This window comes from Rhodococcus sp. D-46 (assembly GCF_011290655.1).
GTDB classification, from domain to species: domain Bacteria; phylum Actinomycetota; class Actinomycetes; order Mycobacteriales; family Mycobacteriaceae; genus Rhodococcus_F; species Rhodococcus_F qingshengii.
Genome location: NZ_JAANTF010000006.1, coordinates 171,455 through 228,662, shown reverse-complemented (window position 1 = coordinate 228,662; position 57,208 = coordinate 171,455). Strand labels below are relative to the sequence as shown.

The window sequence follows — 57,208 nt, the reverse complement described above, 5'->3', positions numbered from 1 at the left end:
CTGATGGTGATTCTGTCCGGCCTCTCGTCCGGACTGGTAAATGACGGTGTCTCCGCTTTGCAGCGGACGCCGATTCAGGCGTTTGCCTTCGCACCGGACACCAAAGCCGACTCAGCGTTTTCGCGCTCGGTCGTCACCGAGGAGCAGGCGCAGGCATGGCGTATGCAACCCGATGTCCAAGACGCCGAGCTCTTCGGCAACATGATCGTCAATGCAAAAACTCGCAGTGGCACGCCTGTCGATCTCACGCTCTTCGGCATCGAACCTGGCTCCTTCCTCGAGCCCGTCTCCGCCGACGGGAGGGGGCTGCAAGCCGACACGGAAATCATCGTCAGCTCTACCTTCCGTGACGACGGTGTTGCGATCGGTGACACCGTGATACTCGATCGACTCGGTACGGAGCTGACAGTTGTCGGATTCACCGAAGACAAGCGCACTTTCGGTCACGTCGACGTCGCCTACCTGCCCCTGCGTACTTGGCAGGAGGTTCACGCCGGTGCCAAGATCGGCGAAACCGCCAATGCCAGTGCCTATTCCGAAGCAAGTGTTGTTGCGATTCGGGGCATTGGTGGCGCGTTACCGGATCTCGTGTCGGGTGATGCGGCGGCGGGAACGTCCGCAAAGACGCTCGAGGAATCTTTCGACTCCTCACCAGGGTTCTCCGCGGAAATGATGACTATGTCGATGATCAAGGCGTTTCTGTACGCGATTTCGGCCCTGGTGGTCGGTGCATTCTTCAGTATCTGGACGGTTCAGCGCGGTCGTGAACTCGCAGTGCTGCGCGCGATGGGAGCCTCTACCGGCTTCCTGCTTCGTGACGGCATGGCGCAGGCACTGGTAGTGCTGCTTGGTTCCATCGGCCTCGGTGTGTTGCTGGGCTTGGGGCTCGGTTCGGGGCTCGAAGGCGGGGGGATGCCGTTCGCCCTCGAGTCCGGCCCAGTCGTCAACGGCGCAGTGCTCTTGGCGGTACTCGGGCTGGTCGGCGCAGCCGTTGCCATCGTCCGTGTTACCCGTGTCAACCCGCTCACCGCATTGGGAGAAAACCGATGACCACAGTCGAAAAGACCACAACCGGATTGGTATTGACCGCTGTCAGTCTTCGATTCGGTGACGGTGACTCCACCGTGCTCGCCCTCGACAACGTGAACCTGGAGGTCTCGTGCGGCGAACTTGTCGCGATCGTCGGACCGTCAGGCGCTGGAAAGTCGAGCTTGCTCGCTGTGGCCGGCGGACTCGGTCGGCCGTCGAGTGGAACGATTGTCATCGACGGCGTGGACGTGTCGGCGATGCCGGCCCGTGCTCTCGCCAAACTTCGACGAGACAAGGTCGGCTTCGTCTTTCAGTCCGGCAACCTGATTCCAGCGCTGACGGCGCGCGATCAGCTTCGGCTGATTCCCAAGCTCACGGGGCGGCCGGGTCGCGATCCCGAGGAGTTGCTCGACTCGGTCGGTATGAGTCACCGTGCAGATCGTCGACCCGGTCAACTCTCCGGCGGTGAACGCCAGCGCGTCGGTATCGCTCGGGCATTGATGAGCAATCCCTCGCTACTGCTCGTCGACGAGCCGACGGCTGCTCTCGACCGCAAACGCAGCCATGAGGTGGTCGAACTGCTCTCGCGCGAAACTCACGAGGCAGGCGTCGCTACGATCATGGTGACCCACGATCACGACGTGCTCGGGCACTGCGACCGCATCCTCGAAATGGTTGACGGTCGGTTGCGTCAGAGCGAGTAAGCCCGCGAGGGGACTGGAGGAGATTCGGTGCCGAGGATCGATGCGCCCACTGTGGTCGAGCATCGTGCTGCTCAGCGCCGTGCCCTCCTCGACGCTGCACACGCTCTTCTGTCCGAGGCCCCGGACCGGCCGCCGGGGCTCGGTGAGGTGGCAGCGAAGGCAGGGCTCGCCAGGTCGAGTGCCTACCACTACTTCCGGTCCCGGGAAGATCTCCTCAGTGCCGTCGTCGAAGACATGTTCCCGCGCTGGAACGACAAGATCGTCGAGGCGATGGCAGGCGCAGACGATCCGGTATGGGCGTACGTCGAGGCAAACCTCCAACTGGTTGCCGACGGGGAGCATGCGATAGTCGGAGCGCTGGCGACGCTGACCCCGCAAACGTTTCGAGATTCGCGGATCATGGAAATGCACGACAGTCTTGTGCTTCCTCTGGTCGAGGCCCTCCGTCTCCGTGGCGTGTCGGACCCGAAGCTCACCGCCAAGTTGATCAACTCGCTGGTGCATACGGGTACTGAACTGATCGAATCCGGTTGCAGCATGGACGAAGTCAGGTCCGCCGTGCGTGAGGTCCTCGCGTGACGGGCACCCTCAGGCCGTAATCAGATCCATCCGAAGGTACTCGGTGATGCGGAGCAGCCTCGGAGGCTCGGACACGTCTGAGGAAAGTGCTTGAAATGCTTCGCCTTTCGCGACGAGGCGCGGGGTGCCGAGGCTCACCTCCGTCTCGTCGACGGACAGTCGAGCGCTTCCCGCTCTCAAGACGTTCTGCACCCAGTCCGAGCCTGATCCGTACACCAGAATGAAGACGTAGCCACCCTCGACCGGATAGGCGTCGAGGGGCGTCCGGTAGGTCGTGCCGGATGTGCGTCCGACGTGAGTCAGTACCGGCCATTTACCGCTCGAGATCGCGCGAGGATTGAACACTCGCTTGTTGACATGTCCCCACCATCTCGGCATCGGCATTGCAATCTCCCTTCGCGAGCGCCTTACGAGCGTAAGGGTGACTTACACCTGTAAGGGTGACTTACGGATGTAAGGTTGTCAACGTATTCGTTCCTCGGAGGGGAGTCTGTGTGTCACGGCAGCCGCGACAGTCGCTGAACAGGACTCGCGTAATCGAGGGTGCGATCCGCGTTGCCGACGCGGGTGGTGTCGAGGCCGTCACGATGCGACGGGTGGCTCAGGAGCTGGGCATCGAGGCGATGTCGCTCTACCACCACGTGCCCAACAAAGATGCGATTCTCGACGGCGTCGTCGATGCGGTCTTCGAGGCGATCGACCTGCCCGACAGTGAGTGTGTGGATTGGCGAGACGCAATCCGTGGACGCGCCTATTCCGCTCGCAGAGTCCTGTCGCAGCACCGTTGGGCTCTCGGTCTGCTGGATTCGCGACGCAGCCCTGGCTCGGCGACCCTGCGTCATCTCGACGCTGTGCTCGGAGTCCTCCGGAAGGCCGGGTTCACACTCCCGATGGCCGCGCACGGAGCCTCGCTGATCGACAGCTATATCGGCGGATATGTTCTCCAGGAGGCGAATCTACCGATGAGCGCACCCGGCGACGTCGAAGAAGTTGCGAGTGACATCCTCGAGCGCCTTCCGGCTGAAGAGTTGCCCTTCCTTCACGAGATGATCGTCGATCACGGTCTGAGTCCTGATTACGACCACACGAATGAGTTCGCCTACGGTCTCGATCTCATCCTCGATGCGCTCGAGGCGCGCCGAGGCTAGCGCTGAACCGGCACGTGCTTCGTGACTATCCGGTGGATCAGACGAGCAGCCGTTCGGGCAGTGCGATTGTCGACGTCGAGGCTCGGGTTCAGTTCGGCGACATCGAGAACCGCGAGCTTTCCGCTGGACGTGACTCGATCACATACGTATTGGATGGTTTCCAGGCTGACACCGTAGGCCGCAGGTGCGCTGACGCCCGGCGCCACAGCTGCAGGCAGGACATCGAGGTCGATGGTCAGGTAGACCAGATCGACGTCGTCGAGGAAGTCTGCGAGGAACTGATCCACGACGCCTCGGCCGATCGCTCCGCATTCTTCGTCGAGCAGATAGCGAACACCGAGGCGGTGAGCCGTGTCGAACAGTGCCGTGGTGTTGCTCGGTTGGCTGATTCCGATCACGCTGTACTGATGCGAGGTGCCTGCCGCGGCTTCGTCCTCGGCGATCTGACGAAAGGGTGTGCCGGAGCTGGGTATCGGATCGCCCCGCAGGTCGAAGTGCGCATCCAAGTTGAGGATTCCGAGTTTGGCTCCAGCGGTTCGCAACTCGGAGCCCGCGACGCCGAGATACGTGCCGTAGGCGATTTCGTGTCCTCCCCCGAGAACCACGGGGAAGTGTCCCGAATCAAGCGCAGCGCTGACGGCGTTCCCGAGTGCGGCTTGACCGGCCTCGAGTTCTTCACCCGACACGGCAACGGTTCCGGCGTCCTGAATCTGCAGTGGTTCGGCCAGCGCCATGGAAGCCAACCCGGCTCGCAAAGCGTCGGGGCCATCCGCGGCACCGCGGCGGCCCTTGTTGCGGCGGACTCCTTCGTCGCTGGAGAATCCGATCAGAACACAGTCGCCGGGAGCTGTTTCGGCTGAATACGGTTGCACGGCATGATGCCACCGCAGATGCTCGGCAGTGGTGCCGTCGGAGCGCCCGGTCCACGGCTTGGGTTCGATGTCGACTGCGATCTGATGTGCCACGACGGCCTCCCGGTGAGTGTATTTCAGTAGCTTGTGGCGAGTGCGCCGTTTTTCCAGACCTCGCGCACCAGAGGGACGCCCGGGCGGTAGGCGAGGTGGAGGTACGACGGTGCATCGAGCGCGATGGCGTCGGCACGTGTTCCGAGAGAAAGGGTTCCGACGTCGGTGCGCTGCAGCGCCCGGGCGCCTCCTGCAGTGGCTGCCCAGACTGCCTCGGCGGGTGTCATGTGCATGTCTCGCACCGCAATTGCTATGCAGAACGGGAGGCTGGTGGTGTAGCAGGTGCCGGGATTGCAGTCGGCGCCGAGAGCTACGGTGACGCCGGCGTCCAGCAGTGCGCGGGCGTCGGGGTACTTGTTGCGGGTGGAGAAGTCGGCACCTGGCAACAGTGTTGCGACGGTGGAACTCTGAGCCAGGGCGTCGATGTCCTCGGCGGTGACGTAGGTGACGTGATCGACGGATGCGGCTCCCATCTCGACGGCGAGTTGAACTCCTGGCCCTTCGCCGAGTTGATTGCCGTGGACGCGGGGGATCAGTCCAGCGGCGACGCCTGCGCTCAGGACTGCATGTGCCTGTTCGCGGTTGAACGCGCCTCGCTCGCAGAAGACATCGATCCACTTCGCGTGTGGCGCACAGGCAGGGATCATCTCGTCGCACGCCATGGCGACGTAGTCATCGACGCGACCGGCATATTCGGGTGGTGGAACGTGGGCGGCCAGCAGTGTGACCTCGTCGGTGAACTGTCCGGCGATCAGTGCGCTGCGTAGTTCGCTCTCGGTGTTCTGCCCGTATCCGGTCTTGCATTCGACGGTTGTGCTGCCGGAGCGCAGGGATTCGTCGAGTAGGCGTCGAACATTGGCCTGCAATTGTTCGTCGGTGGCCGAGCGCGTCGCTTCGATGGTGTTGCGAATACCGCCCGCCGCGTACTTCTCGCCCGCCATGCGAGCTGCGAATTCCTCAGCCCGCTCGCCACCGAACACCAGGTGCGAGTGACTCTCCACGAATCCGGGGAGCAGGGCCCGACCGCCGATATCCTGACCGATATCGGCAGCCGGGGCGTCGGCGGAATCACCGACCCAAGCAACAACGCCCTCGTCGAAAACGATTGCCGCGTCGTGTCGTACGCCGAGCTTGCCCTCACCCAGAGTCGGGTCATTGGTGACGAGGGTTCCGATGTTGGTCAGAACTGTGGTTCGAGAACCATTCGTGGTCAATGTAATTCCTAACTCAGGGTGAGGTGGTGGGGCTGTTTCAGTTCTCGGTCATCGGGATTCGGACGCCGCGCGTGGCTGCCGTGTCGATGGCGTGGTCGTATCCTGCATCCGCATGCCGGATGACGCCCATCCCGGGATCGTTGGTGAGAACTGCTTCGAGCTTCTTGGCTGCGAGTTCGGTGCCGTCGGCGATGCACACCTGTCCCGCGTGGATGGAGCGTCCCATACCGACGCCGCCGCCTTGGTGGAGTGAAACCCACGAAGCGCCGGAAGCGGTGTTGACCAGGGCGTTGAGCAGCGGCCAGTCGGCGATCGCGTCGGACCCGTCGATCATCGATTCGGTTTCGCGGTACGGCGAGGCGACCGATCCGGAGTCGAGGTGATCGCGGCCGATGGCGATCGGTGCGGAGAGCTCGCCCGAGGCCACCATCTCGTTGAACTTGAGGCCGGCGAGGTGGCGCTCACCGTATCCGAGCCAGCAGATGCGAGCCGGAAGGCCTTCGAAGGCAACCTTTTCGCCGGCCATGGTGATCCAGCGGCGCAGGTGCTCGTTCTCGGGGAAGAGTTCGAGGATGGCCTTGTCGGTGGCCTCGATGTCCTTGGGATCACCCGAGAGCGCCGCCCAGCGGAAGGGGCCGAGGCCTTCTTCGAAGAGCGGACGGATGTAGGCGGGAACGAATCCGGGGAAGTCGAATGCACGGTCGTAGCCGGCCTTGCGGGCCTCGTCGCGGATGGAGTTGCCGTAGTCGAATACCTCGGCGCCGGCGTCCATGAATCCGACCATGGCCTTGACGTGTGCGGCCATCGCGTTGCGGGAATCTTCGGTGAACTTCTGCGGATCCTTCTCCGACATGGTCCTCATGTCGCCGAAGTCGATGCCGATCGGCAGGTAGGCGAGGGGATCGTGCGCCGAGGTCTGGTCGGTCACGATGTCGATGGGGGCCTTCATCTCCAGCAGCGCCGGGAAGATCTCTGCCGCATTGCCTTCGAGGCCGATGGAGAGCGGCTTCTTGGCATCGCGTGCCGCGGTCGCCAGTTCGAGCGCGTGCTCGATGCTGTCTGCCTTGGTGTCGAGGTACTTGTGGGCGATACGACGGTCGATGCGGGTGATGTCGCAGTCGACGCAGATCGCGACGCCGTCGTTCATAGTGACGGCGAGAGGCTGAGCGCCGCCCATGCCGCCGAGACCCGCAGTGAGGGTGATCGTTCCGGCGAGTGAGCCGTTGTAGCGCTTCTTCGCGATGGCGCCGAAGGTCTCGTACGTACCCTGCAGGATTCCCTGGGTGCCGATGTAAATCCAGGAGCCTGCGGTCATCTGGCCGTACATGGTCAGGCCGAGGTCTTCGAGACGGCGGAACTCTTCCCAGTTCGCCCAGTCACCGACCAGGTTGGAGTTGGCGATCAGCACTCGCGGTGCCCACTCGTTGGTGCGGAAGACACCGACCGGCTTGCCGGACTGCACCAGCATGGTCTCGTCGTTCTTCAGCGTCTTCAGCGTGGCGACCATGGCGTCGAAGGCAGCCCAACTACGCGCTGCGCGACCGGTTCCGCCGTAGACGACGAGGCTGTCCGGGTGCTCGGCAACATCGGGGTCGAGGTTGTTCATGAGCATGCGCAGGGCACCCTCCTGCTGCCAACCGAGCGTCGTGAGCTCGGGGCCGCGGGGAGCACGGACGGGGCGCGGCTCGTGGCCGGGGGTGCTGATTTCCATTGTGTTCTCCTAGCTTGCTGAAGTTCGAAAGACGTTGGGGGATCAGACGCGAGAGTCGGTCATCGCGGTGTGATCGGGGTAGATCATCGACGAAGGGGGATTGCTCGTGCGCTTGGCGAGTGGGTAATAGATCAGCCCGGTGAACACGATGCCGACCAGCCACGAGATGTCGGCGCCGCCGAGCATGTCCGTGACGGGGCCGGTGTACATCTTCTGGGCGAGGAACGGGATCTGGGCGAGAACGCCGGCGGCGTAGCAAGCCAATGCGGTGAAGTTCCATGCTCCGTATCGACCGTTGACGTCGTACAGCGCCGGAATGTCGATGCGTTCCTTGGAGATCAGGTAGTAGTCGATCAGATTGATCGCACTCCACGGCGTGAACACCATCAGCAACACCAGGACGAAGTTCTTGAAGTTGTCCAGGAAGTCGGCGCTGGCGGCGATGGCGATCAAGACCGAGACCGCAGTGAAACCGAGGATGTAGAGGGTGCGCGCGGTGCTCGAGATTCGCGACTGTCCGTTGAAGGCGGTGACGGTGGTCAGGATCGACATGAATCCGCCGTAGGCGTTGAGCACGTTCACCGTCAGCTTGCCGACCAGGATGACGAAGTAGATCAGGAAGGCGATGGCAGCGGGTCCGGCCAGATCTCCCATGAAGCCGACCTGGTTACCCAGGAACGCGTCGCCGGCGCAGGCCGCGACGAGAGCGCCGAAGGTCATGGACCACTGCGATCCGATGACACTACCGAGGAACGTCGACCAGAACGTGGTGCTCTCGGAAGTGCTGCGCGGCAGGTAACGCGAGTAGTCGGCGACGTACGGGCCGAAGGTGAGCTGCCAACCGGCACCCAGCGAGATCGCGAGCAGGAAGGTGACTATGTCGAAGCCCTTGATGCCGACGTACGAGGCGACGTCGTACTCGAGGAACAGTCGAACGGCCAGGTAGGAGAATCCGACGATGCCCACGACGGTGGCGATCCTGCCGACGATGTGGATCAGCTTGTAGCCGGTGACCGCGACGAATGCGGTGAGGAGACCGAAGACGACGATGCCGACGGTGGGGCTGTCGATGTGCAGGATCTTGTTGACGGCCTGTCCGGCCAACACGGTGCCGGTGGCAGCGAAGCCGAGGTACATCAGGATGACGAGAACAAGCGGTACGACTGCTCCCTTGACGCCGAACTGGGCGCGACTCGAGATCATCTGGGGGAGACCCATACGCGGGCCCTGGGCGGAGTGAAGCGCCATGACAGCGCCACCGAAGATGTTGCCGATCAGAAGTCCGACGATCGCCCAGATGGCGGCCGCGCCGAATACGACGGCGAGAGCGCCGTCGACGATTGCAGTGATCTGCATGTTGGCGCCGAACCAGAGAGTGAACTGGCTGCGCGGGGTGCCGTGTCGTTCTGCATCCGGGACGACGTCGATAGTGCGTCGTTCCGGAGTGAGGATGACCTCGGCCGGTCCATCGTGAGTCATAGGCCTGTCTTTCTGCTGCGAGCCCGTCGAGCGACGGAATCGACGTCGGGGTATTGCCCACCTTCTTCGTGCTTGGTGCTTTGCGCCTTGTGCTTTGTGCGCTGGGTCACTGTCACTGCGGATAAATGTATATGCCTGTATATACAGGCGTCAATACCCGGGACCCGTTTTCGCGTAAATGCTGTGTAACACCACGCGAGAAATCAGAAACCCTTACCCGGGTTGAGGATTCCGAGCGGGTCGAAGGCAGCCTTGATCGATCGGTGCAGTTGCATGCTGTCCTCGCCGAGCTCGAGAGAGAGCCAGCGACGCTTCAGAACGCCGACGCCGTGCTCTCCGGTCAGAGTTCCGCCGAGTTCGAGAGCACGCCGGAAGACCTCGTCCGCGGCGGTCCACACGGCTTCGGGGACCGAGCCGTCGGCAGCGCGGTCGAAGACGAAGGTCGGATGGACGTTGCCGTCACCAGCATGCGCGACAGTCATGATCTTGACCATGTGCTCGGCGGCCGCTCGGTCGATACTCTCGAGCATGTCGGGCAGTTTCGACCGCGGGACCCCGACGTCTTCCACGAGACATTGCCCGAGTCGTTCGGAAGCCGGATAGGCGAGTCGGCGAATCTCGAGTAGCTGTGCGGCTTCTGCCGCGTCCTGCGAGACGGCGACAAAATCGGCGCCCGCCCTCTCGAAGTGTTTCTGCATCGCCGCGGCTGCTGCGTCGGCATCGACCCCGTCGGCCTGTGCGATCAGCATCGCGGCGGTGTTGTTTTCCAATCCGATTCGTTTCCAGTCGTCGACGGCGCGCAGCGTTGCTCGATCGATCAGCTCCAGCAGGCTCGGCCCGATTCCGTCGCGAACGACCGCGGCAACCGCGTCCGCTGCGGAGCGGAGAGAATCGAAACTGCCGACGACGGTGACCGGTGCTCTCTTGGGCTTGGGCTGCAACTTCAGCGTGGCACTCGTGACGACTCCGAGCGTTCCTTCCGAACCGACAAGAAGACTGGTCAAGTCGTATCCTGCAACACCTTTGACGGTCCTTCGGCCTGTCCGCACGATCCGACCGTCGGCGAGCACAACCTCGAGACCCAGGACTGAATCGCGGGTGACGCCGTACTTCACGCAACGCAGTCCACCGGCGTTGGTGGCGATGTTTCCGCCGATCGTGGAGATCTCGAAACTGCTCGGATCAGGGGCGTACATCAGCCCGTACTCGTCTGCTGCTCGGCTGATGTCAGCGTTGATCACCCCGGCTTCCACGACAGCGAGCTGATCGTCCGGATTGACCTCGAGAATCGAGCGCATGCGAGTGGTCGAGATGACCAGGCAGCCCTCGACGGCTACCCCGCCGCCCGCCAAACCGGTTCCCGCACCGCGGGTTACCACCGGGACACGGTGAGCAGTAGCCCATTTCAGAGCCTCGGAAATGTCGGCCGCAGTTTCGGCGAGCATGACGGCTGCCGGATGGCCGGGTTCGGCGAGATGGGCCTCGTCACGGCGGTACGAGTCCATTACCGCAGGGTCGGTGATCAGGCGACTCGAACCGATCGACCGAGCAAGTTCGTGGACGGACATTCTTTTCTCCAGTCGGTCAAAGGTTGTGTGCGAGTGCATCCACAGCGGCGATCACGGCGTCTTCTGCTGCCCGCTCACCTACGGTCACCCGCACTCCCTCGCCGGGGAACATCCGGACCGAGACACCCTGCGCGACGCAGGCCGCTTCGAGTGCAGAAGCTCTCTTGCCGAGAGGGATCCACACGAAGTTGGCACCGCTCGGGACCGTCTCGACGCCGCGCAGAGCCAATTGCTCACGTAGGTGAGAACGACCCGCGGTCACCGTTTCGACTATCGAATCGGTGTGTGCCGGATCGGTCAGGGCCGCGCAGGCCGCGGCCTCGGCAACGGCGCTGAGCCCGAAGGGCGGTGCAGCGCTGCGAAGATCCGCTGCGATCGCCGAGTTGGTGACGGCATAGCCGGCACGAAGTCCGGCCAATCCGTAAGCCTTGGAGAAGGTTCGGAAGACGACGATGTTGGGAAAGGCTCGAAGCAGGTCGACGCCGTCTACGTCGCTGGTCGCGAACTCCCGGTAAGCCTCGTCCAGAAGGATGAGGACGTCACCCGGGATCGAGCGGGCGAACGAGACGAACTCCGCGGTCGAGAACTCGCTTCCGGTCGGATTGTTGGGGTTGCAGACGAGTACTGCGCGGGTCTGCGGCGTCACGGCTGCCGCCATTGCACTCAGATCGTGCCGATGTTCGGAATCGAGTGCGACGGGGACACCGCTCGCCCCGGCGATTCCGATCAGTATCGGGTACGCCTCGTAGCTGCGCCACGGGTAGACGACTTCGGTGCCAGGGCCCGTGTATGCGGTCAATACCTGCTGGAGCAGTGCCAACGACCCGGCGCCGACCAGTACCTGGTCGTCGCCCACGCCCAGACGGTCGCTCAACCGGGCTATCAGTGTGTCGCCGAACAGCGACGGATACAAGTGTGAGTGTGAGGCCGCGAGATTGACGGCCTCGAGAATGGTCGCCGAGGGTGCAACCGTCGACTCGTTGCTCGACGCCCGCCACCGAACCTGCTCGAGGGCGGCGGCTTTGGAGTATCGAGGAAGCGCTTCGATTTCGGGTCGGGGGCGAGGCCTCAGCGCACCGGGCGCGCTCATGCCAGGGCGCCGATCGCGTTCTCTGCAGCCGCAACAAGTGCACCCGATGCCGCCAAGTCCACCGCGGCCTCGATCTCGGGGGACAGGAAGCGATCGGTACCCGGCCCCTGCACCTTCTCGCGCAGGGTCCGAAGGACGGCTCCGGTGGCGGGGGAGGGCTCGAGTGGGGAGCGCAAATCGATTCCTCGTGCTGCAGTCAGTATCTCGATCGCGAGAACTCGGGTGAGACCGTCGATGGACCGGCGGAGCTTGCGTGCACCCGACCATCCCATGGAGACGTGATCTTCCTGCATGGCCGAGGAGGGAATCGAATCGACACTGGCCGGGCTCGCGAGTCGCTTGAGTTCGGACACGATGGCAGCTTGTGTGTACTGCGCGATCATCAGTCCGCTGTCGACACCGGGGTCGTCGGCGAGGAAGGGGGTCAGACCGTGATTGCGTGCTACGTCGAGGAAGCGGTCGGTTCGGCGTTCGCTGATACCCGCGACATCCGCGGTCACGATGGCGAGAAAGTCCAAGACGTAGGCCACGGGAGCTCCGTGGAAGTTACCGTTCGACCGAACCCTTCCGTCGAGAGTGACGACGGGATTGTCGACAGCACTGGCCAATTCGCGCCCGGCAACCAGTCGGGCGTGATCGACGGTGTCGCGTGCGCCGCCGGCAACCTGCGGTGCGCACCGCAGTGAGTACGCGTCCTGAACTCTGGTGCAGTCAGGGCCCGCATGGCTGGCGACGATCGGGGAGTCGGCAAGCAAGCGCACCATGTTCGAGGCGGCCGCGCCCTGTCCGGGGTGGGGGCGAAGCGCCTGAAGATCGGCGGCGAACACTTGATCGGTGCCGAGCAAGCCCTCGACGCTCATAGCGGCAGCGATGTCGGCCAACTTGAGCAGATGATCGAGATCGGTGATCGCAAGGGCCAGTTGACCGAGCATCCCGTCGGTACCGTTGATCAGTGCGAGGCCTTCCTTCTCGGCCAGAACCACCGGTTCGAGACCATGGGCAGCCAATGCCGTTGCCGCATCGGTGAGTTCACCGTCGGCGGTGCGGACGGAACCTTCACCGATGATTGCCATCGCCACATGCGCCAGTGGTGCCAGATCTCCCGAGCATCCGAGGCTGCCGTATTCGTGCACCACCGGGGTGATGCCTGCGGTGAGTAGGTCGGCGTACGCCTGTGCGACAACAGGGCGCACTCCGGTCCGCCCGGTGGCGAGCGTCGACAGACGCAGAAGCATCAAGGCCCGGATCACTTCGCGTTCGACTTCCGGTCCCGAACCTGCCGCATGTGAGCGGATCAGGCTGCGCTGCAACTGTGTCCGCAGATGCGCTGGAATGTGCCGGGTGGCAAGTGCGCCGAATCCGGTGGAAACTCCGTAGACCGGTGTGGGGTCTGCGGCCAGCGCTTCGATGCGTGCACGACTTTCGGCGATCGCGGTCAGTGATTCCGCGGTCAATGCAACGCCGTATCCGTTGCGCGCGACGTCGACGACGTCGGCGATGGTGACAGCGCCGATTCCGACCTCGATGGTTCGGGTGGCTGTCTGGGTGGCAGGGGTGGCGTTCATGGGACTCCAATGATGATGCGTGGTTATCTAACAAAGTCTTGTATACGAGACTCTAGTCTTGAATATGAGACGAAAACAAGGCCCGCAAAGTACGGAACGGAGAAGTTGGCTACATGTCTGCGGTCGGGGTCTCCACCATTCGATCTCCGAGATCGGCGGAGAACTCGGCGCTGACGGCGCGCACTCGGTCGGCGATCAGGGCACTCTCCTCGGCCGATTTGGAGCCGGAGAGGAAGGTGACGCCGAGAGCTGCGACCGGACGACCGTCCCGTGTGATCACGGGGCTGGCGATGCAGTTGATCCCGGATGTCGTCGCATTCTCTTCGACCGCATATCCGCTCTCACGTGCTGCGGCGAGCAGTTCTCGCAGTTCGGCGAGCGTCGACGGACCCGTTCCGGTCCGCGTCGGCCAGGTGTACCCCTCGTAGAGCGCGCTGATCTGTTCCGCATCCAGACGGCTCAGAATCGCCCGCCCGACTGCGGTGAGATGCGCCGGAAGGCGGGTCCCGATCTCGGTCACCAACCGAACGCCGGGCTTCAGAGGTTCACGTTTGTCGAGGTAGATGACGTCAGAACCCTGAAGTACCGCCAGATGGGAGGTCTCGTCGGTCGACTGAGTGAGTGCCAGCATGAATCGTTGGCCCTCACGGTGAAGTGGGCCGGACCGCATGTACGACGCACCGACTTCGAACGCCGAGACACCCAGGGTCCAGGCGCGTTGATCAGCCCAGTACGAGACGAACCGTCGATCCCGCATGACATTGAGGAGGTGATGCGTCGTACTCTTCGGCAGCTCGAGGGCGCTGGAGATTTCTGCCGTCGCCAGCGGCACACCCCGGCGGGCCAGGAGATCGAGCACGTCGAGCACGCGCTCAGCAGATTTCACGCGGCTCGTCGTCATATGGGGTGTGTCCTTACGGGTAGGGCTGAGGTGGGAGCGGGGACCCACATTGTCTCGGATACGAGACTGAATCGCCAAGTGCTCGGGGTGGTCAGGGAGTCTGGTTGCCGAGTTCCGCGGACAACCGGGCGCAGTGCTCCACCAAGACGCGGCCGTGGCTGGCGCAGACCTCGTCCGTCAGACGGAAGGTCGGGCCCACGACGCTGAGCGCTCCGGCTATCTGACCGACCGCGTTGTAGATCGGCGCGGCAACTCCGGTCGAGTGATCCTCGATGGTGTCGTGCGCAATGGCGTACCCGCTCTCGCCTACCTTGCCGCTCAACGCTGCGCCGACGGCGGTGCCGTCCAGGGGAACGCTCTGGCCCACCCACCCCATGTGGCGGATCGCGTGCGTGCCCTCGATCTGATCGAGATACAGCGCAGTGTCTTTCGGTCCCTTCGTCGACAGGTAGGTCGACTCTCTCGTGGTTTCGGCGATGGCCTTCATCGCGGGCCGCGCTCTCGGCAACAGTTGATTGTCACCGAGTGCGCGAGCCCCGATCTGTAGTAGCCGCGGGCCGACGCGATAGACGTTGTCCTCGCCGCGGACGACGAACTCGGTTTGTTCGAGGCTTCTGATCAGGCGAAGCGCGGTACTGGTTGCCAGATCGGTTGCCTTGGCGGCGTCGCCGAGCGTCAACCCGCCGTGCTCGACGATCGCACCGAGAAGTTCGAACGTGCGATTCGCGCTGCGGGTCACGTCGCCGGGGGCCATGTCCTACTCCAAGTGCCGAGGGATGTCTGCGCTGAATCTATCGCGAGCCCGGCAGTACCTCACCGTGGTGCTCGTCCAGCAGGGGACTGCGGCGGACATCGGGGCGTCGACTATCACCGAACACGACGGGTTGTCGTACGTAGGAGATTTTTCCTGCTACCGGGTGCTCGAACGATTCGACGACTCCGCGATACTCGGCCTGCGCGGAGGTGAGTGCCTGCTGGACGTCCCAGATTTCCGAGCCGGCGAGGCCCGCGTCGCCGAGAATATCGACCACGTCGGCGACGGTCTTTCCGGCGGCCCAGTTTTCGATCTCCTTGCGCAGTGCCGGTTCGTTCTCGGTCCGGGCGGTGTCGTCGGCAAATCGAGGATCTGCGATCAGGTCGACGCGATTCATCGTCTGCGCCAGCTTCTCGAAACCCGACTGGCTCGCAACCGCGAGGACGAAGAGTCCGTCGTCGGCCTTGTAGGTGTCGAACGGTGTTGACACCGGATGACGGTTGCCGACGCGTGGGGGAGTGAGCCCGGTGGATTGCAGTTGGCTGTGTGCTGTCGGCAGCATGGCGAGCATGCTGTCGAACATCGCGACGTCAAGGTGCTGCCCGAGTCCGCTCGCCCGTGCACTCAGCAGGGCGGTACTGATTCCCCAGGCGGCGAACAGCCCGGCGACCAGGTCTCCGAACGACTCACCCAACCGTGTCGGCCCGGATTCCTCCGAACCGGTGATGCTCATGATGCCCGAAAGAGCCTGGACTACAAGGTCGTAGGCGGCGGCTCCGGACATGGGCCCGTCCTGTCCGAAACCGGAGATGGACGCGTACACGATCCGCGGATTGCGAGCCCGCGCAGCCTCGTAGTCGATTCCCAGGCGCTTGGTGACTCCAGGGCGAAAGTTTTCGACGACGACGTCGGCGGTCTCGATGAGCGTTAATAGCGCCTCACGGTCCCCGTCGTTCTTGAGGTTGAGTGCCACCGAACGCTTGCCACGATTGAGCACGTTGAAGTAGATGCTCTCGCCGTCGCGGAACGGGCCGAGGTGCCGAGAGTCTTCACCGTGTTCGGATTCGATCTTGACGACGTCCGCACCGGCGTCGGAAAGCAGTGCGGTGCAGTAGGGTCCGGCAAGGACGCGCGAGAGGTCGATGACCCGGATGCCGTCGAGTGGGGGAAGTGCAGTCATGTCCGCGCCTTTCAGAACTCGGTGGAACGCGGCGACGGAGCATTGCCGGCAATGGTGAGCAACTGGATCTGCGAGGTGCCCTCGAAGATGCGGAGAATGCGGCAATCGCGGTACAGGCGTTCGATTTCCGATTCGCGCATGAAACCTGCGCCACCGTGGATCTGTACGGTTTGATCGACGATCGAGAAGCAGGCTTCGGTGGCGACGTACTTCGAAATCGATGCGGCGCGGCGGATGTCCTGACCGGCGTCCTTGACGTCGGCGGCCCAGTCTGCGGTGACGCGTGATGCGACAAGTTGCGCGTCGCAGCCACCGAGGAGTAGCTGGATTGCCTGGAAGTCGAAGATCGGCGTGCCGAACTGCTTTCGCTCCGTTGCGTACTCGCGTCCCAGTTCCCAAGCGCGCAGAGCGATGCCGTTTGCCATTGCCGCTACGTCGATGCGTGCTCGGTTCAGGGCGGTCAAGGCAATGTTGCCGCCGCGACCTTCGGTGCCGATCACGGAGTCGAGCGGCAGAACGACGTCGTCGAGGTAGACGGTGTACGTCGGGGCCGAACGAATTCCCATCTTGTCCTGCGGCTCCGAGTAGCTGATTCCCGGAGTTCCCTTGGGGACGACGAAGGCGGTGATGCCTCGGAATCCTGCGCTCGGGTCCGTCTTGGCGAAGAGCACGACCAGGTCGGCTTCCTTGGCATTGGAGATGTACGTCTTCGATCCGGAGAGATGCCAGCCGTCGTCCTCGCGTCGGGCGACGGTACGCATCGAGGCGATGTCGGAGCCGGCATCGGGTTCTGTGAGTGCAAAGCCGGCCAGTAGTTCGCCCGACGCGAGCTGGGGCAACCAGCGATGCTTCTGCTCTTCGGAGCCGCCGACGAGAATCGGCTCGAGGCCCAGGTAGTGGGCGGTGTAGATCGATGCCAGCGCGGCGTCGGTGCGTGCAACTTCTTCGATGGCGACCAGTTGGGTTCGTGTCGACAGACCCAGGCCGCCGAATTCCTCGGGCACGGAAATGCCCATGAGGTCCTGCTGCCCGAGGCGCTTGACCAGCTGCGCCGGGAACTCCTTGGACTCGTCGCGTGCGGCTGCTCCTGGGTGGATCTCGGCGTTGGCGAAGGCTCGGACAGTGCTGCGGAACTCTGCGAGATCGACGCTGTCGGTGTCGGGCGCGGTCTGGGTAGTCACGGGGGCTCCTTCGAGGCGGAATAGTTACGAATTTCATCTAATGAAATCTAATTGCCACTAGTTGGCATGGACTGACTATGGCCGAGGGTGGCGAATTTGTCCAGGGGTGAATTTGTTGTGTCGCGGCTCACGTTCTGCAATGATCAACTTGTCTAAGCCTGTATAGACAAGTTGATTGCGGATCGAACCCACTACAAGTCGGAAGCAGCGTGGCTTTCGACGGAAGGTGCTGACATGAGCCTCGTTTCAGTCGACACGACACCGGACTCCGAGAATGTGAGGAGGGTGTCCAGTACGTATTTCGAGGGCTTGTCGGCGGATCGATACGCTGCGCTCGCCGAAGACCGCAAGCTGGCGATTGTCGCCGCGCACATGGACCTTTCGCGTCGACGAGGACACAACTCGTCGATCTCGCGACTCGCGCCGGCCGGGGAGTTAGGGGATGGCCCCGCGATTCAATACGTCGGCGACGACATGCCGCAGCTCGTCGAAGCGGTCTTGGCGACACTTGCCCGTGCCCGCGTGGAACCTGAATTCGTGGTGCACCCCGTGCTTCGCACAGCCGTACAACCGGCGCACAGCACCGAAGACGCCCGGGCCGGGGAGCGCACCGAATCATGGATCCACATAGGACTACCCGCACACTGTTCGGACGCGCAGGCGCAGGTGATCGCGGACGACGTCGCCGGAATCCTCGACCGTATCGCGCGTGCCTTCCGCGATTCCGTGCCCCTGCGGGACCTCGTCGACGAGGCGCGCGAGCAACTGGACTCGAACGGCTACGCCGAAGAAGCTGACTTTCTCCGGTGGTGCAGCGCCGGAAACTTCAGTGTCATCGGTGGTGCGCGAACTGTCGACAGTGACGAGCCGTACGCCATCGGCGTGCTCCCCGATCCAACCGGCTCTTCGGATTCGAAAGCGGCGCCCCTCGCGATTGCAGTGGTGTACCTCCGGCAAGGGTTCGGTGGATCCGAATACGCCACCGAGATCGACGTGTCCGTCGGCGACCGTGCGTACCGATTCGTCGGGTTCTTCACCGCGACCGGTATCGTCGCCGACGTCAGGCTAACCCCGCTCGTGCGAGGACGCGTCGCAGACATCTTCGAGGCCTCAGGATCCACCGTCGATTCGTTTGTCGGACAATCGATGCTGGCAGTGATTCAGTCGATTCCGGTCACAGTGCTCCTGGCGGCCGAGCCGGCCCGAATCGCGGACGCGCTGGACGAACTCACTTCCGTGGACGGCCGCACATCGATCCATCTGTTCTTGCAACCGGTGGGAAGTTCCCCGGCGACAGGGCGAGATCAAGAGTTGTCGGCTTTGCTCTTCGTTCCGCGCGAGAAATTCAGTACGACGATCAGAACAACGGCCGAGTCGGTACTCGCCGACGCACTCGGTGCCCACAATATCGAGTTCTCCAGTCGAGTCTCGGAATCCCCCTTGGCCGTCGTACATTTCACGGCCACAGTCGGCGGCGGCGCGAACTTCGCGTCGGCGCGACAAGCACGGGAGATTCGGGACCTCGTCGTCGACGCGTGCCTGACGTGGGACGAACGATTCGTTCTGGATGCTTCGCACTACGACGAGCGGCGCAGGCGTGCTCGGTTCGCCGAGCGAGTTCCGGCGGCATACAAGCAGGATTTCGACGCTGTCCGAGCCGCCGAGGACATGGCGGTGTTCGAGGGCCTCGCGCCCGGAGAAGTAAGTCCACGGTTGGCCCGATCTGTCGACGGACCGGGTACTCACCGTCTCGGGCTGTACGTCTCGGGTGATCCGCTCTCTCTGGGCGAGGTGCTGCCCGTATTGCAGAGCCTGGGCGTCGAAGTGGTCGACGAACGTCCGTACGAGATCGCACCGGTGGGAACCGAACAGTCCAGGATCTACGAGTTCACGCTCTACTACCCGAGTGCTCCGGTCGAAGGCTTCGACAACTTTGCTGCGCGATTCGGGGCGACGTTTGCCGCGGTTCGAAACGGTGACGCCGAGCCGGACTCGTTCAACGAATTGGTCGCGATCGCGGGACTCGGCTGGAAACAGGTAGTGGTGCTGCGGGCGTACGCGGAGTTCTTGCAGCAAGCGGGATTTCCTTACAGCACCGGTCGCGTCGCCGAGGTACTTGCCGATCATCCCGAGATCGCCGGCAGATTGTGCGAATTGTTCGAGAGCCGTTTCGATCCTGACGTCGTCGACGGAGATCGAGGTGCACGTGCAGCAGCGGACGTGGAAACGGCCGTGGCGCAGGTGCAAGGGCTCGACGCCGATCGGATCCTGCGCGCGTTGTCCGAACTGGTCCGTAACACGTTGCGTACCAACTATTTCGTGTATCCCACTGAATCGCTCGGCGCGCTCTCGTTGAAGTTCGATTCGGAGAAGCTGTCCGTATTGCCTTACCCTCGACCGAAGTTCGAGATATTCGTGTACTCACCCGATGTAGCAGGTGTGCACCTTCGTTTCGGTACGGTGGCTCGCGGCGGCTTGCGCTGGTCGGATCGGAAAGAGGACTTTCGCACCGAGGTACTGGGATTGGTGAAGGCGCAGGCAGTCAAGAATGCAGTCATCGTGCCTGTCGGAGCGAAGGGCGGATTTGTCGTCAAACGCCCACCGGTTCCAGGGCTGGGCGCAGACGCAGACCGAGAAGCTGCGTTGGCGGCCGGGATCGATTGCTACCGATCCTTCATTCGCGGACTACTCGATCTGACCGACAACGTCGACAAGCAGAGCGGGGCCGTTGTCGCGGCGCGGCGGGTCGTTCGCCACGACGGAGACGACACGTATCTTGTTGTCGCCGCGGACAAGGGAACTGCGAAGTTCTCCGACATCGCGAACGAGGTTGCCGCGGAGTACGGATTCTGGCTCGGCGACGCCTTCGCGTCCGGCGGGTCGGTCGGCTACGACCACAAAGCCATGGGTATCACGGCGAAGGGCGCCTGGGAAAGTGTCAAGCGGCACTTCCGTGAGCTCGGCGTCGATACCCAGCACGATGACTTCACCGCGGTGGGGATCGGAGACATGAGTGGCGACGTCTTCGGCAACGGTATGTTGTGCAGCAAGCACATTCGCCTGATCGCGGCGTTCGATCATCGGCACGTGTTCGTCGATCCGAACCCGTCGCCTGAGCGCTCGTACGACGAGCGATCACGTCTCTTTGCGCTCCCCCGATCCTCGTGGGCCGACTACGACCCGACCTTGATCAGTGCCGGCGGCGGAGTGTGGGAACGCTCGGCGAAGCGCGTTCCGATCAGTGACGAGATACGAGAGGCGCTGGGCCTCGAGGACGACGTCACCGAACTGACTCCACCGCAACTGGTTCGGGCGATTTTGCGGTCCCCGGCAGATCTGTTGTGGAACGGCGGCATCGGAACGTACGTCAAGGCCTCCGGTGAGTCCGACCTCGAAGTCGGCGACAAGAGCAACGACGCCGTTCGGGTGAACGGCAACGAAGTGCGTGCCCGAGTGATCGGTGAAGGAGGCAATCTCGGCCTCACCCAGGCCGGACGGATCGAATACGCACGCGGCGGTGGACGGATCAACACAGACGCCCTCGACAATTCGGCCGGAGTCGATTGTTCCGACCACGAGGTGAACATCAAAATCCTTCTCGACTCCCTGATCAGCTCAGGCGTCGTCACGGACTCACGTCGTGACGCACTACTCGAATCGCTGACCGACCAGGTCGCAGAACTCGTTCTCGCAGACAACCGTTCGCAGAACGAACTGATGGGTACCACGCGGGCGGATGCGGGGGCGATGATCGGTGTGCACGGCAGAGTGATTTCCAACCTCGAATCGCGCGGGATCGTCGACCGTGTCATCGAAGGGTTTCCGACCAAGAAGCAGTTCGCCGCGGCCGAGAAGTCGGGAACGGGGCTGACGGCGCCGGAACTCGCCACACTGATGGCCCACGTCAAGCTCGATCTGAAATCCACGCTGTTGGCGGGAAGCTCGATCGACAACCAGATCTACCGCAAGGCGCTGGTGAACTACTTTCCGGAGGGCGTTCGAGTTGCAGGGGGCGACGCCCTCGACCGGCACCCACTGCGGCGCGAGATCGTCGCGACCGTGCTGACGAACAACGTCATCGATCGGGGCGGCATCACCTATGCATATCGGCTCGGTGAAGAGGTCGGCGCTGATCCGGAAGACGCGGTACGTGCCTTCACCGTGGTTTCCGAGGTGTTCGGACTGTGGAAGTTGTGGCACGACATCAGCGAAGCCTTGATCTCGACCGCCGTATCCGACGAGTTGATCCTGCTCACCAGGCGACTGCTCGACCGGGCGTCACGGTGGATGCTGACACGTCGTCCGCAACCGCTGGCCGTCGGGGCCGAGATCAGCAGATTCGGTGATCGCCTCGCGGAGGCGTCGGCAGAGCTCGATGGCTGGCTGGTAGGCGCAGATCAGCGGAACCTGGCTGCGCGAACGGTCCTCATCACGGACAAGGGCGCGCCGGAGAACCTGGTCAGGCGAGTGGAGATATTGCTCGATCAGTTCGGACTGCTCGACGTGGTGGAGATCGCGGACCTTGCCGATCGGACGATCTCGGAGACCGGCGAACTCTATTTCCGGCTCGGTGAGCATGTTGGGCTCGTCCCGATGCTCAATCGAGTGTCGGCATTGAGCAAGGACGGAAAATGGAACGCGTTGGCGAGGTTGTCGTTGCGGGACGAGTTGTACTCGACGGTGCGGGCCCTGACCCTCGACGTCTTGGCCGACGCGGAAGCGGGTGACACGACAGCGGAAAAACTCTCGAGGTGGGAAGAAAGGAATGCGTCGAGAATCGAGAGGTCCACTCTCGCGCTCGCAGAGATCGAGGCGTCCGGGCAACACGATCTTGCTGCGCTTTCGGTTGCGACGAGCCAATTGCGGCGCATGGTGGGTTAGGTCCGGCGCGGACGCTCTCGGATGGATCGGAAAGGTGCACGAGGCGGATAGACTTCGGAGGCCGAACGGGAGAACCGACTCGGTGGTTTTCGACGAACGGGTGGTGGCGATGGCGATTGCCGAAGTGGACGCAGAACTCGCCGTGCTGTTCAACGAGGCAGGCGGCGAGTCCGCCCCTGCCTACGAACGGGTCAAGAACCTCGTGGTCTCGCAGATCAACTCGGGTCGGTGGACCGAAGGCGATCAGCTGCCTTCGGAGAATCAACTGGTCAATGCGCTGGGGTTGTCACGAATGACGATCAATCGAGCGCTTCGCGAACTCACCAGCGACGGTCTGATCGTGCGGATGATGGGAGTCGGTACTTTTGTCGCCGCCACGAAGACCGCGTCCCCGCTGTTCGAAGTCAAGAACATAGCCGACGAGATTCAGCGCCGCGGCCACCGTCATCGAACCGAGGTCGTCTTCGTTCGTGAGGAAGAAACCGACCACGGGCAGACGTTCCTTCGTGAATCGGTGGGCAAACGGGTGTTCCATTCGCTGATGGTGCACTTCGAGGACGAAACTCCGATTCAGGTGGAAGACCGATTCGTGAATCCGAACGAGGCGCCCGACTATCTGCGCCAGGACTTCACCGCGATCACCCCCAACAACTACTTGAGTGACGTTGCGCCTCTGGTTCGCGGCGAGCATGTCGTGGAAGCGGTGCTGGGTAGCCCGGACGAATGCGAGCTGTTACGCATCGATCGCGGGGAACCGTGCCTGCTGATTCGCCGCCGCACCTGGTCGGCTAACGGATTGGTCAGCGCGGCGCGCTTGATCCATCCGGGTTCACGCAATCGCTTGGAAGGAACCTTCGAGCGCTGATCGTTTCGAATGGCGAATCCTGAACACTCGCTCGTCCGATTGCACCATTTTCGGGGCCGACTTCGGTGCAATCGACCAGGACGTGACTGCGAGCACACTGAGATCATGGGTGGACGGTTATTGCTTCCGCAACCTCACTTCCCGACGAGTGAGACCTGAGCGGATCCCAGCAACGCCGTCTACGCCGCTCGCTTCCATGATCGAAGGAGTTCGACCTGTGACCGACTTGCCCAAGGACCTACTTGTCGCCCCGAAGTGGCAGGAACGCCTCGACGAACTGGCAGCCAAGCATTCGGTACCGGGCGCGCAGGTCGGTGTGATCGCGCTGGGCGAAGACGGCGCGGCGGATATCCGTGTCATCACCACCGGAGTGACGAGCCTTAACACGCGCGTCGACGTCGATGCAGACACCCTGTTCCAGTACGGATCCGCGAGCAAGATCTGGACGACGACGCTGATCATGCAGCTCGTCGACGAGGGCAAGCTGACGCTGGACACCCTGGTGGTGGAGGTGCTTCCGGAGTTCACGATCGCGGATCCTTCCAACACGAAGGAAATCACGATCCGCCAGTTGCTCACGCACACAAGCGGTATCGACGGAGACCTGTTCAACGACACCGGTGACGGTGACGACTGCGTCGAGAAGTACGTCGACGAACTCGCGACCGCGATCAGCGTCACCGAGCCCGGCGGGCATCTGAGTTACAGCAACGCGGGTTTTGCCGTTGCCGGCCGCATCGTCGAGGTCCTTCGGGAGATGACGTGGGACGAGGCGTTGGTCGAATATCTCTGGAAGCCACTCGGATTGACGCACATCATCACCAAGGCCAAGGACGCGCCGCTGTTCCGCACGGCCGTCGGCCACGTGGCCAACCCGGATCGGACGTCGCCGGAAAAGGTGATTCCGACCAAGCAGTGGCTGCTTCCGCGCGGTATCGGTCCGGCCGGGATCATCACCGGATCGGTCAGCTCGCTCCTGACCTTCGGTGCTGCACACATGCGTGACGGACTCGCATTGACGGGTGAACGCATTCTGTCCGAAGAATCCGCGCGCCTGATGCGCACTCCGCAATTCGACCTGACCGCGGTCTCGAGCGTCGATCAGGCCTGGGGCCTCGGCTGGATCCTGTCCGACTGGGGCGGCGTGACGTCCGCGCAGCACGGTGGTGCGACAATCGGCCAGATCACTCGTTTTCACACCTTCCCCGAGCTCGGTCTCGCCATGGCCGTGGTGACCAACTCGCGTGGCGGCGGCGCCCTGGCCCACGACATCGAGAAGGAGATCGCCCAGCAGCTCGATCTCGTTCTGCCGGAACCGAAGTCCGAGCCGAATGCGGAAGACATCGACCTGTCGCACATTCTCGGAACCTATGAATCGACAACCGTGCGAATCGAACTCACGCGCGGCGAGGACGGCGGATTCCAGGTGCAGAACTTCGCCAAGGTCGAGATCGACGGCGAGCCGCCGGCTCCGCCCACCAAGGTCGTACCTCTGTCCGCCTCCAGGTTCTTGATCAGTAACGAGAGCGCTTCGGGTGAGATGGCTCATCTCACGATCGATGGCGAGCAATATCTGTACATGACAAGGCTTTTCAAGAAGATTTCCGACTAGTCGCGGCGATTCTCTCCGCTGAATGAAATCTCGGGCAGGTCGAAGGCGATGAGGGCCCTCGACCTGCCCGCACTACTTTTCGAGGAAAACTCATGATGAAACCTCTCGCTCCTTTTCCGGACGTGAATCACCCCGCGGCACTCGATGCTTACGGCCTTGCGCCGGTCATCGACGGTCACAACGATCTGGCCTGGACGGCTCGCGAAACTGCCGCATACTCGGTGGAGAATCTCGAGAAGGATTCCATCTTCCAAACCGACATCGACAAACTCGGTCGCGGCGGCGTCGGTGCGCAGTTCTGGTCGGTTTACACCCCGTGTGACCGGACGGAGCCAGAGGCGGTTCAGTACACACTCGAACAGATCGACTACGTGTACCGGATGATCGAGCGATATCCGGATACTTTCGAATTCGCGCGTACAGGTGACGACGTGCGTCGCATCTGGAGCGAGGGCAAGGTCGCGTCCTTGTTGGGCGCGGAGGGCGGTCACAGCATCGGCAGCTCGCTCGGTGTCCTGAGAATGATGGCGCGCCTTGGTCTTCGGTACATGACTCTGACACACAACGACAACACCGGGTGGGCGGACTCCGCGACGGACACTCGAGTACACGGCGGGCTGACCGATTTCGGTCGCGAGATCGTGCGCGAAATGAATCGGCTCGGCGTACTCGTCGACCTGTCGCACGTCTCGGTGGAAACGATGAGAGATGCCATCGAGACGTCGTCGGCGCCGGTGATTTTCAGCCATTCGTCGTGCTCTCAGCTATGCGGTCACCCCCGTAATGTTCCCGACGACGTCATGCGACTGCTCGCGGACAACGGCGGGGTCATCATGATCGCCTTTGTACCCATGTTCCTTTCTGCCGAGTACAACGAGTGGTTCAAAGGCGGGCGAGTCGGCCCACGACCGGCGATGACAGTGGACCATCTCGCCGACCACGTCGAGCATGCCCGAGACGTCGCGGGCATCGACCACATCGGTTTGGGCAGTGACTACGATGGGTTCGACGACTTTCCGGACGGTATGCAGGACGTATCCGGTTTCGCGGTGTTGATAGACCGTCTGGCGGAACGCGGTTGGTCCGCGGAGGACTTGGCAAAGCTGATGGGCAACAACGTGTTGCGTGTGCTCGACGAGACCAGTGCGGCCTCGATGTCGAGTCTTTCCTAGCCGTATCGACGCCCGAGAAGATGAGGATGAGAATGAAGAAGATTCGTACCGTTGCACTGAAGCTGGTTGCTTCGGTGTCCGTAGTTCTGGTTGTGCTGGTATCGATAGCGCTCGTATTCAATGTCGGCTTCAGCAAAGCGAGCGTTCCGGCCGGGGAGACGGGCAACCAGTTCGTGTCCGTCGACGGAAAGAACATGAGCTACTCGATCCGCGGCAACGGCGATCAGACCATAGTGCTGTTACCCGGGTTCGGAACGTCCGCACCGATTCTCGACTTCACACCGCTTGTCAACGAGCTCGCACCCGACTACCGCGTCGTCACGATCGAGCCCTTCGGTTACGGCTACAGTGACGGAACGGACAAGGACCGCACGACTGCGAACATCGTCGAAGAGATTCATACGGCAGTACAGTCGCTGGGAATTGACGAATACATCCTCATGGGGCACTCGATCACTGGTCTCTATGCGCTGGACTACACCGCGAAGTACCGTGACGAGGTCACCGCATTCGTGGGTATCGACAGCAGTGTTCCAGGGCAGCCGAACATGGATACCAAATTCCCGATCGACGCACTCCGAGTTGGAAGGCAATTGGGCTTGGCGGAATTGCTGTCCAAGGTCGTCGGTGGTGAAGCCTCGGACGAGTACCTCGATCCCGCCGCAAAGGACGAGATGCGACAGTTGACTGCGAAGAACAACTTCAGCGATACCTATCTCAACGAGATGGATCATCTTTCCAGTAACTTCGCTGAAGCAATCGGCAAGACGTTCCCAGCCGATCTTCCGATTCTGTTGTTCGCCGTGAACAATTCAGAAGTTCAGGGCTGGACAGAGCTGCACGAGGGGCAGGCAGCCTCCGTCGATCACGGAGAGGTGATCTTGCTGGACGGAGACCACTACCTGCACCACACCAGGTCGAAGGAAATCGCCGAGAACCTCGGAAGGTTCTTGGGTGAGCTGAACTGAATCCGGGAGGACGTTAAAGTTGGAGGCGGGGCCATCGAGTCGAGATGGTCCCGCTTCTTTCTTCTCCACTGATCGTTCGGAGGCATTGTGGCGCAGACCTGGTCACGCGAAGAACTGGTGAGCGAGCTGGACTCGGCGTATTCGAAACTCGAAGCGTTACTCGACGGCGTCGCCGAGGCCGATGCGTTCGACGCCGTTGCCGTCGACGCGTGGACGGTGCACGACGTACTCGCTGTGCGTGTCTGGTGGGCAGAGGCCGTCGCAGAGTGGATAGGTGCCGGGCTGCGAGACGAGGCTCCGCAGACGCCGGCGGCGGGTTACAAGTGGACGCAAACACCCGCACTGAACCAGTCGGTTGTCGACGCGAGCATCGGCATTCCGGCTCAGGAGCTTCGTGACCGCTTGGGAGCTGCTGTTGCGATGTTGCGCAACTACATCGAGACCCTTGACGACGATCAACTGCTGTCGGTCGGGGTTTTCTCGTGGACCCGGACGTGGCCGGTCTCGAGGTGGATCGCCGTCAACACGATCACCCAATACGCGTCGTTGTCGAAAATGATTCGGCGAGAGTTGAAGTCGAACAATCAGCCCTGAAGTCGATGCATCCGCCATACGTCCGGTCCGTCGGGGAGCGAGGTCTGGCCGACGATCGTGAAACCGAACCGTTGGTACAGCGGTAGATTTCGTTCGGTCGACGTATCGAGCCAGCAATTCTGTTCGGTTCGATCCAGTTCCGCCAAAGCATGTTTCAGTAGCGCAGAACCCAATCCGGTTCCGCGTGAGCGCGGCGTCGTACCGATCGTTGCCAACGACCACGCGTTGTCGGGGACGGGAAGCGCAGACAGTTGTTCGTCAGCCTGAAGAACGCGCTCGAACCGATCTCCGTGCAGTTCGACGATCTTCTCGACGGTCGCTTCATCAGGCTCTGGAGCGTCCGGCGGCAGGACTGCGATGACGCCGTTGCCGGAATCGTCTATGTAGGAACGCCCGAACGGTAGTGCCAGGTGTTCGAGGTAGATCCGTTGCAGAGTCGCGACGCGTTCCACGTGGGAGTCTTCGGCGACGCACCAGTTCGTCCAGGGGTAGTCGGCAAACGCCTCGCCGAGAACCTCGGCGGCACGGTCGAGGTCGTCGATGGACAGCGGTCGAACAGAATTCTGCATAGTGCCACTTCAGCACAGTGAGGTCTTCCGTCGCCACTCGATTTCGGCGGTGTAGCAGGTGCGCGGGCCGTGGTCACGTACTTGTGAGTTCATTCAAGAAAGTTGGACGAGGCTGTCGATCCTGCGTTGACTGGTAGTGATCGGGCAATCGCCGAGCTGTCAACTCCGGGCACGTGAGATCCGGGTACGGCGATTCTCCGCGAAAGGAACAGATATGAACAGGCTCGAAAGCAAGAGTGTAGTGATCACAGGCGCCGCCAGTGGAATCGGGCGTGCAGCAGCACAACTCATGGCGGCAGAGGGCGCCAAGGTGTTGGTCGCCGACCTCGATCCTGCGCGTGCAGAGGAAGCGGCGGTGGCGATTCGCGAGACGGGTGGCAATGCAGTGGGTTTCGGCGTCGATGTCATGAACGAGGACTCTCTGGCAGCGATGATCGAAAAGGCGGTCACCGAATTCGGCGGCATCAACGTCCTGTGTAATCACGTGGGCGGTAGTAACCCGCGCAAGGATCTCGACCTGCTCCGGATGGACTTGGACGAGTGGGATCGCGTGATGTCGCTCAACGTCCGCAGCACTGTCGTCGCTTCACGACTTGCCATTCCGCACATGAACAGTGCCGGTGGAGGATCGATCGTCAACACGGCCTCGGTAGGTGGATTGATCGGGGATTCCCTGCAGTCTGCCTACGGATCCGCCAAAGCGGCAGTCATTCGTCTGACGCAGTACATCGCAGTCCAGTACGGAGCAAACGGTGTTCGGTGCAATGCCGTAGCGCCGGGCGCGATCATGACACCCGCTCTCGTGGACAACATCCCCGCTGATGTCATCGACGGCATGAAGCAGGCAAACGCCCTGCCTTACCTCGGCGAACCCGAAGACATCGCGCATGCCATGGTCTACCTGGCTTCGGACGAATCTCGCTACATGACGGGGCAGACCCTGGTGGTCGACGGCGGACTCACCAGCAAGAGTCCGCTCGCGACCGGCCGTTCGTCGATGTTGAGCTGAATCAGCTCCGCCAACCGCTGGGGCCGGCGCCCAGAACCTCGATGGATCCCTGACTGGCGTGTGAATGCTTGGTGCGGTGCGTCATTCGCCACTTTCCGTCGATCCGCGCCCATGAGTCGTGGTAGTCGCCGAGGGTGAAGAAGTTCAGGTGAGCCTTGCTCCCGGTGCCCACATGCATGTCGCTGACATAGGAGCGGCTGGTGGCGAGATCGCCGACCACCTCGACCAGCACGTTACCGATCAGATGTTGGGTGGGACCGCACTCGTCGAGGAACGAGCGGATGGACGCCACTACCTCGGCGGGTCCGCGCAGAGTTCCGGTGCCCAATTCTGCCGTAGCGTCCGGCGTCATGATCCGGTGGAGTTCATCCCACTCTCGCGCATCCATGGCTCGGGCGAACTCGAAGATGGAGCGGGTGATCTCGCGTTCGTCGAGAAGAGTGGTGATGTCGATGCTCATGCTGTGCGCCTTTCTTAACGTCGGGGGGTTAATAAAGGCGCACAGCAGATGTCAGCGGTTGAGCAGCTTGCGCATCGCTTCGGCAGCGCCCTTGACCATCTTGTCTCGGGGGAAGCCACTGCGCTTCTTGGCGCCTTCGTAGTTTCCTGCAGCCACCCAGATCGGGCCGTCGGCAAGGTGTTCGAGACCTTCACGTGCAACATCTTCGGGCTCTGCGACGTTCATGCCCGGGATGTCGAAGTTCAGTCCCGCGCGAATCATAGCGGGTGTGCGAGTGACACCGAGAATGAACTCGACGACGTGAACGCCGTACGGCTGGAGTTCGAGCCACAGGCTTTCGGCGAAGATGCGCCCGAATGCCTTGGACGCCGCGTAGATGCTCTGGTGCTCGGAGCCTATGAATCCGGCCAGCGAACCGAGCAGCATGATGCCGCCGCGTCCGCGATCCTTCATCAATCCGCCGAAGTGGTGCGAGAGTTCGAGCTGCTTGTTGATGTTCAGCTCGATGACTCCGGCAAATCCCGTCAGATCTCCGGTGACGAACTCGTGGCCGTAGCTGTTGGCGCCGGCGTTGAAAATGAGGAGACCAACCTCGACGTCGTCGGTGACAGCCTTGATCTGATCGAGCGCGTCCGGAACGAGCAGATCCAATGCGAGAGTGCGTACTTCGACGCCGTTGGCGCGTGCCTTGGCCGCGGTCTCCTCGAGCGGGCCCGGCTTGCGGGCGATGAGAACGAGGTTGATGCCGATCTTGCTGAGCTCGTCGGCGAACCCTGCGCCGACACCTTCTGAACCGCCGGCGATGACTGCCCACGGGCCGTAGTACTGAGGATCGATCATTACTACCTTCTTCGAAAGATGTTGGCTTGACTAGTGAAACGGAGTCGGTACGGGTTCGCTGTCGTCGACGATCGGCTGAGGCACCGGCTCGTCGTTGAGGATCTCGAGTTCGCCCGCTGTTGCAGCGTTCACGATGGACGCGATCAAGGCGCCGCACTGCTTGCGAGGGGCACCGGGTCGTCCCTCTCGCTGCCCGAATTCACGGTCGTCGGCGATTTCGAGGCACTGGGCGCGGGCCTGGTCACTCCACTGAACGGTGGTGTGTTCCCAACTGTTCTTCTGGACCAGGACCTGAGCCTTGCACTCAGCGCACTGAAGAGGCTGCATCTTCGTCTGCCTTCTTTGCAGCGAGGTTGTCTTCGACTTCCTTCTGCCAGGCTGCGACGGGTCGCGCGGTGTCGAGTTCGAATTCGAAGCGCTCGGTCATCTCGGGAGCGATGTCCGCGACATCGACGTAGAACTGTTCGTACCAGCGACGGAGCTGGTAGACCGGGCCGTCTTCTTCGCACAGGAGCGGGTTCTCGATGCGAGTCTTGTTCTTCCAGATCTCGACGTCCTGCTCGAAGCCCTTGGCGATGAACGTGCCGAAGTTCGCGGCCATCGCGTCGGCGGCTTCACCCTGGAAGCGATCCGACTTCTTGACGATGATGCCGTACTGGAGCACGAACTTGTCCGCACTGACCGGGTAGTGGCAGTTGATGAGCACAGAGTCGACGTTGTAGTCCTCGTACTCGTAGGTCAGGTCGTCGACCATGAAGGAGGGGCCGAAGTACGTCGCAACCGAGTTGCTGCCGACCATCTTCGGGGTGCCTGCTGCGTGGGGACGCATGTCCGAGCGAGCGACGCCGCGCATGTACTGCGTTGCGGCGTGGCCTTCGAAGACGTTCTTGAAGTACGTCGGGAAGGAGTAGTGCACGTAGAAGAAGTGCGCCATGTCGACGATGTTGTCGACGATTTCGCGGCAGTTGGTGTCGACGGTCGTGGTGTACCAGACCCAGTCGCTCCACTCGTCGCTGAGCGCGCCTTCGATGCGGGGGATAGCCACGTCGTCGGTCGGCGGGTTGCCCTCGGGGTCATGCCAGACGAAGAGCATGCCGTCCTGGTCGAGGGTCTGCCAGGCGCGCGTCTTGGCCAGCGGGGGGACGCGGCGTGCGTACGGAATCTTCTGGCACTTGCCGTTGCCGCCCCAGCGCCAATCGTGGAACGGACAGGCAATGGCGTCGCCCTTGATGGTGCCCTGGCTCAAGTCGCCACCCATGTGACGGCAGTACGCGTCGAGGATCTTGACGTTGCCTTCACTGTCGGCGAAGACGACCAGTTTGGTGCCGAACGCCTCGATGGAGTGCGGCTGGCCGTCCTTGAAGGACTCCGTGAGTCCAATGCAGTGCCATCCACGCGCAAAGCGTGTAGGCGCGGTTCCAGCTTGGATCTCGCGAACCTCGTCGTTGTCGGACTGAGTGATCGTCACGATGAGTCCCGTCCTTTCCAGGGGCAGTGTCGACGCCCGACGCTAGGGGAGCGTGAATTGCCTCTGGGGTCTCGTCTCACTGGCCGGGACCAGCGGCGAGCGCGAGGATCCGGCGGCTGATCCCGGCCTCCGGGACTTCCGATCACCGGAACGCGTGACCGACATATCGTGACGGGGCAGCCGTTATGTCTATCTGCCGATCCGCTCCCTCACGGTTCGGTGCGAGGAGTGTCTCCCATGGTCAACAAGGTTCTGAGTTCAGTCCGTGATCTGCTTCCGAAGATCGCGGCCCGCGCTCAGAAGGTCGACGATTCGCGCAAGATCTCCGAACGGACCATCCGGGAGCTGTCCGAAGCCGGCGTCTTCTCCATGCTGGCGCCGAAAAGATACGGAGGTGCCGAGAGCGACCCGGTTCAGTTCTACGAAGTGGTCAGGGCCATCTCGGCTGCCTGCGGCTCGACCGGTTGGGTCGCGTCGGTGGTGGGGGTGCACCCGTGGCATCTTGCACTTTTCGACGACCGAGCGCAGGCCGACGTGTGGGGAGAGGATCAGACGACGCTCATTTCGTCCGCCTATGCGCCGGTCGGTCGACTGACGGCGGTGGACGGAGGCTACGAGCTATCGGGCCAGTGGGGTTTCTCCTCCGGTTGCGACCACGCGAGTTGGGCGTTGCTGGGAGCGATGGTGGTCGGCATGGATGGTCGTCCCGTCGATTTCATGACGGTGTTGGTGCCGCGCACCGATTACGAAATCCGTGACGTGTGGGATGTCGTGGGTATGCGGGGCACCGCGAGCAACGAGATCGTGGTCGACAAGGCCTTCGTTCCCGAGCACCGATTGAAGCGCAACTACGAGACCGCACAACTGCGTGGTCCTGGCCAAGCGGTCAATCCTGGCCCGCTGTACAAACTTCCGTTCGGGAGCATCTTCACCTCGACGGTTGCCGCTCCGTGTGTGGGCATCGTCGCCGGTTGTTACGAGGGGTACCTGGACGTGATGCGTGAGCGCGTCCGTCTGAGTTTGGGTGGTGGACGGTTCAGTGAGGATCAGTTCGCTCAGGTCGCCGTCGCACGTGCGTCGTCGGAGATCGATGCTGCGATTTTGCAGATGGATCGCAATATCCGGGAGATGTACGAACTTGCTGTGGCCGGTCAGGAGCTCCCACTCTCGATGAGGCTGCGTGCGCGTCGTGATCAGGTTCGTGCGACGGAACGCTCGGTGGAAGCGATCGACATGCTTTTCAAGACGGCAGGCGGGAACTCCCTCTCTCGCGGAAACCCGATCGAGCGTGCGTGGCGTGACGTTCATGCGGGCAGCGTTCACGTTGCCAACGAACCCGAGCGCGCGTTGGCGCTCTACGGCCGGGCGGCGTTCGGACTGCCGGTGGAGGACAACCTGATCTGACGGGTTGGCGCGTCACCGGGTGGGGTATTTGCCTTTGGATGAGGGAAGTACCGGCTCTGACCATCGGCTCGATCGTCGACATGGCGGGTGTCGCGCGCGCGAAGGTGATGCCGGCCGGCCGAACCGGTGTCTTCGAGAAAGCCGGTGCGGGAGTCTCACCGAGCTGGAACGTCTTCTGTAGCGACGATCGGATTGCCTTCACCGATTCCTTTTCCGTCGTGGGTGATCTCCGGTTGCGTATCGACCGCTCCGACCTCCGTGATCTCGGAGGGGGCGTGTCGTGGGCGCCGGCGACGTTGCACGATCAAGACGGTGCGACGGCTGCCGTGTGTACTCGGTCCGCACTCACTGCCGTCGTGGCGCGGCTTGCCGCCGACGGACTGGAAGCTCGGGTGGGTCACGAGATCGAGTTCACTCTTTTCGGTGATGCGTGTGACGGAGCGTGGTCGGCGTACGGGTTAGGTGCAGTCCTGCGCCGCGAGGACTTCCTCAAGGACCTTCTGCGCAATGCCGAACGCGCACAACTTCATATCGAGCAAGTGCATGCAGAGTACGGACCGGATCAATTCGAGATCTCCATCGCTCCGGCAACTCCTGTTCAGGCTGCCGACCTGGTGATACTGGCCCGGATCTTGATCAGCCGCACTGCCAGAGCCCATGGATTGGCGGCCTCGTTTTCACCGATACCTACGGTCGGAGGTGCAGGGAACGGTGCACACCAGCACTTTTCATTGAACTCAGGTGGGCGGCCCGTCTTCTCCGGTGGCGGGCAGGAGTACGGGATGACCGACAAAGGATCGTCAGCTTTGGGTGGAATCCTCTCTCACCTCACGGAATTCACGGCCATCTTTGCGTCCTCACCGCTCTCCGGGGTCAGGCTGCGACCGGACAATTGGTCGGGGGCCTACGTCTGTTGGGGGCTCGAGAACCGGGAAGCGGCACTGAGGTTCTGCGCAGAGTCACCGTCGAATCCACACGGCGCCAACGCCGAAGTGAAAATCGTCGATCCATCGGCCAACCCGTATCTGGCGACCGCTGCGATACTTGGCCTTTCGCATATCGGTATCGGCAATGCCTCGCCATTGCCGCCGGAAATTGTGGTGAACCCGTCGACTCTCACGGAGGCGGAACGTGATGAGCGCGGGGTGACCCGAGTCCCCACCGATCTGCGCGAGATAGTGCAGAAGTTCAACTCCTCCTCGGTGGCGAAGGAAATCTTCGGGGAGTCGATCATCGAAGCGATGGTGTCAGTGAAGGGAGTTGAGCGCGAGACTTTCTCCCAGATGGACGAGGCGACAACCGTCGAGCGGCTTCGATATACCTGGAGCTGAAAGGGTTGACGCGCAAGATGTCGAGTCCTATGTTTAAGCTATTCCTTAATTAAGGAGTTGCTTACATGGACGAGCGAAGTGGCCGACTCGATGCAGTGTTCAGCGCATTGGCCGACCCGACGAGGCGTGAAATGCTCTCTCGCCTCACTGATGGTTCGATGACCGTCGGTGAGTTGGCCGAGCCGTTCGACATGAGTCGACCTGCCATCTCTCAGCATCTGAAGGTGCTCGAGCGAGCCGGTCTCATCGAACGAACCGCCACCGCGCAATGGCGCACGTGCACCCTTCGCGCAGAGGGTCTCGACGACGCCAGCGCCTGGGTCGACGAACACCGGCGAGGCTGGAACGAACGCTTCGACCTCCTCGACGAGCGTCTACGTGAGCTGAAACAACGTCGACCGAAGAAGGAGAAGGACAATGAGTGACCGGAATGCCGATGCCACTGCAGAATTCACCATCACCCGGATCTTCGACGCGCCGCGCGACCTTGTCTGGCAGGCGTGGACCGACCCCGACGAGGCGGCGCGCTGGTGGCATCCGAAGGGTGTCAGCAGTCCCCGTGAGCATGTCACGATCGATCCCAGAGTTGGCGGAACGTACCGCTACCTGATGATCAACGACGAGAACGGAGCCGAGTACCCCACCGGCGGAACCTATCTCGAGGTCGACGAGCCGAAGAGGCTGGTCTTCACCTGGGGAAATCCGAGTGATCCGGTGGATGCCGCACCTCGGATAACGGTCACGCTCGCAGAACGGGGTGACAAAACCGAGATGACCTTCCACCTGGTAGGAATTCCGGGATTCAAGGGTGACGGGAATGTGTACGACGGATGGGAATCCGCTTTCGACGTGTTGGACGAAGTTCGCGCCGGCGACTAGTCGGGAATCGGACACCGCGACAGCGGTGCCGGTGATTGAATGAGACTGATACTTCATTCATCACCGACTCAGGAGAGCCCGATGGCACCAGAAGTTGCGGTAGTTCTCGAGGGATACACCTACTTCGAATGCCCGCGCTGGCACGAGAACCGGATCTGGGTATCCGACTTCTACACCTACCAGGTGATTTCGGCCCGCGAGGACGGGACCGACATACGCGTCGAGGCGGAGGTTCCAGGGCAGCCGTCCGGGCTGGGGTGGCTTCCGGACGGCAGATTACTGGTCGTCTCCATGCGGGACCAGAAGATTCTGCGGCGAGAATCCGATGGCGAGTTGGTGGTGCACGCAGACTTGTCCGGGTACGTCAGTGCCAACGTCAACGACATGCTGGTCGACGCACAGGGACGAGCGTACGTGGGCAACTTCGGGTTCGATCTGATGAACCTGGCCCCCGTCGAGACGGCAGATCTCCTCCGCGTCGACCCGGACGGATCGGTGCACGTCGTCGCGCGAGATCTCCACTTCCCCAACGGAATGGCTCTGACGTCGACCGGAGATCTGCTCGTGGACGAAACGCTGGGAAATCGAATCAGTGCGTTTGCCGTCCAGGCCGACGGCTCTCTGGGTGAACGCCGCGACTGGGCGTCGTTCGGGCCGGTGCCTGGTGGACCCGAGATGGAGACCACCCTCGCTCAGATCGTCGTTGCGGCGGACGGGTGTTGTATCGACGGAGACGATTCGATGTGGGTGGCCGATGCCCTCGGAAGCCGTGTTCTTCATGTGGGCGCCAGCGGGGAGATAGTCGACGAAATTGCCTTCGACAGCGGTGTCTTCGCTTGCGGACTCGGCGGTTCCGACGGTCGTACCCTGTTCGTTTGTGCCGCCCCGGATTTCAACGAACACGCTCGCAAGGTGGCTACCGAAGGAAAGCTGCTGTCGATTCGCCTGGAGCCTTTGAGCTGATATGGAATTGGTGACCTCGCTACCTGCCGACACTCCGCTGCGGCAGGTAGCTCAGCACGTCCGACGCATCGAGAACCTTGGTTTCGACACGGTGCACATCTCCGAAACCATTCGTGATCCGTTTGCGGTGGCGGCCCTGGCCGTCGAGCACAGCAGTACTCTCACTGTCCGGACGTCGATGGTTGTCGCGTTTGCGCGCAGTCCCATGGTGACGGCTTTGGCTGCCTGGGATCTTGCGGGTTTCTCGGGTGGGCGATTTCAACTGGGGCTTGCGACGCAGGTGCGTGGGAACATCGTCGGGCGGTACTCGATGCCGTGGACGGATCCTGTTGCGCAACTGCGTGATTACGTCAGCGCTGTACGCGAGATCTTCCGAGTGTTTCAGGAGGGCGGTGAACTCGACCATGCGGGAACGCACTATACCTTCGACCGGCTGCAGCCCTACTTCAATCCGGGGCCGCTCGATGTTCCGGCTCCGGAGATCTGGACCGGGGGAGTGAACTCTCGCATGTGCTCACTGGCGGGAGCCGTCGCCGACGGTTTTGTTTCTCACCCCACCAGCTCCCATCCGAAGGTGCTCGCGGAGAGGATCATTCCATCGTTGACGGCAGGAGGAAGGAAGCCGCGACTGATTGCCGTTCCGAAGATGATCACCGGCAAAGATCCTGCCGCGATACTTGCTCAACGAGAAGCGGTGCGCAGTGAACTTGCCTTTCTCTACTCCACTCCGGCGTACCGAGTCGCGCTGGAGGTCCTCGGATTATCCGAGGTCGGGGAAGAACTGACAGTGATGGCGCGGGCAGGTGATTGGGCTCGACTACCTGACGTCCTCACCGACGATGTTCTCGACAGGCTGGTCACGCAATGCACCTACGCCGAACTCCCCGAGGTGCTGAGTTCGAAATACGCGAGTCTCTGCGACGGCATTGCACTGGCGGTGCCGGCGAATCCCGCCGACGACCGCGTCTTCGCAGCGATGTGTGAGGAGATTCGAGCTGCCGCAGCGTCTGCCCCGTGACGTCCAGTCGGCGCGAACTACACTCTCGACATGGGCGCGTCTACGAAGGCATCGATGAAAAGCTCACCACGTGGCTGCAGGCTCAACCGCTGTTCGTCGTTGCCACCGCACCGTTGTCTGCTGACGGGTTGGTCAATTGCTCACCCAAAGGGGGAGTCGGATCGTTTGTGGTGCTGACATCCAACCGGGTGGCGTACCTCGACCTCACCGGCAGCGGTGTGGAAACCATCGCGCACGTGCGCGAGAACTCCCGAATAACACTGATGTTCATGGCGTTTGAAGGCCCGCCGAAGATCGTACGACTGCACGGTCACGGACACGTTCTGCTTGCAGGGTCGGAACCGTTCAACGAGCTTGTCGGTAGGTTCCCTGAGCACCCGGGGCTGCGGTCAATCGTCGTGGTCGATCTGACGCGCATTTCGGATTCGTGCGGATACGCAGTACCGCTGATGGACTACCAATCCGATCGTGACGTGCTCGACCGCGTGGCGGAGAAGAAGGGCCCGGAGCGGCTCATCGCCTATCGCGCCGAGAAGAACGCGAAGAGTGTGGACGGTTTACCTGGCATCGATGCGGAGTGACGCGCAGGTTCTGTCCTTCGCTCAGTCGCCATCTCACCTGTGACGGGTGATGCGCGAACCCTGCGTGGCCGCCAGATTGGCTGCAGAGGGTTCCGCGTCAGGTCACGGTCCGATGGCATCGCGTGCTTGCGTGGGCGAGAAGACAAGAATTGGAGGAGAGTACTCATGGGTGCTGAGACCAAGCCTGCAACGCCGTTCACGGTCGAGGTCAACCGCGCGGCTGTCGATGACTATCCGATGTCGGACCGCGAGGATTTCGGCGACGCGGACCGCGGATTCATCGCCGGGTGGGAGAACGATCAGGTCTTCAACGACAACGGAGATCTGATCCACGACGGTCAACCACTCGAATACATCGCCGATGACAAACAGGCTCCGGAGTCGGTGAACCCGAGCCTGTGGAGGCAGTCGCAGTTGGTGAGGCGCTGTGGACTCTACAAGGTGGTCGACGGTCTCTACCAGGTCAGATTCGCAGTCAACCTGACCATCGTCGACGCTCCCGACGGACTCGTCATTATCGACACCACCACCAGTGCCGATCTTGCCAAGGCAGGTCTGGAGTTGTTCCGTCGTGAACTGGGCAACAACAAGCCGATCGTCGCGATCATCTACACCCACACGCATTTCGACCACTACGCCGGCGTCAAAGGCCTCGTCGACGAGGCAGACGTGGCTTCGGGCAAGATTCCTATCGTTGCGCCCGGAACCATCGAATCGTTCAACAAGTTCGCTATCGGTGAGAACGTCATCACCGGCAATGCGATGTCACGGCGTATGGGTTACACCTTCGGTTTGATTCTGCCGCAATGTGATTGCGGCTTGGTGACAGTCGGCCTCGGTTCGGGTGCCGACAACATGAACATCCACATGACGTATATTCCGCCTACCGACGGCATCACGAAGACCGGCGAGGTGCGCAACCTCGGCGGATGGGACTTCGAGTTCCTGTATGCCCCGGACACCGAGGCACCGGAAGAGATGCACATCTGGATACCCGCCATCAAAGCGCTGACGTGCGCCGAGAACGCCAACCACTCGATGCACAACATTCAGACGATCCGTGGTGCGCGCACCCGCGACGCCCGTAACTTCGCACGGTATCTGGACGAGACGTTGGTGCGCTGGGGCGACGATGTCGAAGTGCATCACGGCCCGCACACGTGGCCTGTGTGGGGGAACGCCACAGTGGTGGAATTCCTTGAATCACAACGGGACATGTACAAGTTCATTCACGACCAGGCGCTCCGATTCGCGAATCAGGGCTACACGCCGCTCGAAGCTGCGGAGGTCGTGCGACTACCGGAAGCCATCGGCCAGAAGTGGTACAACCGCTATTATCACGGCGGACTGCACCACAACGTGCGCGCTGTGTTCCACAAGGAGCTCGGCTTCTGGGACGGTGACCCTGCGACGATCCTGCCGTTGCTGCCCGAGGATCACGCCAAGCGGCACGTCGACTTGATCGGGCGGGAGAAGATACTCGCCGAGGGCCGCAATGCTTTTGATGCAGGCGACTATCGGTGGGCGGTGCAGCTTCTTCATCACTTGGTATTCGCCGATTCTGGCGACGAGGAAGCGAAGAATCTACAGGCGGATGCCTACGAACAGCTCGGGTATCAACAGGAAGTGCCGCAGTATCGGTCGATTTTCCTCGCCACCGCAATGGAACTGAGAAACGGGGTGACCGGCGTCGGCCAGGTCAACACCGACAGCACGGACACGATTCTGTCGATGCCGATAGATCTGCTCTTCGACTACGCCGGTGTGCATCTCGTTGCGGAGAAGGCGAACGACGTCGACATTTCCATCAACTTCAGTTTTGCCGATACCAAGCAGGATTGGAACATGTGGGTGCGTCGGGCGGTGCTGAACGCACGCTCCGGACGTGCACCCGACGCGCAGCTGACGGTCACGGGCCCGAAGCCGTTACTTGCCGGAATCCTGCTCCAACCGGGCAAGGCATCCGCCATTCTCGAAAGCGGGAAGGTCACGCACGACGGCGACGTCTCGACACTGTCGCGCTTTGCCGACATCATGGACGTGTTCGACCCGAATTTCAACATCGCGACGCCGTGAGACAGAGTGTGGGGCAGCCGATTGCGATATCGGCTGCCCCACGATCTGTTGCCACACAGTGCGATTGAACTGTGTTACTTCGTTACTTCGCCATGTCCTGGGCTGCTCGGTACGAGAAGACCATGGCCGTGCCGAGCGGAACGCCAGGACCGGGGTAGAAGCGGCCGCTCAGTGACGCGCTCGTATTGCCGGCGGCGTACAGGCCGTCGATGGCGCTGCCGTCGGCACGCAGGACTCGACCGTTGACGTCGGTGACCAATCCGCCCTTGGTGCCGAGGTCACTGAGGACGATGCGGGCCGCGTAGAACGGACCGTTCTCGATCGCCGTCAGTGCCGCATTCGCGCCGCCGTTGGGTGGGCAGAAGAATGCGTCGTACGGGTCTTCGCCGCGATGGAACTCTTCGTCGACTCCCAGCTTTGCGGCATCGTTGAACTTTTCGACAGTGCTGCGCAATGCGTCGGCCGGCAGTCCGGTCTTGGCGGCGAGTTCTTCGAGAGTGTCGGCGGCGACCCAGGTTCCGGCCTCGAGGTGCTTGGCGGGCGCCGTGTTCGGGATGCAGATGGCAGGTAGTCCGCCACCCTCGCGCGAGTCGAAGATCATGAACGACGGCACTGCAGAACCGTTGTCGTCGTGCGCATCCATGGCCCGGCCGAACTGGTCGTACGGGAGAGACTCGTTGAGGTAACGCTCGCCCGCGTTGTCGACGACGAGTCCGCCGCGAACGCCGACCATGAATGCGGCGCTGCCGTCCGGCTGCTCGACGCCGGGGCAGAACCACGCCTGATCGAGCAAAGCGGTTGCGCCACCGACAGCAATTCCGGCGGAGATCGCGTCACCGGTGTTGGCGCCGAAGGGACCCATACTCCAGATCGCTTTGCCGGGGGTGCCGGCCTGCTCACGCATCTCGGCGTTGCCTTCGATGCCGCCCGCTGCCATCAGCACACCGCGGTTCGCCTTGATTCGCTGGGTTTCGCCGCCGGATTCGACCTCGGCGCCGACAACCCGACCGTCTTCCACGATCAGGGAGGTGAGGATGGATTCGGTACGAAGTTCTGCGTTACCGGTGCTCTGGACTGCGGCCAGCAGTCGGCCGATCAGTGCGCGCCCACCGATCATCGGGCCGGGAGCATGATCCTGACCGGTGCGGTCTTGGTCGAGTTCCGGACGCACCTTGCCGGCGAGGTCACCGATGTCGGCGGGATCGAGATCGAGAGGGTTGATGGAGCGTCCCGTGTCCATCCGGCCTTCGGCCTTGTAGTAGTCGGGGAACGCACGGAACTCGAATTCGATGTGCGGGTTCTGCTCGAGTAGTGCGACGACATCGGGAGCGGTCTCGACATAGGCATCCTGGCGCTCGGACTCGGCGTCGCCGAGCAATGCGCGCAGATAGGTGCGTGCGTTCTCCGTTGAGTCGGGGAGTCCCGCACGTTCCTGTACTTGGGTTCCCGGCAGCCAGATGGATGCGCCCGAGTACGCGGAAGTTCCGCCGAAGCGATCGGTTTTCTCGAGGACGATCGTCGTCAATCCTCGAGCTGCCGCGGTGTATGCGCCGGTCAGCGCGCCGCCGCCGGAGCCGACTACCAACACGTCGCACTCGGTGGTCCAGTCCTGCATCATTGCGTCCTAACTCCAAGAGGGTGGGGTGTCCACGGAATACCGCACGGGGAGAGAAGGCCATGCCAGGTCCCACTGAGCGGGCAATATGCCGAGATGGGTGGTCGAGATGAGAGAATTGGCGAAATCGTTCGCGACCGGGACACAGAATCGATGATGGGGGCGACGTTGCCGAGAATTGCCGAGGTCAGGGACGCTGCAGAGCCCAGTTCGGACGAGCAGCGGGCGCGCCATGTGCGGATGCTGGAAGCGGCGGCCGAATTGGGGACCGAGAAGGAACTCTCACGGGTACAGATGCACGAGGTCGCCAAGCGGGCGGGCGTGGCCATCGGCACTCTTTATCGCTATTTCCCCTCGAAGACGCACCTCTTCGTCGCTGTGATGGTCGAGCAGATCGACCAGATCGGTGCCAGCTTTGTCAGGCATCAGGTTCAGTCGGACAATCCGCAGGATGCGGTGTACGAGGTATTGGTTCGCGCGACTCGCGGGTTACTGCGTCGGCCGGCTCTCTCGACTGCGATGCTGCAGTCGTCCAGTACCGCCAACGTCGCGACGGTGCCGGACGTGGGAAAGATCGATCGCGGCTTCCGGCAGATCATTCTCGATGCGGCCGGGATCGAGAACCCCACCGAGGAAGACAACACCGGGTTGCGTCTGCTGATGCAGCTGTGGTTCGGGGTCATCCAATCGTGCCTCAACGGTCGAATCTCCATCCCCGATGCGGAGTACGACATCCGCAAGGGATGCGACCTGCTTCTGGTGAATCTCTCACGGCACTGACGTGACTTCGCCCCTCTCTGGGGAGGGTTCGTCATGTTCGCAAAATTGAAATCAATTCTATTTTTGAATCCGCATCAGTTGAGAGTTGATGTCAATCCGGACATTGCCCTGACATCGTTAATAGAATAAATTACAGAAAATTAGACGGTGAGCCAGCTCACCGACCGAAAACTCCACGAAGGAGCGAACATCATGGGTCATGCAGTCATCGTCGAGGCCGCTCGGACACCGATCGGCCGTCGTCGCGGCGCCCTGGCGGGACTGCACCCCGCCGAGATTCTGGGAGCAGCGCAGCTCGGCGTTCTCGAACGGGCAGGCGTCGCACCGGAAGACATCGGACAGATCGTCGGCGGCTGTGTCACCCAGGCAGGTGAGCAGTCCAACAACGTCACGCGGCAGGCGTGGCTGCACGCCGGATTGCCGTACAGCACCGCGGCAACCACTATCGACTGCGCCTGTGGATCCGCCCAGCAGGCAGTGCATTTGATTTCCGGCCTGATTTCGTCTGGTCAGATCTCGGCCGGTATCGGCTGCGGCGTCGAGGCTATGAGCCGTGTGTTCCTGGGTCAGGCAAACGCACCCGGAACGGGAAACCCGTACCCGGACGACTGGACCATCGACATGGGTGACCAGTTCACCTCCGCGCAGCGAATTGCCGAGAAGCGTGGGATCACGCGCGCCGACGTCGACGCGTTCGGTCTGGAATCGCAGCGCCGCGCAGCTCAGGCTTGGGCAGAAGGACGCTTCGACCGCGAGATCGTGCCCGTCAAGGCTCCCGTGGTGGACAAGGAAGGCGTGCCTACCGGTGAGATCGCCACTGTCACTCGCGACGGGGGACTGCGTGAGACGACGGCAGAAGCGCTGGCTGGGCTCAAGCCGGTCATCGAAGACCATATCCACACCGCCGGCAACTCGTCGCAGATCAGTGATGGCGCGGCTGCGGTACTGCTGATGAGCGAAGAGCGCGCACAGGAACTGGGATTGAAGCCCCGCGCGCGGATCGTCGCGTCCGGCATGGTCGGATCCGATCCCTTCTATCACCTGGACGGGCCGATCGAGTCCACCCAGATGGTGCTCGACAAGGCCAAAATGACCTTGGACGACATCGATCTCGTCGAAATCAACGAAGCCTTTGCCTCGGTCGTGCTCTCCTGGGCGCAGGTTCACGGCGCAGACCTGTCCAAGGTCAACGTCAACGGTGGTGCGATCGCGCTCGGACATCCCGTCGGTTCCACGGGCGCTCGTCTGATCACCACTGCGCTGCACGAACTCGAGCGCTCGAACAAGTCGACGGCTCTGGTCACGATGTGCGCCGGTGGCGCTCTCTCGACCGCCACCATTATCGAACGCATCTGACCCGTACTGACACTGTCGAATTGACGAGGTAGACATGACTATTGGATTGAGTGAAGAAGATCGTGACCTCCGCGACTCCGTACGGGGCTGGGCGGCGCGTCACGCAACACCCACCGTCGTCCGTGAAGCCGTCGAGGCGAAGGTCGAAACTCGCCCCCAACTCTGGAACGGGCTTGCCGAGCAGGGGCTTCTCGGACTACACGTAGCCGAGGAATTCGGCGGCGCAGGATACGGATTGGTCGAACTCGCCATCGTCGTCGAGGAACTTGGACGCTCGATGGTTCCCGGACCATTCCTGCCGACGGTAGTGGTCAGCGCTGTTCTCAGCGATGCCGGAGAAACGGACAGACTGCCGACGCTCGTGGATGGCAGCACGCTCGGAGCTGTTGCACTACAGCCGGGTTCGCTGAAGATCACCCGCGACGGCGACAACACCACCCTCAGCGGAACGTCCAGCCTTATTCTCGGCGGCCATGTCGCTGACCTGTTCCTCCTCGCGACGGACAGCGGATTCGTTCTGCTCGGACGTGACCGCCTCGAGGTCACGGACTTGGCCAGCTACGACGTCGTGCGTCGAAACTCCGAGGTCACCGTCGACGGTTTGGTGCTCACCGATTCCGAGATCCTCACCATCGATACCCAGCGTGTACTCGACATTGCCGCAACACTGTTCGCGGCCGAGGCATCAGGCTTGGCCGACTGGGCAGTCACGACGTCGGCCGACTACGCGAAGGTGCGTCAGCAGTTCGGTCGCCCGATCGGCCAGTTCCAGGGTGTCAAGCACAAGGCTGCACGTATGCTCGCGCTTGCCGAACAGGCACGCGTCTGCGCTTGGGACGCTGCGCGTGCGCTGACTCCCGCCAACGGCGTCGGTGCCGAAGAGGCTTCTCTCGCAGCAGCCGTCGCCGGAGCCACGGCCCTCGAGGCTGGCTTCTCCGTCACGCGTGACTGCATCCAGGTGCTCGGCGGAATCGGCTACACGTGGGAGCACGACGCGCACCTGTACCTGCGCCGCGCGCAGTCCCTGCGAATTCTGCTGGGTTCCACGGCATCCTGGCGTCGTCGCGTTGCCGAGCTGACCATTGCCGGCACCCGTCGCGTGCTCAGCATCGAGTTGCCGCCCGAGGCCGAGGCGGTCCGCGCCGACGTTCGCGCCGAGCTCGGTCCTGCGCTCGAACTCGAAGGTGCCGCGCAGAAGACGTACCTCGCGGAAAAGGGCTACACCGCACCGCACTTCACGGCTCCGTGGGGCAAGTCCGCTGACGCCGTCAGCCAGCTGGTCATCGCCGAAGAACTGCGCGCTGCGAAGATCAAGCCGCACGACATGATCATCGGCAACTGGGTCATCCCGACGCTCATCGCGCACGGCAACGAAGAGCAGCTCGCCAAGTTCGTCCCGCCGTCACTGCGCGGCGACATCGTCTGGTGTCAGCTCTTCTCCGAGCCCGGCGCAGGTTCCGACCTCGCCGCGCTGAGTACAAAGGCCACCAAGGTCGACGGTGGCTGGAAGTTGCAGGGCCAGAAGGTGTGGACGTCGATGGCACGCGACGCGCACTGGGGAATCTGCCTCGCGCGCACCGACGCCGACGCCCCCAAGCACAAGGGTCTGTCCTACTTCCTGATCGACATCAAGAACAGCGGCCTCGACATTCGCCCGCTTCGCGAGATCACCGGTGAAGCACTGTTCAACGAAGTCTTCTTCGACGACGTCTTCGTTCCCGACGAGTGCCTGGTCGGCGAGCCAGGCGACGGCTGGAAGCTCGCTCGCACCACGCTGGCCAACGAGCGTGTCTCGCTGTCCAACGACTCGTCGCTCGGATCGGGTGGCGAGGCTCTTCTGAGCCTGGTCGACGGACTGCCCGGTGGCATCGACGACGAGCAGCTGACCGTGCTCGGAAAGGTGCTGTGCGACGCGCAATCCGGTGGTCTGCTCGGTCTGCGCACCACGCTGCGCTCGCTCACCGGCGCGCAGCCGGGTGCCGAATCCTCGGTGGCGAAGCTGATCGGTGTCGAGCACATCCAGCAGGTCTGGGACGTGGCAATGGAGTGGGCCGGACCGAGTTCACTTCTGGGCGAACAGCATCGGATGTCTGCAACCCAGATGTTCTTGAACTCGCAGTGCATGTCCATCGCGGGTGGTACAACCAATGTTCAGCTCAACATCATCGGTGAGCGAATCCTGGGTCTGCCTCGCGACCCTGAACCGGGAAAGTGACCTGCACATGAGCAATCGCACCTTCGTCATCGGCGTCGGCATGACCAAGTTCGAGAAGATCGAGACCCGCGACTGGGAATACCCGGACATGGTGACCGAAGCCGTCTCGAATGCCCTGACCGATGCCGGAATCGGCTACGGCCAGATTCAGCGTGCTGCGGTCGGTTACGTGTTCAACGCGTCGACAGCAGGACAGCGAGCTCTCTACGAGACCGGTCTGACCGGCATTCCGATCTTCAACGTCAACAACAACTGCGCGACCGGCTCGACGGCGCTGATGATGGCGCGCGAGTGGGTCCAGGCCGGACAAGCCGAGTGCGCCTTGGCCGTCGGCTTCGAGAAGATGACCAAAACGGCGTTGACCGGTAGCGGTGAGATGCCCAAGGTCACGACCTTGGACTCTCAGCTGAAGATCATGGTCGAGGATTACGGGTTCGCCCGATCGCCGATGACAGCTCAGCTGTTCGGTAACGCTGCCGTCGAGCACATGAAGAAGTACGGCACCACGGTCGAGCAGATCGCAGCGGTGGCGGTCAAGAATCACAAGCATTCGGTGAACAATCCGTACGCACAGTTCCGTGACGAGTACACCCTCGAACAGGTACTCGGCGACAAGATGATTCACGAGCCGCTGACACGTTCGCAGTGCTCGCCGACCTCGGACGGCGCCGGAGCCGCGATCGTCGTGAGCGAGAAGTTCGTGCGTGAGCACGGCCTCGAAGACCGGGCGATCGAAATCGTCGCACAGGCGTTGACCACTGACACCGAGGCAGCGTTCGCCGAGAAGTCGATGATCGACGTGGTCGGCGCGCCGATGACGGCAGCTGCGGCAGAGCAGGTCTTTGCGCAGGCCGGGATCACCATCGATGACGTCGACGTCATCGAACTGCACGACTGCTTCGCGATCAACGAGATCATCACCTACGAGGGCCTGGGGATGTGCGCGGTCGGAGAAGGCGGAAAGCTCGTCGAATCCGGCGCGACCACGTACGGCGGCCAGTGGGTCGTCAACCCGTCGGGTGGTTTGATCTCGAAGGGACACCCGCTGGGCGCGACGGGCTTGGCGCAGTGCGCCGAACTCACGTGGCAGCTCCGCGGGACCGCGGATGCGCGGCAGGTCGAAGGCGCTCGTATTGGCTTGCAACACAACCTCGGACTGGGCGGCGCGTGCGTCGTGACGGTCTACCGAGCCGGAACTTTGGAGAACTGATGGCTATCGATCTCGAGGTGGCGTTGGCCGCCGAACCGACTGTGCGCGAGGCGTCGTGGACCGATCGCGACGTCATGCTCTACCAATTGGGACTCGGGGCAGGGGTGAATGCTCTCGATCTCGCTGAACTGACCTGGGTGTACGAAAAGGGGCTGAAGGTACTCCCGACGTTTGCAATGGTTGCAGGCCAGGGAGTTTCGGCGGGTGTACTGCCCGCACCGTCGATGAGTATGCCGGGAATCGACATCGATCTGCGAAAGATCCTGCACGGTGGGCAGTCGCTGGCACTTCACGCGCCCATCCCGTCGACGGGTGCTGCCCGTATTTCCTCTCGGGTCGCCGATGTCTGGGACAAGGGAAAGGCAGCTGTGATCGTTCTCGAGACGGCGGCCGAGGACCTGGACGGGAATCCGTTATGGACCACCGGAATGCAGATCTGGGCGCGCGGCGAAGGTGGATTCGGCGGCAACACCGGGCCCGAAGTTGTTGCCGGGGTGCCTGATCGAGCGCCCGACAAGGTACTGACGTCGAGCACGAGTCCCTCACAGGCGCTGGTGTACCGACTCAGTGGAGACATGAACCCGCTGCACGCTGATCCCTCCTTCGCGAAGATGGCGGGCTTCGATGCACCGATTCTGCACGGCCTCGCGTCGTACGGCATCGTCTGCAAGGCCGTGGTAGACGGGATTCTCGACGGAGATCCGACGCGGGTGAAGAACTACTCGGTGCGGTTTGCCGGTTCGCTTTTCCCCGGCGAATCCATCACCACCTCGGTATGGCAGGACGGCAACACACTGACGTTGGCGGCGACGTGCCCCGAACGCGAGAACTCCCCGGTTCTCACGCACGCAACAATGGAGATCAACTGATGGACCTCGGTTCGCACCCCACAGCAGCGACACATCCGGGCGGCACGATTCTGACGTCGCCGCCGCAGGACGCCCCGGTCGACCGGGCCACGGCAGCAGCGCGTCGCGTTGTCGACGCGATGCTGCGCACCGACCGCGGAAACGCCAATCTGGACCGGGTTGCGGAGGAGCTCAACAGCATTGCCGAGCACCTCGAGCAGCACTCACCCGAGGTGGCCGAGCGCTTGATCGACATGTGGAACGGTGAGGGCGTGACTCGTCACGACCCCGTGACCGGCCCCGAGAACGCCATTGCGCCGCCGCTCGTTCTGGAAGGGCTCGCTGACGGGTCGGTGCAGGGAGTGGTCACGTTGACGCTGCCGTACCAGGGCCCTCCCGGCCATGTGCACGGCGGTGTTTCGGCGCTGCTGCTCGATCACGTTCTCGGCGTCGCGAACGCCTGGGGTGGAACTTCCGGCATGACAGCACAATTGAGCACTCGGTACCATCGCCCGACTCCGCTGTTCGAGCCACTCACGATCAGCGGCAAATTCCTGTCCAAGGACGGCCGCAAGATTCACACCGTCGGTGAGATCAAAACTGCGGACGGCGAATTGTGTGTGTCGGTAGAGGGACTGTTCATCGACAAGACCGTGCCGCGCCCCAGGTAGGGGCTTCGCCCCCGTGCGCCTTTTTGGTAGTGGGAACTACCAAAAAGGCGCACAGGGGTTCTGACGAAGGAGGGCCCAGTGGGCAAGCTCGACGGACGTGTAGCAGTGGTCACCGGTGCCGGTATGGGCATCGGGCGCGGAGTGGCGGGCGCGTTCGCGCGTGAAGGCGCGTCGGTGTTGGTTGCCGAGATCGACGAGGCGGCGGGCCTCGAAACCACCCAGTGGTTGCGGGACGAATGGGGCGCGGAGGCGGAATTCGTCCGGACCGACGTCACTGACAAAGCTCAGGTTGTTGCCATGGTCGACAAGTCCGTCGAGCGGTTCGGACGCCTCGACATCCTGGTGAACAATGCTTGGCGGACTTTCGGTTTCGCTCGGCTCGAGAAGATGTCCGACGAGCAATTGCGCGGCGGTTTCGACATGGCAGTGATGGCGGCATTCTGGGCGATGCAGGCTGCCCTGCCGGAACTGGAGCGTCACGGCACGGGCCGCGTGATCAACATGTGCAGCCTCAATGGCGTGAATGCTCACATGTACTCGGTGCAGTACAACGCGGCGAAGGAAGCATTGCGAACCCTGACTCGCACTGCTGCCCGCGAGTGGGCTCCCAAGCAGGTGAACTGCAACGTCATCTGTCCCGGTGCGCAGAGTGCGGCGTACAAGCGTGTCGCCGAAGCCAATCCGGAGAACGTGGCAGTGATGGCCGCACAGAACCCGATGGGGCGGATCGGCGATCCCCTCGACGACATCGGCCCCGTTGCGGCCTTCCTGGCAAGTGACGACAGCCGTTACGTCACCGGCAACACCCTCTTCGTCGACGGTGGTGGGCACATCAACGGCGTGCAGTGGGCGCCGACCGTCGACTGATCGACGGCGACGCAGCCGGTGTATCCGGCGTCTATTTGGCCGTGAACCCGGCGTCGACCGGCAACGCGATACCTGTGACGTACCGAGCCTGATCCGAAACCAGCCAGGCTATCGCGTTGCTGACGTCGGCAGCTTCGATCAACTCGACGTTCAAGAGGTTGCCCACGTAGGCTCCGCTCGATGTCGGGGAGTCCGCAAACAGCTTCGCGACCGCGTCGTTGACGACCATCGGTGTATTCGCGCCAGTCGGGTGCACGGAGTTGACACGAATATTGTGGGGAGCAAGCCAGTGCGACCACGTGCGCCCAAGCCCCACGATGGCGTGTTTACTCGCGCAGTAGCCGTCGGATCCGCCGGTGCCGTCACCTCCACGACCGACAAGTCCCAGAGTTGATCCGGTAAGGACTATTGCGCCACCTGTACCTTGTTCGATCATCGCGGGCGCTGCGGCCTGGACGGTATTCCAGACGCCGAATAGGTTGACCTCCATCTGGTCGCGGAAGGCGCGAGCATCGTCGATATCCGGGGACATCATGCCGATACCGGCGTTGGCCAGGACGATGTCGACGCTGCCCAGCTCCGCAATTCCTTCGGATACCGCAGTTCGCAGTGCGGACAGATCGCGAACATCCACTTCTCGCGCGACGATACTTCGTCCCAGGTTCTCGACCGCTGCTGTTGTCTGCCGCAAATCGTCGGCGGTTCCCATCGGGTAGGCCACCGATTCGATCTGACGGCAGATGTCGAGCGCAATGATGTTCGCGCCCTCCTGCGCCAATCGCACGGCGTGGCTCCTGCCCTGACCTCGGGCGGCCCCGGTGATCAGTGCGGTTTTGCCTTCCAACTGTCCGGGCATGCGTGCTCCGTCCGTCGTGAATCATGATTACTCGGTCATGAGTACTGACCCGAGGGGACGGCGAAATTCGTCGCCGGCGACGTAGTCTGAGTTCAGTTACAGCGGGAACTCGCTTCGGAAGAGAAGAGGCTCGGGATGTCCGATTGGGTGAAGAAGGTCGAAGCTGAAGCCAAAGGGCTCCTCGCCGAGGCGGAAGAAGAGCTGACCGTCCTCGAAGGTGTCGACACCATAGATCCGCTTGCCGACGACGATCCGGCACCAGAAGACGGCACCAAGCCGACGTCAGACTGACCCTGCGACACGTCGGCGCGCCTCGACACCGCTCGGTATCTCAGAACGGTGGCGGGTCGTCTCCGAAATCGATGGGTTCTCGGTGAGCCGGCGGTGATTTCCACTGCCTACATTGAACGTGCTCCTCTGCTCGTTTCTGTATCCGTCGGCGCTGGCGATTGCGTTCACTCTGGATACGGGCAGCTTTGTTCTCCGCCTGGGTCCGCCGATTTCGACCGCCCTGGGGCGGTGTCGGTTCGTGCGATCCAGCCATCAATCCTGCGGGTCGCGTTCGGTAACAATGCCCGGTCGGCGACGTCAGCGACATGGTCCGATCCTCGTTCGACGTGAACCGCCACCGGTCGGAATGCTTGAGGCGATGATGGTTGCGGCAGAACGCACTCATATTCGACGCGATCGTTTTACCGCCGCATTCGGGGTCGCCGTGATGGAACGGTTCATTGTGGTCCAGATCGGAATTCCAGGCCGGGACATCACAATGCAGCCATTGGCAGCTGCCCGCAATGATCCGTAACCAGGTATCGAGTACGGCGCCCGGCCGGTAGACGCGCGCCGAAGCAGGCACCGGCTCTGCGACGTCATCAGCAGGTGCGCGGACGTTTCGAATTGCGGCGTCACGGGCGATATCGCGAGCATGCTCAGCGCTGATCACCCCGTACCCGTCGAGGTGGGCGGGCTCACCGCCACCGTGCAGAGTGGAATCAGTCATCACGACGTGAACCACGGGCCGACGAACGACAACACCACCGCTACGATCCTGCGGGCAATCATCTCGGCCACAGTTGCACGGCAAGAATTGTGATCCGTTGGTCAACTCGAAGAGCGAGTCGGCTCGTCGCTGCTCGTACGTTCGTGAGTCGTTTCGGCATACCGACACTGCCAACTCGCGTAGTCGGCCGTCGAATGCCCGAGCCTGCTCTGCCGGAACGCTTCCCAAGATCTTTGCCATCCCGTCCTCGGCAGCGCTGACTCCGACGAACCGATCGGTGAGAGCACGGCGTCGGCGTTCTCGCATACCTTCCGGGTCCACCATCGCCACGATCCGATCGATCGCCGCTGTCAGTCGCCTTCCCGTCAAGCCCGTTCCGCCTGCTACTGGTGGGGCGAGAACCTGCTCGAGCAGTAGTCGTTCCACCTCGTCGATCAATTCGTCTTTCACGTTCGCGGTCGCGGAATCGATCAAACCAACTCGGTACAGATCCAACTCGCCACGGGCCATCGCCGCTCGAGTGCGATGCAGACGAGTCTTTAACGAGAACCCCAACCCGATCAGCTTGCCGGCAGCCGCGCGACCCATCGTCAGTGACGCACCGACTTCCGACTCCGCCAACTCGTGTGCGGTCGACGACCACGCACCACTGGCGACATGCTCCGAGCTTCGCCGCGAAAAGAACTCGGCAATCACAGCGAGCTTGCGTTCGACCAGCATCGCCTCGCATGCATGCAGATCGGTCATGAGATCAACCAGCGCACAATCAGTTTCGGTACCGGTCAGCTGTGCTGAGATACCGAAAGAGCTCTGTTGTCGGGTTGAACATGCATCCATTCTATTCGAATGTGTGTTCGATGCGAACTGAATTCTCAAATCAGTCGGAAAAGTCCGAATCGGCCGAAATGCTTATTGTGCTTGCGTTTTGGATCCTGTTCATTCGAAACTCGAACGTGATTGTCGTGCCACTGTGTAAGTATCGGCTTGTGGCAGACAACGCGGTGAAACTCAGTGAACAGTCGCTTGTGCTCTTCATGGACTATGGACAGTTTTACATATACGGCGACGACGACGGTTTCGGGAGGGAAACGGACCTGCTCGAACTCGCGATGGCTTCGCGCCCTGCGTACAGTGACGGCACAGTTGTGATTGTCCTGAGCCCGCACCAGAACAACTTCAACATGCATACAACGGTCGAAGTCTGGTCCTCCCGACCCACATCCGATCGCGAGAAATGGCAGCAGGTCAGTGAGTCGTTTCTGACGGTTGGTCCGCAGGGGTCAATCAGCTTTGATTCACCTCCGGGTGGGGAGTTCATTGTCTGTGATGTACCCGAGGGGTCATATCTGGTCGAGATTGCCGGCCGCGGTTTTGTAAACTACGGCTGGCCCGGATCGACGGAACCCGGAGATGTTTGGCGGGTGCGTATGTGGCCTGCAGGTGGTGAAGAGGTGCGGCCATCGCTGCAGTGGGACATGCCGGGATATGGCGTTCCTGTGGACGAACCGATACCTGAACCGATTCCTCGTCCACAACGGGACATCGAGTCGAAATGGATAACGATTTACGGCGAGAACGGCGAGCCGTCCAGGGTTGTGCAAATCAGTGACCTCCGCGCCGAAGCTGCTGAACGAGAGCGGCAGGAGTGGGGAGGAGATCCGATGCCTGAACTCGAACGATTCCAGTCCGGCAAAGATCTAGCTCGTATGGACCGACCACTTCTCGAAGCGGTCGTCCGCATGAACGTCGCGACTCTTCGTCGACTCGCGTTTTGGGCCGCTGTGCAGGCGTATGAGCATGCGGGATTAGCCGACAGGGATTGGGTTCGTCCGGCCCTCAACGCTATGCCTGTGGGACAACAACTTCCGGAACCCTTCGGAAATCGCACAACGGCATTCGAGCACCTACACGAGGAGGAATTCGGTGCGGGGATCGAGAATGTGGAGTTGGAAGTCAAGATCGAGATAGTGGACCATTCGCCGCAACCGGAGTCCAATCCGTTCGATCACGGGAATATTCATGTTCCGTCCTACGCTCTCAATGCGATTTTCGACGCGATCGAATCGGACCCGTTGACCGCAGCGGTCAATGCATTGGGAACGGCAGCAGTCACGTTCGGGAAGGATATCCGCATGTTGTTCGCGAGAGCGCGAGTTGAATTCGACCTCGAAGACTGAACCCCAAGTTATTCAAGGGACCTTCGTAGTGCGGTGAGCGGATCCGAGGCATCTCGACGCCCACGCGGACCAGGCCCTTCGGGGTTGACGAAGCGGCCCTCGTCCGAGCGAGTCCACTCGCGTACGGCCCATCTCTCCTTGATCGCCCAACGGCCGTCGCGCCGCTCCATGTGGTCGATGAACCGCGCACCACTGGTGAAGTTGATCATTCCGATGTCTTCGGGCCCGCCCCAGTGTGTGGACATCGAATAGGCCTCGCTGATCGCGTGGTCGCCGTGCAGTTCGACCAGGTGGTTGCCGATGTGGTGCATCGTGCCGCCGATCGCGGAGAGTTTTGTTGTGGCCCAGGCGATGTACTCGTCGATGGTGCCGTCGAATCCGGTGTGATGGTCGATGGCGTCCGGGTGGTAGGCGCTGCGGACGAGATCGAAGTCGAGGCGATCGATGCCGCGGCAGTACGTCAGAACCACCTCACGAATTGCCTGCTTGTCGATGAGATCCTGCAGTGCCTGGTCCATGTCACGCCTCCTTGATGATGGTCATCCAGTCGAGTAATTCCGGTAGTTCTTCGGCAGCGCAATCGAATACGGCAGGCCGAAGCACCACGGCAGACGCGCCGCGGTCGGACCAGTCCAGGACCTTGTCAGCGGTTGCCGAGAGGTCGACGGACCGATTGTCGCGCCGAACCGGCGCCGCAGACACTTGCACACGTGCGGTATCCGGCTCGCGGTCGTGGGCTTCGAACGTGTTGCGCAGCAATGTGACACTGTCGGTGAACGTTCCCAGGTCGGTCGGGTTCACGGTCCAACCGTCGGCGGCGCGTGCTATGCGGTCGAAGTTCCGCCGGCTTGGTCCGAAACCGAAGAGCACCGGTACGCGATTTTGGATCGGCAGCGGGAGGCTGTGGTAGTTCTCGAAGGCGAAGTCGCGTCCCTTGAAGGTGGCCGGAGCATTGGTCCACAGTTCGCGACACGCTGCGACAGCCTCCTCCATGCGCCCGAATCGCGCGTCGAAAGGCATGTTGGTAGCGGTGTATTCGGCTTCTTGCCAACCGACGCCGAAACCCATGACGGCTCGACCTTCGGACAATGAGTCGAGAGTTGCAACCTGTTTGGCAAGCAGGGCGGCTGGGCGAACAGTGGCGATCAGAACCGATACTCCGAGGCGAGCGCGTTCGGTCACTGCGGCGATCGAGGAAAGAAGTGAAATCGGTTCGTACCAAGGGTGATCCAGCGGGAACAAGAAGTTGTGTTCGGCTACCCGCTGAGCGTGTGCTTCGGCATTGAACCCGAGATGATCGCCGGTGCAGATCAGATCGATCCCGGCACGGTCAGCACGCGCGGCGAAGTCCAGAACCGGGCGAATCTTGCCGTCGAACAGGGCCTCGAGGCCCAAGATGTTGACGCCGATTTCCACAGTCGTCGTTCCTCTACAGTGCCCGCTTGGCATGCGCGGACATCTCGCCCATGTTGTCCAGACAGAAGAGTCTCGAGCTGAACTGCCACGACCCGTCGACGCAGGTGAAGCGATCGAAGTAGCGCCCCGCCAGAATGGGTTGCAGGGCAAGATCTTCGGTACCCTGGATGACCGTGACGTACGAGAGTGCCGTCGCTGATTCACCGTCGACTGCGATTCGCGTGTTGGTCAGCAGATGTTTGGTTCGTGGAACCGGCGGATCACCGTACATTCGAATGAAGCCGCTGCAGGCTGCGAACACTGCGTCGGCGTCGGACGAAATGAGCGTGATGGCAACCCCGTCCGGCCCGCACTGCCCGTAGTCGGACGAGGCGAACAATGCAGCGACTTCACGCAATCGGCCCTGATCGATCAGATGCGTGTACTCGCAGAGCAGGTCACGGATCGCCGACTCGGCGACGATCCGTGACAGCTCCGTGGTCATACGGTGATCTCGCGCCGAACCATCTTGCCGGTTGCATTGCGAGGCAACAGATCGCTGGTGATGCGCCACTTCGACGGCACCTTGAAGTAGGACAGTCGCTCGGCGGCGTAATCACGCAGCTCCGCCTCCGTTGTGGCGGCTCCGGGACGCAGGACAACCACGGCGGACACTTCCTGGCCGAGGTCGGGGTGCGGCATGCCGATGACAGCGCACTCGATCACGTCTGGATGTTCGTCGAGCGTCTGCTCGATCTCGGTGGGGTAGACGTTCTCGCCGCCACGCAGGATCAGGTCGGAACGACGACCGGTGAGACGGAGACGCCCGTTCTCGATTACGCCGAAATCGCCGGTGCGGAGCCAGCGTCCGGGGGCAATTGCCGACTCGGTCGCCTCGTCGTTCTCCCAGTATCCGAGCATGACGAAGGGGCTGCGTACGCACACTTCACCTTCGATGCCGTCCGGCAGCCATTCGCCGAAGGGATCGCGAATCTCCATCGAGACGGTGATGATCGGACGCCCGAGAGTGCCTGGGAACTCTTCGAGTTCGGCGCCGACGGCGACCGCAATGGCGGTGCTGCATTCGGTGAGGCCGTAGCTGTCGACCAGAGCATTGCGTGCGAACGGCACCTGCTCCTTGAGGCGTTCTTTGAACGCGGGCGACGACGGCGCGGATGCCAGCGAGAATGCAGTCAGCGAAGAGACGTCGTACTTGGCGATGTTGCCGTGCTCGAGTAGCCGCGATGCCATCGTGGGGACAGCACCCCAGTTGGTGACACGCTCGCGTTCGACCAACCCGAGCACCTTGTCGACGTCGAAGCCGCCCTCGGTCAGGATGACGGCACTGCCCGTCGCGAGACGGGGAACCACCAGATTGTGAAGGCTGGCGATGTGGAAGAGCGGGGAGGTGAGTAGATAACGCAGTGGGCTCGGCTTGGAAGCGTCGTACTCACGGCCGGTGAATGCGGCGCCGATCGCGTCGCTGTACTTGTGGTAGTCGACGACGGCCATCACGTTGCGGTGCGAATGGAGTGCGCCCTTGGGGCGGCCGCTGGTACCACTGGTGAACAGGATGACGGCGGGGTCGTCCTCGTCGATGTCGGTGCTCGGCACGTCGGAGCCTGCATACTCCGCGATGAGCGCGGGCAGATCCTCTTCCATGGTGAGGACCGTGATGTCTGCCGGCAGTTCGGGGAGGGCGGCGCCGCGCTTGGCATCCACGACCAGAACCTTCGGACGTGAGAGCTCGATCCCGTGAGTGACCTCGCGCGGAACCCACCAACCGTTGAGACCGACTGCGATCGCGCCGAGCGCCTGCGTCGCGAAGAACGTCATGACCCATTCGGGAGTGTTGGCAGCGAGGATGCCCACACGGTCGCCCTTGCGGACTCCGTACTTGTCCCGCAGAGCAGTTGCCAGCGCGGCAACGGAATCGGCATGCTCGGTGAACGAGATTCGACGATCGCTGGTGACGAGATAGTCGCCGTCGCCCCAGGCGCGAGATGCCGAGATCAGTTCACCGATGGCGTGACCGCGGTTCTTCATCACAGGCATGACGGTGCCGAGAACCTCTTCTTCGACGATCTCGAATGGCCCACCTGGACCGGTGAGGCGTGAGACCGCCTGGTCCAGAAGCAACTGCGGATCTGCGGGGGCAGTCATGGAATGGCCTTTCGTATTGTGGCGCTTTTCACGTCACAAAATCTCACGAGAAAATCATATCTGTGGCGGCGGTTACCACTGAGCGAGACTGGGACGGTTCCGGCTCTGAGGCGTCGATACGTTCGAGTCGTATCGCAGTTGGAGTAATCGACATTCCGATATCGACTAGGACACAGGACACGATGACGAACACCGCCACCGAAGCATCTTCGAATGCAGCTCTTGCAGCTCCTCAGCGCGAGGACGTCGCGCAGATGTTGATCGACCGTCTCGGTGATCAGCACCTGGGTCTGCGGA

Annotated in this window: 53 protein-coding genes (2 of these 53 cut by a window edge); 29 read left to right on the top strand and 24 right to left on the bottom strand. The window is 62.2% G+C overall.

The genetic code is table 11. From position 1 onward, the window contains the following. The 3 genes in view from G9U53_RS16805 to G9U53_RS16795 are tightly spaced (at most 27 nt apart) and all read left to right on the top strand, a layout consistent with a single transcriptional unit that may run on beyond the window. Positions 1-1,050: the 3' portion of an ABC transporter permease gene (locus G9U53_RS16805; RefSeq protein ID WP_064074323.1), read on the top strand. It extends 81 nt beyond the left edge of the window; 1,050 of the gene's 1,131 nt are visible here — the last part of the coding sequence; the start codon falls outside the window, past its left edge; it ends in the stop codon at positions 1,048-1,050. Beyond that, positions 1,047-1,733 (top strand): ABC transporter ATP-binding protein, encoded by a 687-nt coding sequence (locus G9U53_RS16800; protein WP_003939803.1) that lies wholly within the window; start codon positions 1,047-1,049, stop codon positions 1,731-1,733. Before G9U53_RS16805 ends, G9U53_RS16800 begins: the two co-directional genes overlap by 4 nt. A 27-nt stretch (positions 1,734-1,760) precedes the next feature. Next, entirely contained in the window at positions 1,761-2,312 is a 552-nt protein-coding gene (locus tag G9U53_RS16795; protein ID WP_007732757.1) for a TetR/AcrR family transcriptional regulator, read from the top strand. 9 nt (positions 2,313-2,321) lie between these two features. Here G9U53_RS16795 and G9U53_RS16790 read toward each other — a convergent pair whose 3' ends face one another. Next, on the bottom strand, positions 2,322-2,696 hold the full coding sequence (locus tag G9U53_RS16790; RefSeq protein WP_064687737.1) for a hypothetical protein: 375 nt from the start codon (positions 2,694-2,696) through the stop codon (positions 2,322-2,324). A gap of 110 nt (positions 2,697-2,806) precedes the next feature. Between G9U53_RS16790 and G9U53_RS16785 the strand changes: the two genes are divergently transcribed. Beyond that, positions 2,807-3,460 (top strand): TetR/AcrR family transcriptional regulator, encoded by a 654-nt coding sequence (locus G9U53_RS16785; protein ID WP_083056657.1) that lies wholly within the window; start codon positions 2,807-2,809, stop codon positions 3,458-3,460. Here the strand turns inward: G9U53_RS16785 and hutG are convergent. The 11 genes from hutG to G9U53_RS16730 form a co-directional block, all read right to left on the bottom strand. Next, positions 3,457-4,425 (bottom strand): formimidoylglutamase, encoded by a 969-nt coding sequence (gene hutG / locus G9U53_RS16780; protein WP_042926100.1) that lies wholly within the window; start codon positions 4,423-4,425, stop codon positions 3,457-3,459. The genes G9U53_RS16785 and hutG overlap by 4 nt on opposite strands. 23 nt (positions 4,426-4,448) lie before the next feature. Continuing rightward, entirely contained in the window at positions 4,449-5,639 is a 1,191-nt protein-coding gene (gene hutI, locus G9U53_RS16775) for an imidazolonepropionase (RefSeq protein WP_064074272.1), read from the bottom strand. A 37-nt stretch (positions 5,640-5,676) separates the two neighbouring features. After that, positions 5,677-7,350 (bottom strand): urocanate hydratase, encoded by a 1,674-nt coding sequence (hutU, locus tag G9U53_RS16770; protein ID WP_165638937.1) that lies wholly within the window; start codon positions 7,348-7,350, stop codon positions 5,677-5,679. Positions 7,351-7,392: 42 nt separating this feature from the next. Further along, positions 7,393-8,829, bottom strand: a complete 1,437-nt coding sequence (locus G9U53_RS16765; protein ID WP_165638936.1) for a cytosine permease — start codon at positions 8,827-8,829, stop codon at positions 7,393-7,395. Between the two features lie 203 nt (positions 8,830-9,032). After that, a complete protein-coding gene (locus G9U53_RS16760; protein WP_165638935.1) occupies positions 9,033-10,397 on the bottom strand; it encodes an FAD-linked oxidase C-terminal domain-containing protein in 1,365 nt (454 codons plus the stop codon). A gap of 16 nt (positions 10,398-10,413) precedes the next feature. Then, positions 10,414-11,487, bottom strand: coding sequence for a histidinol-phosphate transaminase (locus G9U53_RS16755; protein ID WP_083056663.1), 1,074 nt, complete (start codon positions 11,485-11,487; stop codon positions 10,414-10,416). Continuing rightward, positions 11,484-13,052 (bottom strand): histidine ammonia-lyase, encoded by a 1,569-nt coding sequence (hutH, locus tag G9U53_RS16750; protein WP_003939821.1) that lies wholly within the window; start codon positions 13,050-13,052, stop codon positions 11,484-11,486. The genes G9U53_RS16755 and hutH overlap by 4 nt, the downstream gene beginning before the upstream one ends. Before the next feature lie 109 nt (positions 13,053-13,161). Further along, complete coding sequence (locus G9U53_RS16745; protein WP_007732728.1) at positions 13,162-13,953, bottom strand: IclR family transcriptional regulator; 792 nt, start codon at positions 13,951-13,953, stop codon at positions 13,162-13,164. A gap of 91 nt (positions 13,954-14,044) precedes the next feature. Beyond that, a complete protein-coding gene (locus G9U53_RS16740) occupies positions 14,045-14,707 on the bottom strand; it encodes an IclR family transcriptional regulator (protein ID WP_030536970.1) in 663 nt (220 codons plus the stop codon). Between the two features lie 37 nt (positions 14,708-14,744). Continuing rightward, a complete protein-coding gene (locus G9U53_RS16735; protein WP_083056665.1) occupies positions 14,745-15,887 on the bottom strand; it encodes a CoA transferase in 1,143 nt (380 codons plus the stop codon). An 11-nt stretch (positions 15,888-15,898) separates the two neighbouring features. Continuing rightward, on the bottom strand, positions 15,899-17,068 hold the full coding sequence (locus G9U53_RS16730) for an acyl-CoA dehydrogenase family protein (protein WP_007732726.1): 1,170 nt from the start codon (positions 17,066-17,068) through the stop codon (positions 15,899-15,901). Positions 17,069-17,302: 234 nt separating this feature from the next. On the opposite strand from G9U53_RS16730, the gene G9U53_RS16725 reads away from it, so the two are divergent. The 6 genes from G9U53_RS16725 to G9U53_RS16700 all read left to right on the top strand — a co-directional run bounded on the left by G9U53_RS16725 (position 17,303) and on the right by G9U53_RS16700 (position 27,160). Continuing rightward, positions 17,303-21,949, top strand: a complete 4,647-nt coding sequence (locus G9U53_RS16725) for an NAD-glutamate dehydrogenase domain-containing protein (RefSeq protein ID WP_242692581.1) — start codon at positions 17,303-17,305, stop codon at positions 21,947-21,949. 109 nt (positions 21,950-22,058) lie between these two features. Continuing rightward, the gene (gene hutC, locus G9U53_RS16720) at positions 22,059-22,814 is read left to right on the top strand and encodes a histidine utilization repressor (RefSeq protein ID WP_207624376.1); all 756 of its coding nucleotides are present in this window, start codon (positions 22,059-22,061) and stop codon (positions 22,812-22,814) included. A gap of 217 nt (positions 22,815-23,031) precedes the next feature. Beyond that, positions 23,032-24,426, top strand: coding sequence for a serine hydrolase domain-containing protein (locus G9U53_RS16715; protein WP_347570816.1), 1,395 nt, complete (start codon positions 23,032-23,034; stop codon positions 24,424-24,426). A 92-nt stretch (positions 24,427-24,518) separates the two neighbouring features. After that, the gene (locus G9U53_RS16710; protein ID WP_007732718.1) at positions 24,519-25,598 is read left to right on the top strand and encodes a dipeptidase; all 1,080 of its coding nucleotides are present in this window, start codon (positions 24,519-24,521) and stop codon (positions 25,596-25,598) included. Between the two features lie 32 nt (positions 25,599-25,630). After that, positions 25,631-26,566, top strand: a complete 936-nt coding sequence (locus tag G9U53_RS16705) for an alpha/beta hydrolase (RefSeq protein WP_083056671.1) — start codon at positions 25,631-25,633, stop codon at positions 26,564-26,566. Positions 26,567-26,653: 87 nt separating this feature from the next. After that, the gene (locus tag G9U53_RS16700; protein ID WP_064074278.1) at positions 26,654-27,160 is read left to right on the top strand and encodes a ClbS/DfsB family four-helix bundle protein; all 507 of its coding nucleotides are present in this window, start codon (positions 26,654-26,656) and stop codon (positions 27,158-27,160) included. Here G9U53_RS16700 and G9U53_RS16695 read toward each other — a convergent pair. Beyond that, on the bottom strand, positions 27,151-27,729 hold the full coding sequence (locus G9U53_RS16695) for a GNAT family N-acetyltransferase (RefSeq protein WP_030536976.1): 579 nt from the start codon (positions 27,727-27,729) through the stop codon (positions 27,151-27,153). The genes G9U53_RS16700 and G9U53_RS16695 overlap by 10 nt on opposite strands. Before the next feature lie 214 nt (positions 27,730-27,943). Between G9U53_RS16695 and G9U53_RS16690 the strand changes: the two genes are divergently transcribed. After that, complete coding sequence (locus tag G9U53_RS16690) at positions 27,944-28,738, top strand: SDR family NAD(P)-dependent oxidoreductase (protein WP_054826829.1); 795 nt, start codon at positions 27,944-27,946, stop codon at positions 28,736-28,738. A gap of 1 nt (position 28,739) precedes the next feature. On the opposite strand, the gene G9U53_RS16685 is transcribed toward G9U53_RS16690, so the two are convergent. The 4 genes from G9U53_RS16685 to G9U53_RS16670 are packed head-to-tail and all read right to left on the bottom strand — an operon-like array spanning position 28,740 to position 31,506. After that, positions 28,740-29,198 (bottom strand): nuclear transport factor 2 family protein, encoded by a 459-nt coding sequence (locus G9U53_RS16685; protein WP_003940631.1) that lies wholly within the window; start codon positions 29,196-29,198, stop codon positions 28,740-28,742. A gap of 51 nt (positions 29,199-29,249) precedes the next feature. Beyond that, positions 29,250-30,038: an SDR family NAD(P)-dependent oxidoreductase gene (locus tag G9U53_RS16680; protein ID WP_165638930.1), complete on the bottom strand. Its 789-nt coding sequence runs from the start codon at positions 30,036-30,038 to the stop codon at positions 29,250-29,252. Positions 30,039-30,068: 30 nt separating this feature from the next. After that, on the bottom strand, positions 30,069-30,365 hold the full coding sequence (locus G9U53_RS16675; RefSeq protein ID WP_003940353.1) for a hypothetical protein: 297 nt from the start codon (positions 30,363-30,365) through the stop codon (positions 30,069-30,071). Further along, positions 30,343-31,506, bottom strand: a complete 1,164-nt coding sequence (locus G9U53_RS16670) for a Rieske 2Fe-2S domain-containing protein (protein ID WP_003940257.1) — start codon at positions 31,504-31,506, stop codon at positions 30,343-30,345. The genes G9U53_RS16675 and G9U53_RS16670 overlap by 23 nt, the downstream gene beginning before the upstream one ends. A 237-nt stretch (positions 31,507-31,743) precedes the next feature. On the opposite strand from G9U53_RS16670, the gene hsaA reads away from it, so the two are divergent. The 8 genes from hsaA (at position 31,744) to G9U53_RS16630 (ending at position 39,758) form a co-directional block, all read left to right on the top strand. Continuing rightward, on the top strand, positions 31,744-32,910 hold the full coding sequence (hsaA, locus tag G9U53_RS16665) for a 3-hydroxy-9,10-secoandrosta-1,3,5(10)-triene-9,17-dione monooxygenase oxygenase subunit (RefSeq protein WP_042448427.1): 1,167 nt from the start codon (positions 31,744-31,746) through the stop codon (positions 32,908-32,910). A 38-nt stretch (positions 32,911-32,948) separates the two neighbouring features. Next, positions 32,949-34,241, top strand: coding sequence for a glutamine synthetase family protein (locus G9U53_RS16660; RefSeq protein WP_083056673.1), 1,293 nt, complete (start codon positions 32,949-32,951; stop codon positions 34,239-34,241). A 65-nt stretch (positions 34,242-34,306) separates the two neighbouring features. After that, positions 34,307-34,666 carry a metalloregulator ArsR/SmtB family transcription factor gene (locus G9U53_RS16655; RefSeq protein ID WP_058037663.1) on the top strand — a complete coding sequence of 120 codons (360 nt, stop codon included), beginning with the start codon at positions 34,307-34,309 and terminating at the stop codon, positions 34,664-34,666. Next, the gene (locus tag G9U53_RS16650) at positions 34,659-35,120 is read left to right on the top strand and encodes an SRPBCC domain-containing protein (protein ID WP_030536982.1); all 462 of its coding nucleotides are present in this window, start codon (positions 34,659-34,661) and stop codon (positions 35,118-35,120) included. Before G9U53_RS16655 ends, G9U53_RS16650 begins: the two co-directional genes overlap by 8 nt. A gap of 81 nt (positions 35,121-35,201) precedes the next feature. Continuing rightward, positions 35,202-36,083: an SMP-30/gluconolactonase/LRE family protein gene (locus G9U53_RS16645; protein ID WP_058037664.1), complete on the top strand. Its 882-nt coding sequence runs from the start codon at positions 35,202-35,204 to the stop codon at positions 36,081-36,083. A gap of 1 nt (position 36,084) precedes the next feature. Continuing rightward, positions 36,085-37,101 carry a TIGR03617 family F420-dependent LLM class oxidoreductase gene (locus tag G9U53_RS16640; protein WP_042924836.1) on the top strand — a complete coding sequence of 339 codons (1,017 nt, stop codon included), beginning with the start codon at positions 36,085-36,087 and terminating at the stop codon, positions 37,099-37,101. After that, on the top strand, positions 37,098-37,682 hold the full coding sequence (locus tag G9U53_RS16635; protein ID WP_165638929.1) for a pyridoxamine 5'-phosphate oxidase family protein: 585 nt from the start codon (positions 37,098-37,100) through the stop codon (positions 37,680-37,682). Before G9U53_RS16640 ends, G9U53_RS16635 begins: the two co-directional genes overlap by 4 nt. A gap of 165 nt (positions 37,683-37,847) precedes the next feature. Beyond that, positions 37,848-39,758 (top strand): alkyl sulfatase dimerization domain-containing protein, encoded by a 1,911-nt coding sequence (locus tag G9U53_RS16630; RefSeq protein WP_165638928.1) that lies wholly within the window; start codon positions 37,848-37,850, stop codon positions 39,756-39,758. An 82-nt stretch (positions 39,759-39,840) separates the two neighbouring features. On the opposite strand, the gene G9U53_RS16625 is transcribed toward G9U53_RS16630, so the two are convergent. Continuing rightward, positions 39,841-41,373 (bottom strand): FAD-dependent oxidoreductase, encoded by a 1,533-nt coding sequence (locus tag G9U53_RS16625; protein ID WP_037128865.1) that lies wholly within the window; start codon positions 41,371-41,373, stop codon positions 39,841-39,843. A 153-nt stretch (positions 41,374-41,526) separates the two neighbouring features. Between G9U53_RS16625 and G9U53_RS16620 the strand changes: the two genes are divergently transcribed. The 7 genes from G9U53_RS16620 to G9U53_RS16590 all read left to right on the top strand — a co-directional run bounded on the left by G9U53_RS16620 (position 41,527) and on the right by G9U53_RS16590 (position 49,320). Further along, on the top strand, positions 41,527-42,153 hold the full coding sequence (locus G9U53_RS16620) for a TetR family transcriptional regulator (protein ID WP_030536987.1): 627 nt from the start codon (positions 41,527-41,529) through the stop codon (positions 42,151-42,153). A 192-nt stretch (positions 42,154-42,345) separates the two neighbouring features. After that, positions 42,346-43,509 carry a steroid 3-ketoacyl-CoA thiolase gene (locus tag G9U53_RS16615; RefSeq protein ID WP_165639019.1) on the top strand — a complete coding sequence of 388 codons (1,164 nt, stop codon included), beginning with the start codon at positions 42,346-42,348 and terminating at the stop codon, positions 43,507-43,509. Between the two features lie 34 nt (positions 43,510-43,543). Continuing rightward, entirely contained in the window at positions 43,544-45,724 is a 2,181-nt protein-coding gene (locus G9U53_RS16610) for an acyl-CoA dehydrogenase (RefSeq protein ID WP_054826826.1), read from the top strand. Between the two features lie 7 nt (positions 45,725-45,731). After that, positions 45,732-46,934 (top strand): lipid-transfer protein, encoded by a 1,203-nt coding sequence (locus G9U53_RS16605; protein ID WP_165638927.1) that lies wholly within the window; start codon positions 45,732-45,734, stop codon positions 46,932-46,934. Then, the gene (locus G9U53_RS16600) at positions 46,934-47,803 is read left to right on the top strand and encodes a MaoC/PaaZ C-terminal domain-containing protein (protein ID WP_165638926.1); all 870 of its coding nucleotides are present in this window, start codon (positions 46,934-46,936) and stop codon (positions 47,801-47,803) included. Before G9U53_RS16605 ends, G9U53_RS16600 begins: the two co-directional genes overlap by 1 nt. Beyond that, complete coding sequence (locus G9U53_RS16595) at positions 47,803-48,453, top strand: PaaI family thioesterase (RefSeq protein ID WP_003940283.1); 651 nt, start codon at positions 47,803-47,805, stop codon at positions 48,451-48,453. The genes G9U53_RS16600 and G9U53_RS16595 overlap by 1 nt, the downstream gene beginning before the upstream one ends. A 78-nt stretch (positions 48,454-48,531) precedes the next feature. Next, a complete protein-coding gene (locus tag G9U53_RS16590) occupies positions 48,532-49,320 on the top strand; it encodes a glucose 1-dehydrogenase (protein ID WP_003940182.1) in 789 nt (262 codons plus the stop codon). Positions 49,321-49,351: 31 nt separating this feature from the next. Here the strand turns inward: G9U53_RS16590 and G9U53_RS16585 are convergent, their stop codons facing one another. Continuing rightward, positions 49,352-50,176 carry a mycofactocin-coupled SDR family oxidoreductase gene (locus G9U53_RS16585; RefSeq protein ID WP_165638925.1) on the bottom strand — a complete coding sequence of 275 codons (825 nt, stop codon included), beginning with the start codon at positions 50,174-50,176 and terminating at the stop codon, positions 49,352-49,354. A 135-nt stretch (positions 50,177-50,311) separates the two neighbouring features. On the opposite strand from G9U53_RS16585, the gene G9U53_RS16580 reads away from it, so the two are divergent. After that, positions 50,312-50,467 (top strand): hypothetical protein, encoded by a 156-nt coding sequence (locus G9U53_RS16580; RefSeq protein ID WP_003940615.1) that lies wholly within the window; start codon positions 50,312-50,314, stop codon positions 50,465-50,467. A gap of 40 nt (positions 50,468-50,507) precedes the next feature. Here the strand turns inward: G9U53_RS16580 and G9U53_RS16575 are convergent, their stop codons facing one another. Next, positions 50,508-51,923: a DUF222 domain-containing protein gene (locus G9U53_RS16575; protein ID WP_242692580.1), complete on the bottom strand. Its 1,416-nt coding sequence runs from the start codon at positions 51,921-51,923 to the stop codon at positions 50,508-50,510. Positions 51,924-52,003: 80 nt separating this feature from the next. On the opposite strand from G9U53_RS16575, the gene G9U53_RS16570 reads away from it, so the two are divergent. Beyond that, positions 52,004-53,353: a hypothetical protein gene (locus tag G9U53_RS16570; protein ID WP_242692579.1), complete on the top strand. Its 1,350-nt coding sequence runs from the start codon at positions 52,004-52,006 to the stop codon at positions 53,351-53,353. Between the two features lie 8 nt (positions 53,354-53,361). Here the strand turns inward: G9U53_RS16570 and G9U53_RS16565 are convergent, their stop codons facing one another. The 4 genes from G9U53_RS16565 to G9U53_RS16550 are packed head-to-tail and all read right to left on the bottom strand — an operon-like array spanning position 53,362 to position 56,911. After that, complete coding sequence (locus G9U53_RS16565; RefSeq protein ID WP_042924821.1) at positions 53,362-53,871, bottom strand: nuclear transport factor 2 family protein; 510 nt, start codon at positions 53,869-53,871, stop codon at positions 53,362-53,364. Between the two features lies 1 nt (position 53,872). Next, positions 53,873-54,769 carry a TIGR03619 family F420-dependent LLM class oxidoreductase gene (locus tag G9U53_RS16560; RefSeq protein WP_165638922.1) on the bottom strand — a complete coding sequence of 299 codons (897 nt, stop codon included), beginning with the start codon at positions 54,767-54,769 and terminating at the stop codon, positions 53,873-53,875. Positions 54,770-54,782: 13 nt separating this feature from the next. Further along, positions 54,783-55,253, bottom strand: coding sequence for a nuclear transport factor 2 family protein (locus G9U53_RS16555; RefSeq protein WP_054827056.1), 471 nt, complete (start codon positions 55,251-55,253; stop codon positions 54,783-54,785). Continuing rightward, complete coding sequence (locus G9U53_RS16550) at positions 55,250-56,911, bottom strand: class I adenylate-forming enzyme family protein (protein WP_007732670.1); 1,662 nt, start codon at positions 56,909-56,911, stop codon at positions 55,250-55,252. The genes G9U53_RS16555 and G9U53_RS16550 overlap by 4 nt, the downstream gene beginning before the upstream one ends. 182 nt (positions 56,912-57,093) lie before the next feature. Between G9U53_RS16550 and G9U53_RS16545 the strand changes: the two genes are divergently transcribed. Then, a protein-coding gene (locus G9U53_RS16545; RefSeq protein ID WP_042448397.1) for an AMP-binding protein crosses the window boundary here: on the top strand, positions 57,094-57,208 show its beginning. The gene runs 1,589 nt beyond the window's last position; the window shows 115 of its 1,704 coding nt (coding positions 1-115); its start codon is at positions 57,094-57,096; its stop codon lies beyond the right edge, outside the window.

Coding starts and splice junctions, on each gene's coding strand:
- G9U53_RS16620 (WP_030536987.1), top strand. CDS start 41,527: ATGATGGGGGCGACGTTGCCGAGAATTGCCGAGGTCAGGGACGCTGCA.
- G9U53_RS16685 (WP_003940631.1), bottom strand. CDS start 29,198: ATGAGCATCGACATCACCACTCTTCTCGACGAACGCGAGATCACCCGC.
- G9U53_RS16615 (WP_165639019.1), top strand. CDS start 42,346: ATGGGTCATGCAGTCATCGTCGAGGCCGCTCGGACACCGATCGGCCGT.
- G9U53_RS16695 (WP_030536976.1), bottom strand. CDS start 27,729: ATGCAGAATTCTGTTCGACCGCTGTCCATCGACGACCTCGACCGTGCC.
- G9U53_RS16630 (WP_165638928.1), top strand. CDS start 37,848: ATGGGTGCTGAGACCAAGCCTGCAACGCCGTTCACGGTCGAGGTCAAC.
- G9U53_RS16690 (WP_054826829.1), top strand. CDS start 27,944: ATGAACAGGCTCGAAAGCAAGAGTGTAGTGATCACAGGCGCCGCCAGT.
- G9U53_RS16660 (WP_083056673.1), top strand. CDS start 32,949: ATGAGGGAAGTACCGGCTCTGACCATCGGCTCGATCGTCGACATGGCG.
- G9U53_RS16610 (WP_054826826.1), top strand. CDS start 43,544: ATGACTATTGGATTGAGTGAAGAAGATCGTGACCTCCGCGACTCCGTA.
- G9U53_RS16640 (WP_042924836.1), top strand. CDS start 36,085: ATGGAATTGGTGACCTCGCTACCTGCCGACACTCCGCTGCGGCAGGTA.
- G9U53_RS16755 (WP_083056663.1), bottom strand. CDS start 11,487: ATGAGCGCGCCCGGTGCGCTGAGGCCTCGCCCCCGACCCGAAATCGAA.
- G9U53_RS16600 (WP_165638926.1), top strand. CDS start 46,934: ATGGCTATCGATCTCGAGGTGGCGTTGGCCGCCGAACCGACTGTGCGC.
- G9U53_RS16650 (WP_030536982.1), top strand. CDS start 34,659: ATGAGTGACCGGAATGCCGATGCCACTGCAGAATTCACCATCACCCGG.
- G9U53_RS16550 (WP_007732670.1), bottom strand. CDS start 56,911: ATGACTGCCCCCGCAGATCCGCAGTTGCTTCTGGACCAGGCGGTCTCA.
- G9U53_RS16555 (WP_054827056.1), bottom strand. CDS start 55,253: ATGACCACGGAGCTGTCACGGATCGTCGCCGAGTCGGCGATCCGTGAC.
- G9U53_RS16570 (WP_242692579.1), top strand. CDS start 52,004: ATGCATCCATTCTATTCGAATGTGTGTTCGATGCGAACTGAATTCTCA.
- hutH (WP_003939821.1), bottom strand. CDS start 13,052: ATGAACGCCACCCCTGCCACCCAGACAGCCACCCGAACCATCGAGGTC.
- hutC (WP_207624376.1), top strand. CDS start 22,059: ATGGCGATTGCCGAAGTGGACGCAGAACTCGCCGTGCTGTTCAACGAG.
- hsaA (WP_042448427.1), top strand. CDS start 31,744: ATGGTCAACAAGGTTCTGAGTTCAGTCCGTGATCTGCTTCCGAAGATC.
- G9U53_RS16645 (WP_058037664.1), top strand. CDS start 35,202: ATGGCACCAGAAGTTGCGGTAGTTCTCGAGGGATACACCTACTTCGAA.
- G9U53_RS16675 (WP_003940353.1), bottom strand. CDS start 30,365: ATGCAGCCTCTTCAGTGCGCTGAGTGCAAGGCTCAGGTCCTGGTCCAG.
- G9U53_RS16765 (WP_165638936.1), bottom strand. CDS start 8,829: ATGACTCACGATGGACCGGCCGAGGTCATCCTCACTCCGGAACGACGC.
- G9U53_RS16605 (WP_165638927.1), top strand. CDS start 45,732: ATGAGCAATCGCACCTTCGTCATCGGCGTCGGCATGACCAAGTTCGAG.
- G9U53_RS16595 (WP_003940283.1), top strand. CDS start 47,803: ATGGACCTCGGTTCGCACCCCACAGCAGCGACACATCCGGGCGGCACG.
- G9U53_RS16760 (WP_165638935.1), bottom strand. CDS start 10,397: ATGTCCGTCCACGAACTTGCTCGGTCGATCGGTTCGAGTCGCCTGATC.
- G9U53_RS16740 (WP_030536970.1), bottom strand. CDS start 14,707: ATGGCCCCCGGCGACGTGACCCGCAGCGCGAATCGCACGTTCGAACTT.
- hutU (WP_165638937.1), bottom strand. CDS start 7,350: ATGGAAATCAGCACCCCCGGCCACGAGCCGCGCCCCGTCCGTGCTCCC.
- G9U53_RS16710 (WP_007732718.1), top strand. CDS start 24,519: ATGATGAAACCTCTCGCTCCTTTTCCGGACGTGAATCACCCCGCGGCA.
- G9U53_RS16580 (WP_003940615.1), top strand. CDS start 50,312: ATGTCCGATTGGGTGAAGAAGGTCGAAGCTGAAGCCAAAGGGCTCCTC.
- G9U53_RS16725 (WP_242692581.1), top strand. CDS start 17,303: ATGAGCCTCGTTTCAGTCGACACGACACCGGACTCCGAGAATGTGAGG.
- G9U53_RS16585 (WP_165638925.1), bottom strand. CDS start 50,176: ATGCCCGGACAGTTGGAAGGCAAAACCGCACTGATCACCGGGGCCGCC.
- G9U53_RS16745 (WP_007732728.1), bottom strand. CDS start 13,953: ATGACGACGAGCCGCGTGAAATCTGCTGAGCGCGTGCTCGACGTGCTC.
- G9U53_RS16565 (WP_042924821.1), bottom strand. CDS start 53,871: ATGGACCAGGCACTGCAGGATCTCATCGACAAGCAGGCAATTCGTGAG.
- G9U53_RS16735 (WP_083056665.1), bottom strand. CDS start 15,887: ATGACTGCACTTCCCCCACTCGACGGCATCCGGGTCATCGACCTCTCG.
- G9U53_RS16705 (WP_083056671.1), top strand. CDS start 25,631: ATGAAGAAGATTCGTACCGTTGCACTGAAGCTGGTTGCTTCGGTGTCC.
- G9U53_RS16800 (WP_003939803.1), top strand. CDS start 1,047: ATGACCACAGTCGAAAAGACCACAACCGGATTGGTATTGACCGCTGTC.
- G9U53_RS16680 (WP_165638930.1), bottom strand. CDS start 30,038: ATGATCGATCCTCAGTACTACGGCCCGTGGGCAGTCATCGCCGGCGGT.
- G9U53_RS16575 (WP_242692580.1), bottom strand. CDS start 51,923: ATGACCGATCTGCATGCATGCGAGGCGATGCTGGTCGAACGCAAGCTC.
- G9U53_RS16655 (WP_058037663.1), top strand. CDS start 34,307: ATGGACGAGCGAAGTGGCCGACTCGATGCAGTGTTCAGCGCATTGGCC.
- G9U53_RS16790 (WP_064687737.1), bottom strand. CDS start 2,696: ATGCCGATGCCGAGATGGTGGGGACATGTCAACAAGCGAGTGTTCAAT.
- G9U53_RS16625 (WP_037128865.1), bottom strand. CDS start 41,373: ATGCAGGACTGGACCACCGAGTGCGACGTGTTGGTAGTCGGCTCCGGC.